A 57,032-nucleotide genomic window follows, 5' to 3' on the forward strand; every position below is an offset into this window, starting at 1 on the left:
AGGCGCACCTGGACATGCATGCGCTCAAGAGCGTTCTGGGGGTAAAGCGCTAGCCCCGCAGGCCAAGCGCGAAGCGGTCGGGCTCATGGTGAGCGATTGACCTGCCCCCTCCCAGCCGTGCCAGCCTGAAGTTAGTGAAGTCCGTCAACCAACCGGAGAATGACGGATATGAAGAAGAGCAGATTCAGCGAGGAACAGATCATTGGGTTCCTTCGACAGGCTGAGGCAGGAATGCCTATCAAGGAGCTCTGCCGCAACGGCGGCTTTAGTGATGCGACTTTCTACAAGTGGCGTGCCAAGTTCGGCGGCATGCAGGTCTCGGAGGCCCAACGCCTGCGAGAGCTGGAGTCTGAGAACGCAAAGCTCAAGCGGCTATTGGCCGAGGCGCACCTGGACATGCATGCGCTCAAGAGCGTTCTGGGGGTAAAGCGCTAGCCCCGCAGGCCAAGCGCGAAGCGGTTGGGCTCATGGTGAGCGATCACCATTTGTCCGAGCGTCGCGCATGTCGGCTTGTGGGGCTCTCTCGCGACAGCTACCGCAACCCACCGCAGGCCGATCAGGCCACGTTGGAACTACACGAGAAGATCGTGGAGATCGCCCATGTGCGCCGCCGCTTTGGATACCGGCGCATTCACGACCTATTGCGCCCAGAGTTTCCGGGTGTCAATCACAAGCGGGTATACCGTCTTTACCGACAGGCCAACCTGGCTGTGCGCAAGCGCAAGAAAGGCAAACGGCCTATCAACGAGCGGGTGCCTCTGCAGTTGGCCCGCACGGTCAACGAGGTGTGGAGCATGGATTTTGTCAGTGACAGCCTTGCATGTGGACGGCGCTTGAAGTACCTCACTGTGGCCGATGACTTCACCCACGAGAGCGTGGACATCGCTGTGGACTTCGGCATTTCGGGGCAGTACGTGACGCGGGTGTTGGAGCGCGCTGCGCTGTTTCGCGGGTATCCGAAGGCGGTGCGTACGGACAATGGCCCGGAGTTCACAAGCAGAGCATTCATGGCCTGGGCTCAGACCCACGGCGTTCGCCACATTCTGATTCAGCCAGGCCGCCCGATGCAGAACGGCTACATCGAAAGCTTCAATGGCAAGTTTCGCGACGAGCACCTCAATGAGAGCTGGTTTGAGACCTTGCACCAGGCCAGAACATCAGTGGCCATCTGGCGCACGGACTACAACGAAGTCAGACCACACAGCAGCCTGGGCCGCATACCACCGGCTCGTTTTGCCGAGCTGCATCGCCAGCGCGCTGGCGATGCAGCTCAACAAACTTCAACTCAAAAACAAATCGATTAACCTCAAAGATCCCGAAGTTCGTGATGCGGGAGAGGATGAAGGAAGAACTTCGTCTCAATGACGCAGCCTCTGCGTGAGCCGCGACTGAGATCCCTCTCAATCAGAGCGCTTCGGAAGAGCGAGAGGCCTCTTGTTCTTGCCGGACACCAAGAACAGATACGCGGCGCGCATCCGTCGTGTTTTTTTGGTTGGCGGCATTCGCATAGAAATAGTCAATTTAGCCAATGTTCTGCAGGACCTGAAGTTTCTAAAGTACTTGCAATCGGGTGCCAGGCCGTTGCTGGGCATCCACGCAATCTGATCATTTCAGCTTCTGACAGGCCCCCTATGAATCCTCGCGAAATCTTTGTTGTCGCCACCGCTCGTACAGCCATCGGCACCTTTGGCGGTGCGTTGAAGGATGTGCCAAACACCAAGCTGGCAACCACCGCGGTCAAGGCCGCATTGGAACGCAGCGGCGTTGCGCCAGACGCCATTGGACATGTCGTAATCGGGAATGTGATCCCCACCGATCCGAAGGATGCGTACCTAAGTCGCGTCGCCGCCATCGATGCGGGGATACCGATTGAGACCCCAGCATACAACGTCAATCGTCTGTGCGGCTCTGGGCTTCAGGCCATTGTTTCGGCTGCGCAGGCCATTGCCCAGGGCGACTGTGAGATCGCTATCGGAGGGGGCGCGGAGTCGATGAGCCGCGGGCCATACATTGATACTTCGGCGCGCTACGGTGCCCGCATGGGCGATGCAACGCTGGTTGACTACATGCTCGGAATCCTGCATGACCCCTGGGAAAAGATCCACATGGGCATCACCGCGGAGAATGTAGCGGAGCGCTTCAAGATCTCGCGCAGGCAGCAGGATGAACTGGCTGTTCTCAGCCAGAAGCGCGCGGCCGCTGCCATCGCTGCGGGTCGATTCAAGGAACAGATCGTTCCGGTGGAAATAAAGACCCGAAAGGGAGTTGTGCTGTTCGACACCGACGAGCACGTGCGCGGCGACACCACGGTTGAGTCCCTCGCCGCAATGAAGCCCGCCTTCAAGAAGGACGGGTTGGTCACAGCCGGAAACTCCTCCGGGATCAACGATGGCGCGGCTGCCGTAGTGTTGGCGGAGGGGAATCGCTTGAATGCGCTGGGCCTCAAGCCGTTGGCTCGCTTGGTGGGCTATGCGCATGCGGGTGTGGAGCCTGCCTATATGGGTATCGGCCCAATTCCGGCTACGCGCAGGGTGCTGGCGCGCACGGGCCTGAAAGTCCAGGACCTCGATGTGATCGAGTCGAACGAGGCATTTGCGGCACAGGCTTGTGCGGTTATTCAGGAGCTTGGCTTCGATCCGGACAAGGTGAATCCGAATGGATCCGGTATCTCGCTGGGGCACCCAGTCGGCGCGACGGGCGCAATCATTACGACGAAGGCAATCGCTGAATTGCACCGCATTGGTGGACGTTATGCGCTGGTGACGCTGTGCATAGGTGGAGGCCAGGGCATTGCCGCCATCTTCGAACGTGTCTGATTGAGTATAGCTCTCGCCTGCCACGTCCTATTACGGTGAGAGCTCTGTGAATTTCAGGTGTCGAGTTCGATGCCGCATCATGTAAAGGAAGCCCCGTGTCTAGTCCAATCCCCACCGCCAAGCTGCTGATCGGCGGCCAGTTTTTCGAGTCCAAGACCACCGAGTGGCGCGACGTGGTCAACCCTTCCACACAAGAGGTATTGGCCCGCGTGCCATTTGCTACGGCTGACGAAATCAACGCCGCTGTGGCCTCTGCGAAAGAGGCGTTCAAGACATGGAAGAAGACGCCTATCGGCACGCGCGCGCGCATCTTCCTCAAGTACCAGCAGCTTATTCGCGCAAACATGGCCGAGCTGGCCGCCATCCTCACGGCCGAACAAGGCAAGACTCTGCCGGACGCCGAAGGCGACGTGTTCCGCGGCCTCGAAGTGGTCGAGCATGCCGCCAGCATCGGCAACCTGCAGCTCGGTGAGCTGGCCAACAACGTGGCCGGTGGCGTGGACACCTATACCTTGCTTCAGCCACTGGGCGTGTGCGCAGGCATCACCCCCTTCAACTTCCCCGCCATGATCCCGCTGTGGATGTTCCCCATGGCCATCGCCACGGGCAACACCTTCGTGCTCAAGCCCTCCGAGCAAGACCCCATGGTGACCATGCGCCTGGTGGAGCTGGCGCTCGAAGCAGGCATTCCACCCGGGGTGCTCAACGTGATCCACGGCGGTGAAATGGCCGTGAACGCGATCTGCGACCATAAGGACATCAAGGCCGTTTCGTTTGTGGGCTCCACCAAGGTAGGCACCCATGTGTACAACCGCGCCACCCTGGCAGGCAAGCGCGCGCAATGCATGATGGGCGCCAAGAACCACGCCATCATCCTGCCTGACGCGAACAAGGAGCAGTCGCTCAACGCGATTGCCGGCGCAGCATTCGGCGCCGCCGGCCAACGCTGCATGGCGCTGCCCGTGGTGGTGCTGGTGGGCGAGGCGCAACAATGGATTCCCGATCTCGTGGCCAAGGCCAAGACGCTCAAGATCAACGGTGGCACCGAAAAGGGCACCGATGTGGGCCCGCTGGTGTCCTGCGCAGCCCTAGAGCGCGTGGAAAGCCTGATCGCTCGCGGCATTGCCGACGGCGCCACACTGGAACTGGATGGTCGCAAGCCCGCGGTGCCCGGCTACGAAAAGGGCAACTTCGTGGGCCCGACCATCTTCTCCAACGTCCAGCCCGGCATGGCCATCTACGACCAGGAAATCTTCGGACCCGTGCTGGCCCTGGTGCCTGCGGCCGACATCGACGAAGCCATCGAGTTCATCAACAGCAACCCCAACGGCAACGGCACGGCCATCTTCACGCAGTCGGGGGCCGCAGCGCGCAAGTTCCAGGAAGAGATCGACGTGGGCCAGGTCGGCATCAACGTGCCAATCCCCGTGCCGGTGCCCATGTTTTCGTTCACGGGTTCGCGCGCCTCCAAGCTCGGCGACCTGGGCCCCTACGGCAAGCAGGTCGTGATGTTCTACACCCAGACCAAGACCGTGACGGCCCGCTGGTTCGACGACAGCAGCACGAACCATGGCGTTAACACCACCATCAGCCTGAAGTAAAGCTACCTGGCCACCAGCACCCAGTTACAAAGGGCTGGCAGTAATCAAGCGGCAAACCCGAGGGGACAGTCGTACATGGACTTTGAACTGACCGAGGAGCAATGCGCCTTCGCCGACACGGCTCGCGCATTTGCCCAAGCCGAGCTGGCACCTCATGCGGCAGAGTGGGATAGCAAGCACGTTTTCCCCCGCGAGGCGATCGCCAAGGCCGGCGGACTGGGTTTCTGCGGCCTGTATGCGCCCGAGAGAATTGGTGGCCTGCAGTTGCCTCGGCTCGACGCCACGCTGGTCTTTGAGGAAATGGCTGCGGTTGACCCTAGCACGACGGCCTTCATCACCATCCACAACATGGCGACCTGGATGCTCGGCACCTGGGGCGCCGACAGGGTGTGCGCCGACTGGGGAGAGGCCTTGACCAGCGGGCAAATGCTCGCCAGCTACTGCCTGACCGAGCCCGGCGCGGGCTCGGACGCCGCCTCGCTCAAGACCCGGGCCGAGCTTTCCGATAGCGAATACGTGATCAACGGCGCCAAGGCCTTCATCAGCGGAGCGGGCAGCACCGACGTGCTGGTGCTCATGGCCCGCACGGGCGATGCCAACTCGGGTGCAAGCGGCATCAGCGCTTTTGCAGTGCCTGCCAACGCCGAGGGTGTGAGCTACGGCAAGAAGGAAGAGAAGATGGGCTGGAACAGCCAGCCCACGCGCACCATCAGCTTCGATAACGTGCGCATCCCAGCCGACCACCTGCTGGGGCGCGAAGGCGAAGGCTTCAAGATCGCTATGAAGGGCCTGGACGGCGGGCGCATCAACATCGCCACCTGCTCCGTAGGCGCAGCCCAGGGCGCACTCAACGCCGCGCAGCAATACATGCAGGACCGCAAGCAGTTCGGCAGGCCGATCGCGAGCTTCCAGGCGCTGCAGTTCAAGCTGGCCGACATGGCGACCGAACTCGTGGCCGCGCGCCAGATGGTGCGCTTGGCGGCGAGCAAGCTCGACGCGGGCGACCCCAACGCAAGCACCTACTGCGCCATGGCCAAGCGCTTCGCCACCGACGCGGGCTTCACCGTGGTGAACGATGCGCTGCAACTGCACGGCGGCTACGGCTACATCCGCGAGTACCCGATGGAGCGCCTGCTGCGCGACGCGCGCGTGCACCAGATCCTCGAAGGCACGAACGAGATCATGCGAGTGATCGTCGGCAGGCGCATGCTCGAAAGCGATGCGCCGGACGTGATTCGCTAGGTTCTTGAATCCCCCGTATTGACCCCATTTCAGCGTTCCCAGGAGATACACATGAAAGTCGCCTTCATCGGCCTCGGCAACATGGGCGGCCCCATGGCCGCGAACCTGCACAGAGCGGGCTACACCGTCACAGCGTTCGATCTGAACAAGGACGCATGCGCCAAGGTGCATGCCGATGGCGTGGCTCTATCTGCCAGCGCGCAGGCTGCCGTGCAGGACGCCGAAGCCATCGTGACCATGCTGCCCGCCAGCCACCATGTGGAAGGCCTGTTTCTAGGCAACGGCAGCGGCCCGGGCCTGCTGGCTGCCATCGCCAAGGGTGCGCTGGTGATCGACAGCTCCACCATCGCCACAGCCACAAGCCAGAAGGTGGCCAAGGCCGCCGAGGCTGCGGGCATAGCCTTCATCGATGCGCCCGTCTCGGGCGGCACCGGCGGTGCCATCGCGGGCACCCTCACCTTCATGGTGGGCGGCGGCGATGCCCACCTGGAACGCGCCCGCCCCCTGCTCGAAAAAATGGGCGCCAACATCTTCCACGCCGGCAGCGTGGGCGCGGGTCAGACCGCCAAGATCTGCAACAACATGCTGCTGGGCATCCTGATGGTAGGCACCAGCGAGGCCATCGCCCTGGGCGTGGCCAACGGGCTGGACCCCAAGGTGCTGAGCGAGATCATGCGCCGCAGCTCGGGCGGCAACTGGGCTCTCGAAAAGTACAACCCCTTCCCCGGCGTGCACGAGAACGCCCCGGCAAGCAAGGGCTACGCAGGCGGCTTCGGCACCGACCTGATGCTCAAGGACCTGGGTCTGGCCCAGGAAAACGCCATGACCACCAAGGCCAGCACCCCGCTGGGCGGCCTGGCGCGTGCGATCTATGCGGCGCACAGCATCGCCGGGCATGGCGGGGAAGACTTCTCCAGCGTGATCAAGATGCTGCAAAAGCAAGGCTGACGCGCAGTGCAGGTATAGAGATCGCAAGAAAAAGGACATGAAAATGGCTGACTACCCCGGACTCAAGCTCGAGAAGCGCGACCACATTGCACTGGTCACGCTCGATAACCCTCCCGCCCATACCTGGACGCTGGAAAGCCTCGCGGCGTTGACCAGGCTCGTGGCTGAGCTGAATGCCGACCGCGAGATCTACAGCCTTGTGCTCACCGGCGCGGGGGAGAAGTTCTTTTCTGCAGGTGCAGAACTCAAGCTTTTCGCCGACGGGGACAAAGCGATGGCGCGTGCGATGGCACGCCGCTTCGGCGAGGCGTTTGAGGCGCTCGCGGGTTTTCGGGGGCTGAGCGTGGCGGCCATCAATGGTTTCGCCATCGGCGGTGGGCTGGAATGTGCAATGGCCTGTGATGTGCGCATCGTAGAGGAGCACGCGCAGATGGCACTGCCGGAGGCCGCAGTAGGTCTGCTACCCGCCGCAGGTGGCACACAGTGGCTTTCCTGGCACGTTGGCGAGGCTTGGGCCAAGCGCATGATCCTGTGCGGTGAGCGCATCGATGCCGACACTGCCGTGCGCATTGGACTTGCACAGGAGGTGGTTCCGCGCGGCCAGGCGCTGGATCGCGCGCTGGCGCTGGCTAAGTCCGTAGAGCGGCAGAGCCCGACCAGCATCGCTGCTTGCAAGAAGCTGATCCACGGCGCACGCACCCAGTCGCCCAGCGCGACGCTGGTAGCTGAGCGTGAGGCTTTCGTCGACCTGTTCGACAGCCCAGATCAACGCGAAGGCGTCAACGCCTTCCTCGGCAAGCGCGCGCCGCTGTGGCGCAACACATGAGCGTCCGCTTTGAGGAAATCCCCACCGCGTGCGGGCGGTGCTTCGGCCGCGCCACGCTGAATTCGCCGGGCACCCTGAACGCTCTGTCGCTCGACATGGTCGATCGGTTGGCGCCGCAGCTGATGCAGTGGGCGGGCGATCCACGCGTCGCCCTTGTGGTGCTCGATGCCGAGGGCGACCGCGCCTTCTGTGCCGGCGGCGATCTGCAGCGGCTCTACGCGTCGATGCGCAGCACGCCGCCGGGGGAAGTGCCGCGCGAAGCCGCTTCCTTCTTCGAGCGTGAGTACAGGCTCGACTACCAGATTCACACCTATCCCAAGCCGATCCTGTGCTGGGGGAACGGCATCGTGATGGGCGGGGGCATCGGGCTGCTGGCTGGCGCCTCGCACCGCGTGGCTACCCCGAGCACACGGCTGGCCATGCCAGAGATTTCCATCGGGTTGTATCCGGACGTGGGTGGCAGCTGGTTCCTGCGGCGCGCGCCGGGAAAGATTGGCCTGTTCCTGGCGCTCACGGGCGCGTCGTTCAATGGTACCGATGCGAGATTCGTGGGCCTAGCGGATTTCGTTCTGCCACACGAGCGGCACGGCGAGGTGTTGGCGGCCATTTCCGCCAGTCACTGGCTTGACGAGTGCGAACCAAACGCCGCCCAGCTCAGCCACTTGCTGTACCCGCACGCATTGCCGCAGGGAGAAACGCAGTCGAAGCTGCGCCAGCACTACGACCTGATTGATCTAACCATTGGCCACGACAGCCTGGCCAACATCGCCGGGCGGCTGCAGAGACTGGCCGGGCACGAGGACCCCTGGCTGGCCAAGGGCGCAAAAACCTTCATGAGCGGCTCGCCGACCTCGGCGGCGCTGTCGTTCGCGCTGTGGAGGCGTGTACTGCACCTGTCGATTGCCGACGTCATGCGCCTGGAGTACCACGTGTCGGTGGCCTGTACGCGCCACGGTGACTTCGCCGAGGGAATTCGCGCCCTGATGATCGACAAGGATCGCAACCCGCGATGGAAGCCCGCCACACTGGCCGAGATCACGCCGAGTCACATTCAGTCCTTCATCCAGCTGCCGCACCCGCTGGCTGACCTGGCGTGAGATTCCCGCGTCCACGATGCACCCTCCCAAGAGGCAAGCACCGCCTTCAATGCCTGTTCGACAACTGGACGTGTATCTGGACGGCGCCCACCGCTGAGGCCTCGTTCCCCAATCGACTGGTCTAGGATCTGCACTTCAAAGATCCAGCCTGGACCGCTCCCCCTACGGCCAGCTGCAGCTGCATTGGTACCCGGCGACCGGTCAGACGGCGTAGCAGTTCGATCACCTGAGCGAGGCGTTGCCTCCGCACCATAAGCAGGTGTGGGACTTCTAGAGCGATAAGTGCTCGATGCACTGTCGCCGTCCAATTGCTTTCTGACCAACCCCCAGGAGCTGGCGGAGGCGGTGACCACCCAGGGTCAGAGCGTGTTGACCGGTGTTACCCGTGTGCTGTCCGACATGCAGCGCAACGCGCTGCCGGCTTCCAGCGAAAAGCAGGCGTTCGCCGTGGGTGGCAATCTGGCAACTACCGTCGGTGCGGAGGTGTTCCAGAACGAGATATTCCAGCTCATTCAGTACCAGCCGTTGGCGAGCAAGGTGCGCGTGATGCCGCCCCTGATCGTGCCGCATTGCGTCAACAAGTTCTACGCCTTCGACCTGATCCAGCAGAAGTCCTTCGTCAAGTACCTGCTTGAGCAGGAGCACAACGTTTTCATCATGTCGTGGCGCAGCCCGCGCTCGGGCGCGTCGGGCCAGAGCTGGGACGACTATGTTCTACGGCGGCGTGCATAAGACGGTGTAAGTGGCCAGCGAACTCGCTGGCGCACCGAACCTGAACCTGCTGGCCTGGTGACCCTGCCGCAGACGTTGCCGCGCGCCAATGTTGAATGACCGCTCAACGCCTTCCGCTTGGACTCTCTTCGCGTCTTCGCTCCTACGCGATCATGCGATGTATCGTGGACCTCGGGCTGCGCACCCACGAAGTCAGCCGCCTGACGCTGGATGACATCGACTGGGCTGCCGGCACCTTGCGCACCGCCAAGTGCAAATCACAGCGCGTGGACCTGATGCCCTTGCCACAAGTAATGAGCGATCAACGCCCTCGATGTGTCGCGGGTCTGTCAACGGTGCCGACTCAAGTGCTAGATGTTGGTATTGCTTGGCTCCGTCAAATAGCTGGATACCACATCAATGAAGCGCCTCAGCAGCGACGAGCGATTGTCTGCGCGCCAGACGAGTTCCCAGTGCTGAGTGACGTTCAAGTCAGGAATTTCCATAAACGCCACAGTGTCAGGGGCAATGCGCCTTACGGATTCTGGCAGCACTGTGCATCCCATGCCCGCAGCGACCAGCGTGAGCATTGATGCGGCGTCGACGCCATGGACGGAAGCTTTTGGAATGAAGCCAGCGTAAAAAAAGCAGTGAATCAGCTTGTCGTGCCAGACCGGCGCCACATTGCGAGGTAGCCAGACGAACTCCACCTCGTTGAGGTCTCGCAATGACTCTGGCTTTCCGGCTTCCCACAGCCAGTCCGCCGGATATGCGAGAACCAACTTTTCTGAGAAGACAGGGAGCCCCTCGAACGCGGGGTTGTCCAACGGTCTGTAAAGCAAAAAGCCGGCATCCAGCCGTCCGCTCGCCAGCAAGTTCAACTGGTTATCGGACAGCAGTTGGCGCAGTGTGATCGAGATGCCCGGCACTTGTCGTCGATAGTTTCTGAGTACATCTGCGGTCATTGGTGCGAGGGTCTGTACTACCGGTAGGGCAATGGAGAGGTGCCCGATTTCTCCTCGGCTCGCTCGTTGGGCACGCTCCTTTGCTGCGGCGGTGTCGTCAAGCAGCCTCCTTGCATCCGTTAGTAGTTGCTTGCCTGCGTCGGTCAAGCTAACTCCGCGTGTCGTTCGTTCGAACAAGGCCGCCCCAAGCTCCTCCTCCAGCGCTTGAATTTGTCGCGTCAAAGCTGGCTGCGCAATGTGCACAGCCTTCGCTGCGACACTGATGTTTCCGAGCTCGGCAACTGAGACGAAGTAGCGCAGCTGACGCAGATCCATTGGTATACCTTTTTAGCATGGGGAAGATAGCCAATAGGTATTTTACGGCATGGTGGGCAATGCTTAACATTTTCTTGGATTTTCAACGTCCATCCGTAAAGCTCACCCAAGACCATGTCACAGAATATTTCAGATCAAATTCGCTCTCAAATTTCAGAGTTTCAGGCATTACGACGAAATCTACACGCCCATCCGGAACTCGGATTTAATGAGCACCGAACGAAGAGCATAATTTGCAGCGCTCTTGACGGGCTTTTGATTAAATATCACACTGGGATTGCCAAAACTGGAATCGTCGGTGTAATTCAGGGGCGTGAAACGACAAGCGGACGATCAATCGGTCTGAGAGCGGATATGGATGCATTACCTGTTAATGAAGGCACCCGGCTCCCATATGCATCGATAAACGAAGGTCGAATGCACGCTTGCGGTCACGATGGGCATGTCACCATGCTTTTGGCTGCAGCAGACTATTTGCAAAAAACACGTGACTTCAACGGCACCGTCTATCTCATTTTTCAACCAGGTGAGGAGGGATACAACGGTGGTCTTGAGATGGTGAGGGATGGCTTGTTTGAGAAATTCCCCATCGAGCAGGTATATGCGCTGCATAACTGGCCATCCCTTCCCCTTGGCACGGTGTCCGTGCCAGTTGGCCCCGCAATGGCGGCGGCAGACATTGTCACTATACGAATCCATGGACGGGGCGGACATGGCGGCATCTCACCTCAGCGAACCGTGGATCCTATCCTGATCGCTGGTGCCGTAATCGTCGCGGTTCATTCCATTGTCAGCAGGAATTTGGACCCTCTCGACACTGGGGTCATTAGCTTGTGCGGAATTTCCGGTGGGAGCCCCGGGGCTTTTAACGTGATTCCCGATGAGGTTGTCATTACCGGTACGGCCAGATCGTTGCGTTCTGATGTTCAAAGCGTTATTGAGGCACGCCTTCGAGAAACCGTGGAGAGTATCGCTCGTGGTTTTGGAGGTTATGCTTCCTTGGAGTATCGCAAGGTAGTACCCGCAACCATCAATTCAGAAACAGAGGCCCTTCTTGCGCGAAGGGCCGCAGTAGACGTGGTCGGAATAGATAATGTAATCCAACAACCCGTGCCAAGTCTCGGTGGCGAAGACTTTTCTTTCATGCTGCGTGAGCGCCCAGGGGCATATATCCACTTGGGTACCGGTGATAGTGAGCATTGCCACGGCCTTCACAGCGCACATTTTGACTTCAACGACGAGGCAATACCGATTGGAGGCGCATTGCTTGCTCGCATTGCCGAGTTGAGCCTGCCTTTGGGTAGTTAATAATCAAATAGAAACTATAGAAGGAGAAAACCCTATGAAAATCACGCCAAAGATAACTGCTCCACGGTGGCTGCAACTGACGGCAGCCATTATTGGAAATGCACTTGAGTGGTATGACTTTGCTATTTTTTCATATGTGGCGGTAATCATATCGAAGGTCTTTTTTCCTGCCGCAGGGGAGTACACAGGGCTACTTCTTACGTTGGCAACCTTCGGCGTGGGCTTCCTCACGCGGCCGCTTGGAGGGATTGTCATTGGCGTCTACGCTGATAGGCGAGGCCGCAAATCAGCCCTGCAACTGATCATTGGCATGATGACGGTTTCGCTGCTGTTGGTGGTGTTCACACCGTCCTACAGCTCTATCGGTATAGCCGCACCGCTGTTGATCGTTCTTGCTCGACTGTTACAGGGGCTCGCAGCAGGCGGTGAATTCGCATCCGCCACAGCCTATTTGGTGGAAGCGGCACCGGCTGCGCGTAAGGGCCTCTACGGCGCTTGGCAAATGTTTGGTCAAGGCCTTTCCTTGCTCGCTGGAGCTGTTTCCGGGGTCCTGCTTACGTCGACTTACAGCGAACAGGAACTTCTTGATGGGATGTGGCGCATCCCCTTCGTGATTGGATTGTTGATTGCGCCAGTGGGCTGGTGGATCCGTCGACACTTGGAGGAACCGGAGGAGTCCGTGACAGCACGGGCTAAGGGCGAAAAGATGAGTTTGCGAGCGATCCTCATCAAATATCCGAGAGCGGTTGGCGCGAATCTGGCCCTCACGACCTGCGCCACCTCATCGGTGTACATCTTCATCGTCTACATGCCGACATTCGTTACCCGCCAGTTCCATATTCCGTTGAGTGACGCCTTCATGGCTCAGGCCATCGGGCTCGCGGTCTTTATCGCTACCGTGCTTATTGCAGGTGCATTGTCTGACCGGTATGGCCGCAAGGTCGTAATGCTTGCTTTCTTAGTGCCATATGCCGTGCTCATCTACCCGCTATTTTCATGGGTGCAATCGAGTCCGGTGCTTGCGACTCTGATCGTTGTCTATGCGGCGCTCAGTATCTTTCTCGGCGGCTTTCTCGGGCCCTTTTCGACCGCGCTGGGCGAACAATTTCCGACGATGGCACGCTCTTCTGGATTGGCCATTTGCTACAACCTAGCGGTGATGGTTTTTGGTGGATTTGCTCAATTCATCGTCACTTGGCTCATCCAAACGACTGGGGTGGCGTTGGCGCCAGTGCTGTATTCGTTGGCTGGCAGCGTGGCAGGAGTGATCGGCTGTCTGTTGCTCCTCCCGGCGGAAAAACTCAGACAGAGAGGGGGTGCGAGCAGGGTAACCAAGGCGGCCATACGGTACTGAGTGACTACACCCGCAGTTGGCCGCTGGGACACATATGTCTCGGTCGGCCGCGTAGACCAAATAGGCATTCACGCCTTCTTCCTGGTTGACCACAGAAGGCCGTCAACATCCGGGCCTGAGAAAAATTCCCTAACACCTTACGGGAGTGGGCGTGACACCACGCATGTTAGTGCCTACGTCCATCTGGCCGGTCGATCCAAGCAGCACGCGCACCCGGCCCTCGCGTACAGCCTTGAACGGCGTGGCTTTCTGGACGTCCGTCTCGGCGTCGCGAACGAACGCGATCTTCCGCTCGGGTATGCCCGCGTTCATGACGCGGTGCCGCATCCTGATAGATGCTGAAGGCCTTGCCGCACTTGGGGCTCGACAGGTCGCAGAACGTCAACTGCGCGCAGCGGAAGTCCATCATGCGTTGCCAAATCGTCAGCACCTCGCGGATACATGCTGCCATCTTGCCGTCCTAGTTGAACTGGGCGCTCGGCGCGACCAGCCGGAAGTCCAGCGCGGCCTTCGTTTGTGACTGCGAGCATGTTGCCATCGGTCGGACCGACATGTCCGTTGCGGATGGCTTCGGCGCGTTCCACCAGCGTCGGCACATAGGCTTTGTGCGTCGGGCTGACCGGGCAGGTCACCGTGCGCGGCTTGGGCATTGGCAGGTTCAGCATCGCGGCAATTTGAATGTCTGCGATCTGCCGAAGATGGCCATCAGCTCGGGCACGTTGATGAATGGGTGAACCAGAGATTCCGTTGTGCATGCGATTACCGCTGCTGTCCGACGCGCGTTCCCAACTGGCACTCTATTGATAGTCGAATATGGCACAGAATATGTCAGATTTGCCAATCGATGACGAATCAAAAAGAAGGGAGACTGGTCACATCTCTCGTTCTCGCCGATGTGTTTCGACGAATACACGGGGGCTTGCCGTTATAGCGTGCTCGATGAATCAATGAAGGATCGCGGGCGCATTTTCTTTGTACCACTCTTGGGTGGGCGCGAATGCCTTTCCACTATCCATCATGAACACTCAGCACATTGGCGTGATCGGCGCCGGAACCATGGGCAACGGCATTGCACAAGTGTGCGCACTTGCCGGACTCGACGTCGCGATGCTCGACGTCTCCGAAGAGGCGCTCGGGCGCGGTATCTCGACCATCACGGCCAGCCTGGACCGGATGGTGAAGAAAGAAAAGTTACACGCGGAGGACAAGGATCTGGCGCTTGCCAGGATCCGTCCGACGCTCTCCTACCAGGATCTGCGTGGTGCCGGCCTGGTGGTAGAGGCGGCGACCGAGAGGCTCGACATCAAGCTGCACATCCTCCGCGACATCGAGGCAGTGGTCAGCGAAGATGCGGTGATCGCGACCAACACCTCCTCAATCTCCATCACACAACTGGCTGCCGTCCTGAATCGCCCGGATCGATGCATCGGCATGCACTTCTTCAATCCGGTTCCCGTAATGGAACTACTGGAGTTGATTCGCGGATTGCAAACATCGGACCTGGCACACGAACGGGCATTGGCCTTTGCACGGGCAATCAGCAAGAGCGCGATCACGGTCAAGAACAGTCCCGGGTTCGTAGTGAACCGCATTCTCTGCCCGATGATCAACGAGGCCATCTACGTCCTGCAGGAAGGGCTCGCTAGTGCCGAGGAGATCGACGTCGGGATGAAGCTCGGCTGCAATCAGCCGATTGGGCCTTTGGCATTGAGCGATCTGATCGGTCTGGACACGATGCTAGCAGTGATGCAAGTATTCCATGAGGGATTTGGCGATCCGAAGTACCGGCCTGCACCCCTGCTCAAGGAGATGGTGGATGCAGGCCGCCTGGGGCGCAAGACTGGCCAGGGCTTCTACACCTACAGCGGTCGTTGACCAATTGGAGGGCTGAGGGCGAAGCACAGCGCCTCGGTCCTTCTCCAGTGCATTTTTATTGAGGCAAAACCATGAGAATTTCTAAGCGCGCTGAGCGCATCGAGCCGTTCTATGTAATGGAGGTAGCCAAAGCCGCTTCGCAGTTGGCTCGTGAGGTAGACCATGGCAACAAGCCAATGGTCTACCTGACCATTGGCGAGCCGGACTTTACTGCCCCTCCTCCAGTGCAGGAGGCCGCCGTGCGCGCCGTGCGGAATGGCACGACGCAGTACACACCGGCCATCGGGCTGGAGCCCTTGCGCGAGCGCATCAGCGACTGGTATAGGCGGCGTTTCGGCGTGAACGTCCCAGTACGCAGGATCGCGGTGACCGCAGGCGCCTCAGCCGCGCTGCAACTCGTCTGCCAGGCCTTGATCGAGGCCGGCGATGAAGTCCTGATGCCCGACCCGAGCTATCCGTGCAACCGGCATTTCGTGATTGCCGCCGAAGGCCAGCCCGTCATGGTGCCCACCACGGCAGCCGATCGGTATCAGCTGAGTGCGGAAAAGGTCAAGGCCCATTGGAGCGAAAAAACGCGTGGCGTGCTGCTCGCCTCGCCGTCCAACCCCACAGGAACATCCATCCATCCGGAAGAACTACGCCGCATCCATGCCTGCGTCCAGGACAAGGGGGGCGTCACTCTGCTCGACGAGATCTACCTCGGGCTGAGTCACGACGACACTTTCGGCCAAACCGGCCTGGCCATAGACGAGAACGTGATCAGCATCAACAGCTTTTCGAAGTACTTCTGCATGACCGGATGGCGCTTGGGCTGGGTGGTGGCGCCAGAACCTCTGATCCCGGTGATCGAGCGTCTAGCGCAGAACTTCTTCCTTTGCCCCAGTACCGTCGCCCAGCACGCCGCGCTGGCTTGCTTCGAACCCGACAGCATCGCTGAGTACGAGCGCCGCCGCGCGCAGTTCAAGGCGCGCCGCGACTGGTTCATCCCGGAGCTGGAGAAGATCGGGTTCAAGGTTCCGGTGGTGCCTGATGGCGCGTTCTATGCCTGGGCGGATTGCTCGTCGTGGTTCGATGCCTGGGACGTTTCGAACAGCTGGGATTTTGCGTTTGAGGCCATGAAGCGAGCCCGCGTCGCGATCTCGCCCGGCCGCGATTTCGGCACGGCCGAGTCGGCGAGGTTCGTCCGTTTCTCGACGGCCAATTCGATGGAGCAGTTGAAGGAGGCTGCGGCAAGGTTCGCCGCGCTGCGTCCGTGAAGGGGGCGGCAAAGGGAGCAAGGAATGAGTCTCGCAACGGAAATTTGACCGAGTCGCTTCACTTTTATCGTACGAGCAGGACCTCAACGACTGGTGAAGTCGTGCCCCCATACATGTACTTATCGCGACCAGTATCCGGACGAGCCGGTCTAGCCACGGGGCAGCAGTGGGCGCGAGCTACACGTCGAGCGGTTGACACAGGGACGGTCAGGCCCAGTTGCCGACCTGTTCAATGCGGTGCAGAAACCGAGCGGAGCCCGGCAGGTGCGATCAGGCAGCGCCAGTTTGCAGGGAGAAGACCATGACTCTACTTCGCAGATGCCTTCTTGAGCTACGAGCTCGACAAGGCGACCATGACTCAAATCACGAACCGGGATGCGTCTCCGGTTCAGAATCGCTTTGCGAAGCGGCACTGATCCACGAGTCCGACGCTGATTCCGTACCCGGTCCAGGTCCGGAATTTTCTACACGCCGTTGGCCAGCATACCGGGCTGCCGCCAGCGCTGAACCCGGCCTAGTAAGGAACTGATTCTCATGCGCCCGCTCCTTGCCACTTTGCTGAATTCCGTTGGCGAGCGTACGCCGTGCCCAGAGTTGGCGCAGTGGCTGCCTATCTGGCGAACGATGCAGGCGGCATCTGCCAATCGTGGCCCGTTCGTTGCGAGCCTTGTCGCTGCGCTTAAGGCAGATCGGCTTGCCTGGGCGTTCTTCAGTGGATACCAGGGGGCGCTGCAATCGGCCTTTCCCGATTCGATTGACGACGGGCGCGTCGGCGCGCTCTGTGTCCACGAGGCTGGCCGGAAGATGACCGAGGTCACGACGAGCCTAGAGTTTTGCGATCGTATCCTGCGCTTGCATGGGAAGAAGTCATGGGCCTTGACGAGCATCGAAGAGCTGACCCTGCTAGTGCTTGCCAGGCGCAGCAATGGCCCTCAGAAGGGGGCGGGCAGTCTCGTGATGGTGCGCCTTCCATCAAGTGCCGTCGGTGTCGGCCGGGGGCATTCGCGCCCGCAGGCCATGGTGCCCGAGCTTGCTCACTCAGAAGTCCGTTTCGATGCGGTTTGCTTGACGCCTGAGCAGTTGATAGGTGGCGACGGGTATGCCGAGCATGCCAAGCCATTCCGAGTACTTGAGGATATCTTCGTTACGGGATGCACCTTGGCGTATCTGTTTGCAGAGGCGCAGTCCGGAGGTTGGCCGACGACATGGTGTCAGCGCTGCATTGCAGCTATTGCGATGCTTCACGTATGTGCTGAGCTGGACCCTCGCGACACGCATGCGCATATCTTGGTGGCGGGATCCCTGTCCTTCGCGGGTGACGTGATTCGGGAGAGCGAAAACCATTGGCAGGCTGCGCAGTCGATCGCCCACAACCGGTGGCTGCGCGACAGGCAGATTCTTTCTCTGGGCAAGGAGGCGAGGCGTCTGCGAGCCATCGGGTCTTGGGCGCGCACTCGGCGGGAGACTGTCGGCACAACCCGGGAGCAAGGAGCATGAACATGGGAACTGCGGGTCACCCAGCGGAGACATCGCTGCATTCCTTCGTGGAGCGATGGCCGTGGTATCACGCACTGACTCCCGAACTACGTTCGCTGGTTACGCAGACGGCGTTCGAACGCGTGGCCGGTGCGGGGGAGTACGTCGCCCGAGCGGGAACTCCTTGCACGGAGTGGTATGGACTCATGCAAGGCTTCCTGCAGATGTACGTGATCGGCACCCGCGGGTCTGAGACCACGCTGTACTGCTTGAGAGAAGGCGAGTGGGGGGGTGAAGGCTCCCTACTAAAAGGAGAGCCCCGCCGGTATGACCTGCGTGCCCTTACCCCTGTCAGACTGTGCACGATTCCCTTCAAGACCTTCGAGCAATTGCGTAACACGTCAATCGAGTTCAATCAATTTCTTTGCGAGATCATGAATGCCCGGATGGGCATTTTTGTCGGCATGCTGGAGGCCTCCAGACTTCTCGGGCCGGAGATGCGTGTGGCGAGATCACTCATGATGCTCGCCGATGGTCAAGCTAGCGATGCGCAAGAGATTTCGATTTCGCAGCATCAGTTGGCCTTGATGTGCGGGCTGTCGCGCCAGCGAGTCAACATGGCGCTCAACACGCTGAAGCAGTCAGGATTGGTCCGCTGCGAGCGTCGATGGGGTTTCGTCAGTGTCCACGTACCACGTTTACGCAATTATGTAACCCTGCCGAATTGAACGGGTGTCGCTCCGTAGCAGAGCGTCGCCACATCCGCTGGCGTATTGCTCACCGGCTACCAGAAGGGTGTTGGGCGGCTCTCTGCAATCGACCCGCTGTCCGTGGCAGTGAAATCCTGTTCAAAGTGGGAGTTGAGACGTCAGCTTGATCTTTTGCATGGGGATCTCGGTCTTGACACTTTGAACTCCTTTTATGCGCGTCAGATACTCACCCTGGAAGCGTCTGTAGGCGTCGAGGTCAGCGGCAACAACGCGAAGCAAGAAGTCACAGTCACCCGCCATGAGATGGCATTCAACGATCTCAGGGAACCGCTGAACCTCAGCCGTAAATCCATCGATGGTTCGCGCATCCTGGCTTGTTAGCCAGATGCGGACAAAGACAGTCAATCCGATGCCAAGTTTTGACGGGTTCAACAGAGCGACATACCGCTCGATGGCGCCGCACTCCTCCAGGAGCTTGACTCGACGTAAGCACGGAGACGGCGACAGCCCTACCTTCTCCGCTAGATCCACGTTTTGAATGCGCCCATCTTCTTGAAGAGCCTGGAGTATTCGGCGGTCAATCGCATCTAGATCTTTGACGATATTGTTCTGCATGGCATTGGATTCTGTGTTTTATAAATAAGTAGATACCTGATGCCAATATTGAGTTCGTATTGGGCATAAACGCAATCAAATTTTATGAAGATTGGCCTAATATTGCAACCATGTTTTTCATGATAGTGCACCCCGAATCAAGGAGTTGAAGAGTGACATCGAATTCATCGCTGCGCTTTCCTGTGGAGAGTCATCTATGCCCGATGGGTGAGGATCAGAGGCAGGCACTGCTTCAAGCTCCGGGTTTTGGCCAGGTTTTCACCGATCACATGGCCACCATCAAATACTCCAAGAGTCAAGGCTGGCATGACGCAAAAATCGGCCCTCGCCAGGCATTGAGCCTCGACCCGGCAGCGCTAGTGTTTCATTACGCGCAAGAGATCTACGAAGGCATGAAAGCCTATCGCCTGGATGGAGGTGGAACGGGGCTGTTCCGTCCCGAAGCGAATGCGCGCCGTTTTCGCCGTTCGGCCGCCCGTCTCGCCATGCCGCCGTTGCCCGAGGAGATGTTCATTGAATCAGTGCGTGCACTGGTGCGCGTGGACAACGCTTGGATTCCTGCTACCCAAGGCTTCGCGCTGTACCTGCGGCCATTCATGATCGCAACCGAATCCGTTCTCGGGGTCAGGGCGTCGGCCGACTATCTCTACTGCGTCGTCGCATCGCCAGTTGGACCTTATTTCAGGCGTGAAGCTACCGCAGTCACACTTTGGGTGTCGGACAACTTCACGCGCGCCGCGCCCGGTGGAACAGGTGACGCCAAATGCGGCGGCAACTATGCGGCCAGTCTAGCGGCGCAGACCGAAGCAATCCGCGAGCAATGTGACCAGGTGATTTTCCTTGACGCTGTGGAGCGCCGCTGGATCGAAGAACTCGGCGGGATGAATGTGTTCTTCGTGTTCGCTGATGGATCGATCCAGACCCCTCCTTTGAGCGACACGATCCTGGCGGGCATCACCCGCGAATCGCTGATCACATTGGCCCGCGACATGGGACTGCTTGTTCGTGAAGAGCCTTACTCCATTGACCAATGGCAAGACGATGCCAAGAGTGGCCGACTGCTGGAGTCTTTCGCTTGCGGAACGGCAGCAGTGGTAGCGCCAATTGGAGAAGTCAAGGGACGCAAACATCGCTTCTCCATCGGTGATGGGGGCTCAGGTCCCACCACCGAGCGCCTGAAATCTGCACTGACGGACATTCAATTGGGGCGTGTCCCTGACACGCGTGGCTGGCTAGAGCGGTTGGCATAAACAAGAACGGAGCACTATGCGGATATCCCAGATAAAACTGAGCGCTTTGCTCGCAACCGTTTTGCTGGCCGGCTGCAGCACCACAGTAACCTCGCTGAACTACAGCGTGCCCACGCAGCCAGAGGGCTCGTCCGGCTACACCGAAAAACCCGGCTGGCAAACAGAAAAGTTTGCCGTCGCGGCGGCTAACCCACTGGCCACCGACGCTGGTTTCCAGGTCCTCAAGGCCGGTGGCAGCGCCGTGGACGCGGCCATCGCCGTGCAAATGGTTCTCACGCTGGTGGAACCACAGTCCAGCGGCATTGGCGGCGGCGCGTTTCTCATGCATTTCGATGGCAAGTCGGTCGAGGCCTACGACGGCCGTGAGACCGCCCCTGCTGCTGCCGATGAGAACCTATTCCTCAAACCTGACGGAAAGCCCATGGCTTTCATTGACGGCGTCGTGGGGGGGCGCTCGGTGGGTGTGCCTGGCACCGTGCGCATGCTGGAAATGGCCCACCAGCAGCACGGCAAGCTGCCCTGGGCTAGCCTTTTCCAGCCGGCCATCACTTTGGCCGAGCAAGGCTTCAAGGTCAGCGCCCGGCTGAACACGCTGCTGGCGGCTGACCAGCACCTCAAGAAAGACCCAGTTGCAGCCGCCTACTTCTACGACGCCAGCGGCCAGCCCTGGCCCGTGGGGCATGTGCTGAAGAACCCAGAGCTGGCCCAGGTGCTTCGGAGCATCGCGGTAGGGGGGGCCAAGGCGCTGCTCGAAGGCCCTGTGGCCCAGGCTATCGTGGACAAGGTACGTTCCCATCCGTCCAACCCCGGCCGGATGACCCTGGCCGATCTATCCGGCTACCAGTCGCGCAAGCGCGAACCGCTGTGCCACGACCACGCCGTGCTGCCGCAGAAGGTGTACCGGCTTTGCGGATTCCCACCGCCCAGTTCAGGCGCCATCGCCATCGGCCAGATGTTGGGCGTCCTGCAGAACACGGCGGGTGCCGTGCTTCCCCTGGGGCAAGACGGCCTGCCCACCGCCGATTGGCTTCACTTCTATACCGAAGCCGCCAGGCTGGCGTTCGCCGACCGCGCACTGTACGTGGCCGATCCCGATTTCGTGGCTCCGCCTGCTGGCTCGTGGATGAGCCTGCTGTCGCCAGACTACCTGGCCCATCGCGCACGGCTCATTGGCAACCAGTCTATGAGCGTTGCCCGGTCCGGCCACCCTGGAGGCACGCAGACTAGCTTCGCCCCCATGCCCGATCAGCCAGAGTACGGCACGAGCCACATCAGCATCGTCGATGCCCAGGGACGTGCTGTGGCCATGACCACCACCATCGAGGACGTCTTCGGCGCGCGGCAGATGGTCAAGGGCTTCCTGCTCAACAACGAATTGACCGACTTCAGCTTCGCCCCGCGTGACGCCCTGGGCAACGCTATCGCTAACCGCGTGCAACCGGGCAAGCGCCCGCGCTCGTCCATGTCACCCACACTGGTATTCGACAAAGCCACCGGCCAATTGGTCATGAGCGGCGGCAGCCCCGGCGGCGCGTTGATCATTCACTACACGGCAAAGACCTTGTGGGGCACTCTGCACTGGGGCCTGAGCGCGCAGCAAGCTATCAACCTGCCCAACTTCGGCTCAGCCAACGGTCCAACGCTGCTCGAAGAAAAGCGCTTCCCGGTAGCCACCATCGAGGCACTCAAGGCTCGGGGTCACGAGGTCCGCGAGATGAACATGACAAGCGGTCTGCAGGCGATCCAACGGGTGCCAGGCGGTTATTTCGGCGGAGCCGATCCGCGCCGCGAGGGCGTGGTCATGGGGGACTGACGGCATGCCCCCACGCAACCAATTCAGCCCGTCCCCGTACTCTGCGAAAACGCCGGGATATTCGCTCATTCTTTAAAACAGGAGTTCTATATGACCCATTTCACCGCCGCTCAAGGCTTCATGGGGCCTTTTTCCCATGACGGACGAGCCAGTATTGCCCCCAATCCACCGTGGCATTACGCGGCCGACTTCATAACGATCGAGTGCTGGGCGGATCCCTCCGCCGTTGAGGCGCTGCTGCCGCCTGGTCTGAGTCTCCACCCTGACGAACGCGGGCTGATGACAGTGTCTTTTGTCGATTGGCAAGCTTGTACTGACACTGGGGGCGAACTGCTGGACCCTATTCGGGCCCAGTACCGTGAGTGCATCGTGCTCGTAAGCGTCCAGCATGAGGGCAAGCTCATGCAGTATTGCCCTTACATCGTGGTTGACCAGGATACGTCGCTCGCGCGCGGCTGGGCTCTAGGCTATCCCAAGAAGATCGGCTCGGTATGGATCACGCGTTCAATGGGCGTATCTTCTATTGCTTCTCCGAAGCTCGAGCCTGGTGCGACCTTTGCAGGTACGGTTGCAGTCAAGGATAGGCGTCTGGCGGAAGGTCATGTGAAGCTCTCTGGCCCTGCGGACAACTCGGCGGTCACGTTTGGGAGCCGGCCAATCGTTGCCCTTCGACACTTTCCATCGATGTTCGAGGGGCAGCACGATCAGCCGGCTGTCTACGAACTTGTGCGGCTCCAGGCTGAAAACGTACAGGCCAGCCCTGTGTGGAAAGGTGATGCAGCATTGACGATCTTTGATTCGCCAACGGAGCCATTGGCTGCCCTACGTCCAACCCGGATCGGCCGCGGTTGGCGGTACTCGCTTGCGATGACGAACCGAAACAACTATCTGCTTCGGGACCTTCGCAGCCTCGCTCAACCTGGTTCGTCTGAGGAGAAATGACATGGACTCTTTGCAGCTTCAACGTACTTATCTTGATCTCACGACGCCGCACGTCGCGGATGCATGCATGCGTATGGGCATCGCGGTTCGGTGTGCTCCCGCTGGAATGCGTTCCTTGTGGAGCGAATCTCACATCGTCGGTCGAGCATGTCCTGCTCGGCACTATGGCAGTGTCGACGTTTTTCTCGAAGCGATCGACCGTGCGGCTCCAGGAGATGTTCTGGTGGTCGACAACGGCGGGCGGCTGGATGAGGCCTGTGTTGGCGATCTCGTAACTCTGGAGACGGCCCTGGCTGGCCTCCGCGGCATCGTCATCTGGGGATTGCATCGCGATTCATCTGAGTTGCGGACCATCAGGCTACCGATCTTCAGCCTTGGCACGTTGCCGGCAGGGCCGCAGCGTTTGGAGACGCAGGAGGCTGCAGCGCTCACTTCCGCCAGGTGTGGAGAGCATGAGGTCACCTCTGACGACTTCGTCTTGGCCGATGACGATGGGGTGATCTTCATGCCCTTGAGCCAAGCCCAAGGGGTGGCGGAGCTTGCAGCCGCGATTCGCGACACCGAGCGCAGTCAGGCGGCACGGATGCAACTTGGTACGAATTTCAGGAAGCAGGCTCGCTTCGATGAGTTTCTGGCGGCCAGGAACGCTGACGAGAGCATGACGTTCCGACAACATCTGCGCTCGATTGGTGGCGCAATCGAGGAGTGAAGCTCTGGTAGAGATCATGGGGACAGACTGACTTCAGTTCTCTTTCATTTCTTGTTTCGAGCCATCTTCAGTGACTAACAATTCGTCGAGAGACAACCATGCCGCACAAGCCTGCGTCGCCATCGATGCGACGGCGCCATATGGAGGAAGCGAACGCAGCAAAGATCGGAGACTCAAGAAGGTCACCACTTCGCGGATTGCCGAAATGCGAGCCAGCGGGGAGAAGATTGCGGTGCTTACGGCCTATGACGCCACATTCGCGGCAGTCGCAGATGCCGCGGGCGTCGACTGCCTTCTGGTCGGCGACTCATTGGGAATGGTTTGCCAAGGCCGGACTACCACGGTGGGCGTGTCGCTCGAAGATATGCGGTATCACACCCAATGCGTATCCCGGGGGCTGGAGCGCTCGCAAGGCAGCTGCCTAATCGTTGCTGATCTTCCTTTCGGAAGCTATCAGCAGTCGCGTGAGCAGGCCATGGCGTCGGCGGCACTTTTGATGCAAGCGGGCGCCCATATGGTCAAGCTCGAAGGGGGCGGGTGGACCGTTGACGTGGTGGCCTTTCTGGTCGAGCGCGGAGTTCCTGTTTGTGCACACCTGGGATTGACGCCGCAAACGGTGTCGGCGTTGGGCGGATATCGCGTGCAGGGGCGTCAAGAAGAGGCCGGCGACAAGATCCGGCGCGACGCGTCAGCACTTGAGGCTGCTGGTGCCTCCATGAGGGTGCTTGAGATGGTCCCCTGCCAGCTTGCGGCCCATATCACCAGTGACATGAAGTCTTGCGCCACGATCGGCATTGGGGCTGGTAGTGGCACGGCTGGACAGGTCCTGGTGATGCATGACATGCTAGGACTCAATTTGGGGCATATGGCAAAGTTCGTGCGAAACTTCATGCGCGAAGCGTCGACCGTGGATGCCGCCTTTGCAGCCTATGTCGCGGCGGTCAAGGATGGCTCGTTTCCAAACGACGAACAGCACGCTTGGTAGTGCCCGCATACATGCCTGCTCGATAACGGCCAGGGAATATCTATTCCTAGAAGTAGACCTATGTTCCCCTCTGCTCGCCCGACTTCAGCCAGCGTAGCACTGCGAATGTCGAAAACGGCCATGAATATGGCGTTTCAGCCAATGTACGGAAGGCCTGCGACGAGCAACACTGGGAACGCAGCGTGCCACACATGGAGCGAAGCACTCGCTCCATGTGCGGCTGTTCACCGGCCGTTCACGGTTTTCGTTCGCAACTTTCATCATGAGCCTCCAGTCTGTCAAACAGTTTCTCGCCGAAAAGGCCCCGGATCTTTCTATCATTGAGGTGTGCGAGAGTGGCGCGACGGTTGCAATGGCGGCCGCGGCGTTCGGTGTCAACCCAGGACAGATTGCCAAGACGCTGTCTCTGAGCGTAGGCGAGCAAGTCATCTTGCTCGTCGCCCGAGGCGATGCTCGACTTGACAACAGAAAGTACAAAGACCAGTTCGGGGCTAAGGCCCGCTTCCTCGTGGCGAGTGAAGTTGAGAAGACAACTGGTCATCCAGTTGGCGGCGTTGGGCCCTTTGGGCTTGCCAGTCAGCTCGATATTTATTGCGATGTCTCCCTGCGAAGCTTCAGCGAAGTACTTCCCGCTGCTGGCGCAAACAATGCAGGTGTCAGGGTCTTGCCTGAGCGGATGGCGCAACTTGTCAACGCACGTTGGGTGGATGTCATGCAGCACGAGATTGCCGCCGATTCGCTGGCTGTTTGATGAGTCATTGTTCTGCGTTTTCAGCAAGATATTTGGAGGCCAAGTTTTCATCCGCATCCCCAGCGGATTTATATTGGCTCCTCGTGCACATCCGCTAAGTAAGCCGCCTTGACGTTCGGGCTGTTCAGCAGCTCATTGCCCGTGCCTGTCAGCACAATCTCTCCATGCTGCAGCACGTAGGCGTGGTGGGCCAGGCGCAGGGCGTGGTGGGCGTTCTGCTCGACGAGAAGCACGCTGACGCCATCGGACTTGTTGATCTCATGGACAATCTGGAAGATCTTGCGGATGTAGATCGGGGCCAGGCCCAACGATGGTTCGTCCAGTAACAGAAGCCGTGGCCGGCTGACCAGGGCACGCCCGATGGCGAGCATCTGCTGCTCTCCGCCTGACAGCGTTCCGGCCCGCTGCTCCACTCGCTGTTTCAGAATGGGAAAGAGTGCAAAGACGCGTTCGATATCCGGGCTCCAGTGGCTCGGATCGACGAAGGTGGCGCCAAGCCGGAGGTTCTCCATCACGGTCATCCGCGGGAAAATTCGCCTGCCTTCCGGTGACAGTGCGATGCCGAGTTGGGACACCTTGTGCGACGCTACCTGGGCGATGTCCTGGCCGCGCAGGAGGATCTGACCCGACGAGATGCGTGGAGCACCGAATATGCTCGTCATCAGCGTCGATTTGCCCGCGCCGTTGGCGCCAATGAGCGTGACGATCTCACCCTCGCGCACTCTGAGGTTAATGCCACGCAGCGCATGCACCGGGCCATAGTGGGCGTGTACCTCTTTGAATTCGAGAATCATGCGGTGGTCTCCTTCATCGGCGTGGTCCAACTGTCGGCTTTCTCGTCCTCATCCGGGACACCCAGGTAGGCCGCGATGACATGGGGATCGTTCTGCACCTCCTGCGGCGCACCCTCGGCGATCTTGCGTCCGTAGTTCAGCACCACCACGCGCTGCGACACCTTCATCACCACGCTCATATCGTGTTCGACGAGGAGAACCGCGATGCCTTCCTCGTCAATCAGGCTGCGCAGCAGATCGTTCAATGCGGCTGACTCGCGGGGGTTGAGCCCTGCGGCCGGCTCGTCAAGGCAGAGGATGCGGGGCCGTGCGGCCATGGCACGCGCAATCTCCACCCGACGCTGAACTCCGTATGCCAGCGCGCCTGCCGGTTGATCGGCCTGGGCGCTGAGATCAAAGCGCTTGAGCAACGCAAGTGCTATGGACAGCGCGTGTTCCTCCGCTTCTCTGTACGGTGCGAGTCCCAGCAGCCCGGCCAGGGAGAAGCAGCTGGCATGCTGCAAGCTGTTGTGCTGTGCGACCATCAGGTTCTCCAGCACGGTCATCTTCGGGAACAGGCGAATGTTCTGGAAGGTGCGCAGAATCTGCGCAGAACGCGCCAGCGCGTGGCTGGGCAGCTCTTCCAGCCGCATGGCGCCATGCTCTGGGTGCTGCATCGTGATGGTTCCGGCACTCGGTTGATAGAAGCCGGTCAGGCAGTTGAACAGCGTGGTCTTGCCTGCACCGTTGGGCCCGATGATGGAAGTGATTTCCTGGTCGTTGACCGACATTGACAGGTCGTCGATGGCGGTCACGCCACCGAAGCGCATGGTGAGGTGGCTGACCTCCAGAAGCGCGGGAGTTGCGGGTTTCATGCTGTCTCTCCCAAAAGGGGCCGCCCCAGCGTCTTGCTGGTCGCCGCCGAGTGCAAGGTCGGGCGCCGCTGTGCAAGGAGCCCGCCTGGACGCCACACCATGATGGCCACCATGGCGGCCCCGAACAACAGCATCCGGTATTCGCTGAAATTCCTTCCGAGCTCGGGCAGCAGAACCAGCACGCAGGCAGCGAGCACAACGCCAAACTGGCTCCCGCTGCCACCCAGAACGACGATGGCCAGGATGACGGCGCTTTCGCTGAACGTGAAGCTCTCCGGCGATACAAAGCCTTGTCGAGCCGCAAAGAAGACGCCTGCGAAGCCGCCCAGCATGGCGCCCAGGGAGAACGCGGACAGCTTGACGTTGGTGACGTTGATACCCAAGGCCCTGCAGGCGATCTCGTCTTCCCGCATGGCTTCCCAGGCGCGTCCGATAGGCAGGCGGCGCAGGCGCAAGACCAGGAGGTTGGTCAGCAAGGCCAGCCCGAGGATCACCAGGTACAGAAACACGGTCCTGTGCCAGGGGGCATACGCAAGGCCCAGTACGCTGGCTACAGTCGGTGAATCGCTCGATGCCGAGAAAGGCAGGCCGAAGAGCGAAGGCCTGGGAATGGAGCCGATGCCATCGGGGCCATGGGTCAGTGCGGTCCAGTTCACCAGCACTAGGCGGATGATCTCGCCAAAACCCAGGGTCACGATGGCCAGGTAGTCACCGCGCAACCGGAGCGTGGGATACCCGAGCAGGATTCCGAAGATAGCTGCGAATACGCCGGCGATCGGCAGGCAGATCCAGAACGAGAAGCCGAAGTGGGTTGCAAGCAGCGCGTAGGTGTACGCGCCGACCGCATAGAAGGCGACATAGCCCAGGTCCAGCAGTCCGGCCAGCCCCACCACCGCGTTGAGACCCCATCCCAGCATTACGTAGATCAGCACCGTGGTTGCCGTGTCCACCACATACCGGTTGTCGTGGAAGACAAATGGCAGCACCACCGCAAAGCCAATGGCTGCAGCGCCCGCGAGCTTTGCGGTGCCGTTGGTCGCCAGGGCACCCAGCGGATTGCGCACGACAGCACCTCGCCCTCTGACGCGTTGGCGCTCCAGAAGCCACCGCACGGCCAGGCGTCCCAGAAAGACAATCGCCGCTGCGCCCACGAGCCAGCTCCATCGCGTCTGCACTGCCAGCTTTCCCCCGATGTCCACGGTGGTCAGCCCGATGAATGGAACGCCCAGCAGAAATATCGCAAGCGAGGCCAGGCCCGCGTCCATGAACCGTTTGTCCAAAGCATCACCTCTATGGTTGGATCCGGAAATGGTCATCACACCTTCTCCACTTCAGGACGGCCCAGCAAGCCCGAGGGTCGAAAGACCAGGACCAGGATGAGGATGCCGAACACGGCCACATCCTTGTATTCCGCAGAAAAGTAGCTCGCGTAGAACGCTTCGATCAGCCCGATCAGAAGGCCTCCCAGCATGGCGCCAGGCAGTGAGCCTATGCCCCCGAGAACGGCCGCCGTGAATGCCTTGACCCCTGCCAGGAAACCGATATAGAAATCGATCACGCCGTAGTAAAGCGTGACCATCAGCCCGGCAACGCCGGCCAGGGCCGCACCGATCATGAAAGTCATCGAGATGGTGCGGTCCACGTTGATGCCCAGCATGCGTGTCATCCCCTGGTCCTGCTCGCAGGCGCGCTGGCGCCGGCCAAACGAGGTTCGGGTGATCATCCAGGTGAAGCCCAGCATGAGAACGGCCGTCACACCAATGATCAGCATCTGCACGTAGGAGACGCGTACGGAGCTCATGCCGGAACCGAAGAGTTGAATCCCACCTTCCAGCATGGGGGGCATGCTTTTGATGCGGGAGCCTTGCAGCAACTGCACGCTGTTCTGCAGGAAGATCGAGGCACCAATGGCCGAAATCAGCGGGGCCAGTTTGGTGGAGCCACGCAGAGGGCGGTAGGCAACACGTTCAACGGCCCAGCCATAGCCGGCCGAGAAAACGACCGACACCAGCAGCACCAAAAGCAGGGCCAGCGGCAAGGAAGTAATGCCGGCGGAGGCTAGTAGGGTGAATGCCGTCAGAGAGATGAACGCTCCGAGCATGTAGATTTCTCCATGCGCGAAATTGATCATCCCGAGGATGCCGTACACCATCGTGTATCCGATGGCGATAAGCCCGTACAGCGACCCGAGCGTCAGCCCGTTTATCGCTTGTTGAGTGAATTGCGACATAGTAGACCCGGTACGCTAAAAGTGGAGGAGCGGCAAAGTCCGGGACATCGCGGCGGCTGTCCCGGTGCAAGGCTCAATAGGCCAGGTCGTACTGGTTCCCCTTCCACTGGTACACCACGAAGCCTGGATTCTTGGGATCCCCCTTGGCGTCGAACTCCACCTTGCCCAGCACCGTGGTGAAGCTGCCGCCGGCCAAGGCCTTTTGCACATCTGCGTACTTGGTGCTTCCCGCCTTCTGCAAGGCCTGTGCATAGACCTGGACCGCGGCGTAGCAGAACAGAACATAGCCGTCTGGTTCGATCTTGTTGTCACGAAAGCGTTTAACGATTTCTGCGGAGGACGGGTTCTTGCGTGGATCGGGGTAGAACGTGAACAACAGCCCTTCGATGGCGGAGCCAGCCGCCGTGGCCAGCTCGGCGCTGGTAGAGGTGTTGCCGCTCATGACGACGAGCTTCAAGCCGCCTTGGGAGGACTGGCGAAGGATCAGGCCCAGTTCGGTGTAGTAGCCACCGTAGAACACCACATCAATGCCCGCAGTCTTGAGCTTTGTCACCAACGCCGTGTAGTCCTTTTCGCCGGCGGTGATGGATTCGCGCAGCAAGGGCGCAGCCTTGCGGTCGGTCAGGTACTTCGCGACGATGTCGGCCTGGCCCTTGCCAAACGCGCTCTTGTCGTCGATGACCGCAACTTTCTTGCCCGGGAACTTCTTGACCAGGTACTCCGCTGCGACGACGCCCTCTTGGTCATCCCGGCCGGTGAGACGGAAGATGTTCTTGAGGCCCCGGTCCGTCACCTTTCCATTGGTCGAGATGGTGATCATGGGGGTCTCGGCCTCGTTGTAGACCTCTGAGGCTGGGATGGTGGAGCTGGAGCAGTAGTGGCCCACGATGGCTGAAACCTTCTTGTTCACCATGGCGTTGGCCACGGCCACCGCTTGCTTGGGGTCGCAGACATCATCGCCGACCTCGACCTTGAGCTTCTGGCCCAGGACGCCTCCGGAGGCATTGATCGCGGCGACTGCCGCCTCCACGCCGTTGCGCATCTGCTCGCCGCCCGAGGCGTACTGGCCAGACATGGGACCCGCGACTCCTATGGAAATGTCGGCGCTGGCGCCGAACGACACAAACATGGTGACCAAGGCCAGAAGACAGGCTGGAACGCGCTGGGGATGGTGCATGAACGACTCCGGTGGTTGTACCGTTTCGACGGCGGATTGGACTCAGTGGAACGGTGCCGGACAACCCGGTCAGGGGCCGTTTTCACTAGGTCAAATTCTGGGTTTCATTGGCGGATGTGTCTTGCCACTTTTCAGGCAATGCAATGCGGATATTCGCACAATCATATGGATGTTTTCCCTAGTCGATGCCTGCATTGAATAACGAATGCACCCAACTGAAGCGTCCACCATCGGGAGGTGCACCATTACCGTGCGAATCGAGACAATTCTCGCCATTGTGGGGATATGGCGCCCTGTGAGGTTCCTTCCGGCTTTTGAGGCCATGTGCTGATCACGGCAATTTTCACAAAGAAGTTGCTAACGTGGATCAACGGTGTGGGCCTTTGTCGTATGAATTATTGGTGCGGACATTTGCACATATTCAGAATTTGAAAGGTATGCAGAAATCCGCATGTTTTCACCTCCAAAGATGCGCGACGAAAGGCGCTGCGTTGAGGACACTTCGTACATCCCGGATGCGATCACGCAGGACCATCCGGAACCTGTACGAACCCTCAAGTCTGGAGTCAATCAATGCATGTTCTTCCCTATGCCAGCGAGCCTTACGACACCTTCACCACCCCTGGCGCGCTCGAAGAAATGGGCAATGCGCTGCGCAGTGTCCGGGCGCAGTTTGGGCAGACCTATCCGATGGTCATCAACGGCAAGAAGGTGATGACCGATGCAGTGCTCACGTCCACGAATCCATCGGCACCTACTGAAGTCGTTGGCAAATCCGCGCGGGGTACCAGGGAGCATGCGGACGCCGCACTGGATGCAGCTTGGAAGGCCTTTGACTCCTGGAAGCTCTGGGCGCAGGAGGATCGCTCTCGCGTCATGCTGAAGGCGGCCGCGATCATGCGCCGCCGCAAGCGCGAGCTCGAAGCCTGGCTCGTCTATGAGATCGGCAAGAACTTCGTGGAGGCCAGCGCCGAAGTTGCGGAAATGATCGACTTCACCGAGTACTACGCGCGCCAGGCCTTGCGCCATGTTGACGGCCTGGGCTTCCTGAACGCCTACCCAGGAGAAGAAAACAAGAGCTTCTATATTCCGCTGGGCGCGGGGCTCACAATTGCTCCGTGGAACTTCCCTATGGCGCTGATGACCGGTATGACAGTCGGTGCCATCGTGGTCGGCAATACTGTGGTCTGCAAGCCTGCGGAAGACACAGTGGTGTCGCTGTCCAAGGTTTTCGACATCTTCGAGGAGGCCGGTCTGCCGCCTGGAGTCGTGAACTACTTGCCTGGTGTGGGCGCTGAGGTCGGCTCCTACCTTGTCGAGCACCCACGCACCCGCTTCATCAACTTCACCGGCAGCCTGGCTACGGGCAAACGCATCAATGAAGCTGCCGCGAAGGTGGTAGAGGGCCAGCGCTGGTTCAAGCGCGTCTTCCTAGAGCTTGGTGGCAAGGATGCCATCCTCGTGGACGAGACGGCGGATCTTGACGCAGCTGCGCTCGGGGTCATCCAAAGCGCCTATGGCTACCAGGGACAGAAATGTTCTGCCTGTTCTCGTTTGATCGTCGTGGACAGTGTCTACGATGCCCTGCTGGAGCGTGTGGTGGAACGTGTTAAGAAGCTGCGCGTGGCCCCTGCCGAGCAGAATCCGGATCTCGGTCCCGTCTGCAATGCGGCGCAGAACGCCAAGGTGCGTGAGTACCTGGAGATCGGCCGCGGCGAAGGCAAGCTGCTGGTCGGTGGACAGCGCATCGATGGTGACGGCTTCTTCATTCAGCCCACGGTCTTTGGCGACGTCGCCCCTGGTGCCCGACTGGCGCAGGAAGAGGTCTTCGGTCCGGTGGTCGCCGCCATCCGCGTCAAGGACTTTGCCGAGGGAATGGCGGTGGTCAACAACACGGTCTACGGCCTGACCGGTGCTTTGTACTCCCTGGACCGTGCCCGCATCGAGATCGCGCGGCGTGACTTCCACGTGGGCAATCTGTACTTCAACCGCAAGTGCACAGGCGCCATGGCAGGTGTGCAGCCCTTCGGCGGTTTCAACCTGACCGGAACGGACACGAAGACCGGCGGCCCGGATTACCTGCTGCAGTTCCTGCAGATGAAGTCCGTGGCCGAGCGCCTCTGACGTTGATGAGCATCCATCGCAACAACGAAACGCCCATCATGAGCTTCATTGCCAGCCGACTCGGTGACATTGCTCCCGCAGAAACTATGGAGATGGCGGCAAGGGCCGCCGCCCTTCGCCTCAAGGGACTCGATGTGATCTCGCTGTCCCAGGGCGAGCCCGACTTCGACACGCCCGAGCACATCCAGCAAGCGGCGCTGCGCGCCATGCGCGACGGGAAAACCCGTTACACGGAGGCAGCGGGGGTGGCGCCCCTTCGGCATGCCGTGGCCGCAAAGATGCATGCCGACCATGGATTGCAGTATCGCCCGGAGGATGTAAGCATCACCGCCGGTGCCAAGCAGGCGATATTCAATGCGTTCTTCGCCACGCTCAATCCCGGCGACGAGGTCGTGGTGCCAGCCCCTTGCTGGGTGTCGTACCCCGAGATCGTGAAGTTGGCAGGAGGTACGCCCATTGTGGTGGAGTGCCCGCGCGAAGCAGGTTTCAAGATCACCCCAACGCAACTTGAGGCCTGCATCACGCCGCGCACGAAGTGGCTGATGCTCAACTCGCCTTCTAACCCCACCGGAGCCGTGTATTCGGGCGCCGAACTGGCTGCTCTCGGGGACGTGCTCAGAAGGCACCCGCAGGTTTGGGTCCTGACAGATGACATCTATGAGAAGCTGGTGTACGGCAGCGATCCATTCCACAACATCCTTCAGGTATTGCCCGAGCTCCAGCCGCGCACGCTGGTGATCAATGGTGTCTCCAAGATCTACTGCATGACGGGCTGGCGGATCGGCTATGCGGTAGGGCCGGGCGAGTTGATCAAGGCTATGAACCTGGTGCAGGGCCAGAGCACGAATAACGCCAATGCGATTGCGCAGTTTGCCGCGGTGGAAGCCCTGATAGGCGACCAGGCGTGTGTCAAGGTTTTCCGGGCGGCGTTTGAGGAGCGTCGCAATTTCATCGTTGAGGCACTGCGTGCGGTTCCTGGCCTTGAAGTGGATTTGCCTGACGGGGCCTTCTATGCCTATGTGTCCTGCCATTCACTGATAGGCAAGCGCACGCCAGGGGGCGGCTTGATCTCGACGGATCGGGACTTAGTCCGCTACCTCCTGGATGAGGCTCAGGTTGCGACGGTGTCCGGTACCGGATTCCTGCATTCGTCCTATTTCCGCGTCTCCTATGCCGTAGGCATCCCCAAGCTCGATGAGGCGGCACAGCGCATTGCGCGCGCTGTCCAGGCCCTTCGCTGATTGGTACAACCATGAGCCAGCACACGATCATCATTGGCGGCGGTGGCATCGGTTCGGCCACTGCATGCTTTCTTTCCAACATGGCTGCCGCTGGTGACAGCATCACCGTCATCGAGCGCGACCCCAGCTACCAGATGGCCTCTTCCAGCCTGTCGGCTAGTTCCATCCGTCAGCAGTTTTCCACCCCAGTCAGCGTGCAGCTGTCCCAGTTCGGCTGGGAGTTCATGCACTCCTGTGCCGACGAGGCAGGGGTGGCAGGAGGCGCCGTGGGGCTGAACAGCCGCGGCTACCTGTTTCTCGGCCGCGAAGACCAGGCCCCGTCGCTGCGCGAGCGCGCAGACCTCAACCGGGCACTCAATGTCCCGTTGGCGGAGTTCAGCCCTCCGGAGCTGGCAGCTCGCTATCCGTGGATGCATTGCGACGATATTGCCTATGCGGCCATGGGGACTGCGGGGGAGGGCTGGTTCGACGGCTACATGCTGCAGCAGCTCTACCGCAGCCGCGCGCGCTCCCGGGGCGTGCAGTACGTGAAGGGTCACGCTGTGGGATTGGAGACCCGCGGCTCGAAGATCGTCGCAGCGGTGCTGGAAGACGGCAGCCGCATCGAAGGCGACCAGTTCGTGAATGCCGGCGGGCCGTGGTCTGCCGCCGTGGCCCGCACCGTGGGCGTGGAGATCCCCGTGCGTGCGCGGCGACGCACGATCTTCGTGGTGTCCTGCCCTGTGGCGATTGCCGACTTTCCGATCCTGATCGACACCTCCGGCATCTTTGTGCGGCCCGAGCAGCACCACTTTCTTTGCTCTGTGGTGCCTGACGCCGCGGATGACCATGACGACCTGCCTCTCGATCCCGACTTTTCGCTGTTCGAGGAGCGGATCTGGCCGACCCTGGCAGAGCGAATCCCCGCGTTTGAAGCGCTGCGGGTAGAGCGCACCTGGGCAGGCTACTACGAGTTCAACACCGTAGACCACAACGGATTGGTCGGACAGATCGGGCCGGACAACTTCATCCTGGCCACTGGGTTCAGCGGGCATGGGCTGATGCACAGCGCCGGTGTCGGACGTGGGGTGGCGGAGCTGCTGACCCAGGGATCGTTCCAGACCCTGGACCTGTCGCCCCTTTCGCCAAAGCGGCTGGAGACCGGCCGGTTGATTGTCGAAGACGCGGTCTATTGATCTATCGGGCAAGGGCTTTGAGACCCCCGCCCGCAACGGCTCAAGGCCACATGAACTTTCTCGCTCACTAACGAGACCACCTGGAGACACCGATGCTCAATTCAGCCCACAGCCTCCCCCCGCCGGCACAGTACCAGAGGCCCCGATTTCCCTTGCCGCGCGGGGCTTGTGATACGCACACCCATGTGATTCCAGAGTCTGGCTGGACCCTCATCCCGGAGGCCACCTACACGCCCGCACCCGCGCCCGCAGCCGTTCACCTGCGCATGCTCGATGCCCTGGGCCTGGACCGTGGCGTTGTGGTGCAGCCCAGCATTTTCGGCACAGACAACAGCGCCGTCGTTGGTGCCATTGCGCAGGCGCCCGAGCGGCTTCGTGGCGTCGCTGTGGTCGATCCCTCCATCTCTGACGCAGGCTTTCTGGCGCTGCACGACCAGGGAGTTCGGGGCGTCCGCTTCAACGTCATGCTGGGCGGCGGCGGAGGCCTCAAGGCCATGACGGAACTGGCTTCGCGGCTGGCGGCGCTGGGCTGGCACGCCGAGATCCTGGTGAATGGGAACCTGCTGCCGGAACTGCGCATGGCGCTTGCCGGCCTGCCATGTCGGCTGGTCATCGACCACATGGCCAGCCTCGGCGCCGATGTCCCCCCCGATGCGCCGCAGATGCAGGCACTTCGCGCCCTGGTGGCAGAGCGCGAAACCTGGGTCAAGCTCTCGGGCGTCTATCGACTGGCTGATCGCGCAGCCGATCCGCGATTGGCAGAGCGCGGACGGATGCTGGTGCAAGAGGCGCCAGGCCACATGGTGTGGGGCAGCGACTGGCCGCATGTGGCCTTTTCAACCATGCCCGACGCTGGAGATCTGCTGAACGTTCTCGGCGAATGGTTCGACCTGGATGCACAGACGCTGCAACAGATCTTGGTGGACAACCCCGCGCGGTTGTTCGATTTCCCCGCACTGCCACCCGGCTGAATCTAGGAGACCAGCGATGAACATCCAACTTCAACTCAACGACCCCCAGTGGGCTGAAAAAGCCATCGAGACCGTGAAGGGACTGGTTGTCGAGTGCCGTGAGGAGCTCGACGAATGTGAGCGCATCGGTCGCTTTCCGGCCGAAACCTACCGCCGCATGGGGGCCCGTGGCCTGCTCGGCGTGATTACCCCTAAGGAGTGGGGCGGCTATGGTGGCGATGCGCCGGAGTACTGTTTCACCACCGAAGCGATGTGCCGCTACGGCCTGGTGTCCAGCCAGGTGCAGATCCAGGGCATGCGATGGATGAACGATTGGGGCACCGCCGAGCAAAAAAAGAAGTACCTGCCCGGGATGGTGGCCGGAACGCTGGTGTTCTCCGAGTCCATTTCTGAGCCAGGGGCAGGCTCTTCGCTCAAGAAACTCAGTACCAAGGCTGTACGCCACGGCGGCGATTGGGTCATCACTGGCAAGAAGATTCATATCAACCTGGGTGCGGAGAGCCATGTGACTCTGGTCTATGCCATGACGGAACAGGGGCTCACCTCCTTTCTGGTGGATACGGATCTTCCGGGCGTTACGCGTCGCCACAGTGATCCGTTGGGCTACCGCTTCCTGCCAACGGCCGACATGGTCTTTGAGGAGGTGCGGGTGCCCGATGCCGCATTGCTCGGGGCGCCCGGAGAGGGCATGAAGACGTTTCTCTCGACCTTCAACGTGAGTCGCCTGGGGAACGCCTCCGAGCTGATCGGCTTTGCGACCCGAGCGCTTGCTGAAGCCGCGGATTACGCCAGGCACCGCGACGTGGGTGAGAACAAGGTCACGGACTTCCAGGGGATCCAGTGGACGCTTGCCGACTGCTACAGCGCGCTGTATGGCGCTTCGTTGGCGCGCGATCATGCGGCCAACCTAGTCAAGCAGGGCAAGGACTTTCCCCTGGCCACGAGCCTGGCCAAGAAGCTCGCCGTAGAGGCTGCCGAGAAGACCACCAATGACAGCTTCGCATTGACCGGTGGCTATGGCCTGTACCGCGACAAGCCGTGGGGGCAACTGCTCTACGAAGTGAAGACGCTGCGCATCGCGGGTGGCTCCATCGAGATCCTGCGCAATTACATCGCGCAGCAGATCCTGAAAGACGACCAACTAAAGGGACTGAAATGATTCACAACATTGCTCAACTGATCGCCTCGGCCGCTGCGGCCGTTCCAAACACTGCCTTTGGCACTTTCCTGCAGCAAGACCGTCTCGCCAGGGTCGCCGAGCGCGCTCGTACGGTAGCGGAGCGTTTGTCGGATGCTGGCTTGGTGCGCGGAGACGTGGTGGCTGTGGTTGGCCACAACAGCGGGGCCTACTTAGTCACTTGGATGGCGACACAGTTCGCAGGCCTGCAGGCCGCGCTGATCAACCCCGCCTACCCCGATGAACTGCTGGACGCCATGCTGGACGACCTCGCGCCCCGCGGCATCCTGTGGGTGGGCCGCGATCCGGGCGCGCTTGCTGCCCGTGACGAAACCCAGGTTGACATGCAGATGGCGTGGGACAGCGAGATCAAGGTGCTGCGCACCGATGGCCGAAGCGGTGCCGCATCCGGCACCGGGTTTGACTGCGGCGCCGATGAGATATCTGCCTATATCCACACCTCGGGCACGACGGGCAGACCCAAGTTCTGTGCCTTGAGCCATGGCTACTTCCTGCGACTGGGCCGCTACTTCGCCGACACGCTGGCGCTGTCGCCTCAGGACACCGTCTGTGCGCCGCTGCCGCTGTTCCATATCAATCCCATGGGCTACGGAGTGATCGGTGCGCTGACGGCCCACGCGGCCCTGCTGTCCACCGAAAAGTTTTCGGCAGCCGATTTTTGGCGCGATACCAAGGCGCATGGCGTCACGGCGTTGGTGCTGCACGCCCCCCCGGCGAATCTGCTCAAGGCCAAGACCACCACCGAGGATGCCGCAGGCCACCAGGTACGGATCGGCTTCCTCTGCGACCCCGCATTCCTGCGGCAGTTCAAGGTTCCGATCGGGGTGGGAGGCTACGGCTCCACCGAAGCCGGGGGACTCTGCCACGCCTGTCTGCTCAGGCCCGACGATGAGGACATTCCGGTCGAAGGCGCGACCCACCTGGCTGGCCGTGCACGCCATGACTTCGAGCACAGGATTGCCCCAGATGGGGAGATCTGGGTGCGCGGAAAGCACCCGCAGTCGCTCTTCGCTGGATACGCAAAGGAAGGTCGGATCGAGTCGCAAACCGACGCTGAAGGGTGGTTCCATACAGGTGACCGAGGCCGGTTGGATGAGTACGGGCGGCTGATCTTTGTCGAGCGCATCAGCGAGTCGATCCGCGTCAATGGAGAGTATGTGCCGATTGATTTTGTGGAGAGCCGCCTTAAAAACGCGAAGACCCTGGGCGAATTTGCGCTGTGGCGCGTGGAGTCACCGTCGCGCGGGCACGACGTGGTGCTGTACACCACCAGTGTGGAGGCTGATCCACTAGAGGTGCGGACGGCACTTGTCGATCTGCCCAAGTACATGCACCCGGGCCAACTCATCCGCATTGCGCAGCTGCCGCGGGATCCCGGTGTCGGAAAGATCCAGCGGCGCCTGCTGAACGATCAGCCTCGGCTGGACTCAGCGAAGCTTTGAAGGGAGGCCAGACATGTCCTTCTTGAGCATTGAGCGCACGGGTGGGGTGGTGCTTGCCACCATGTCGGAACCTGCCACACGCAACGCGATTACCGAAAACACCGCCGTTGACGAATTCGATGCCCTGTGCGCCGAGGTCAACGCCAACCCCGCCGACAAGGTCGTGGTCATCACGGGCGCTGGCTCGGTCTTCTCCTCCGGCGGGAACATCAGCACCATGCACCGGTGCATGCAACCTGGCATGCCCTGCGAGGAGATCATCGCGGACTACGCAGAGGGCATTCAGCGCCTGCCGCAGATCATCGCCAGATTCCAGGTGCCGACCATAGCTGCGGTCAACGGCCCGGCGCTTGGAGCCGGCTGCGACCTGGCATGCATGTGCGACATCCGCATCGCGGCGGACACGGCAAGCTTTGCCGAAAGCTTCATCCACTTCGGCATCGTGCCGGGTGATGGGGGGGCGTGGCTGCTGCCTCGCATCGTCGGTGCCTCCATGGCAGCAGAGATGAGCTTCACCGGCGACGCACTGACTGCCGCACAGGCGCTTAAGGCAGGATTAGTGAGCCGTGTTGTCAAGGCCGATGCCCTGCTCGCCGAGGCGCAGGGGCTGGCGCAACGCATGGCGGCCCGCTCTGGCCCGGCCTTGCGTTTCACCAAGAAGCTGCTTCAGGAGTCGCCCCGGCAAAGCCTGGAGGCCTTGCTGGCCATGTCAGGGGCTTACCAGAGCATCTTGCACAAGACGCCAGAGCACCGCAGCGCAGTCGAGGCCTTCGAGGCTCGCCGCAAGGTCAAAAGCGCTAGCGCCCACTGAGGGACCAGGCATGCAAAGAAGAAAGACCTTCCTGCCTCTGGCCGCCATGTCAGCTTGCGCTGCCCTGGGCTTTCTGGCCTGTCCAGTGGCGGTGCACGCCGCACCTGCGTATCCCGAGAAGCCCATCCGCTTGCTGGTGCCGTTTCCTCCGGGCGGAGGTGCAGACCGTGTGGCCCGCGCCCTGACCAAGAAGCTCGAGCAGACGATGCAGGCTAGCTTTGTCATCGAAAACCGGGGTGGAGCCAACGGCACCATCGCGCTCGACGCGGTGGCCAAGTCTCCTGCCGACGGATACACGCTGGCGCTCACGCTCACGGACCACATTGCGCTCAGTCCGGCAATGTCGGACAAGCTTCCGTACGACACTTTCAAGGATTTTGCTCCGGTTGCCCTGGTTGCCTCTTACCCCTTCGTGATTGCCGCGAGCACCACGGGTGGCTCTGCGTCGATGGTCAAGGCGCTCGAATCAGCCAAGGCGGCGCCGGAGAGCCTGGCGATTGGTTTCCCGAGTGCCAACGCGCGGCTGGCCATCGAGCGGCTGCAGCGCCGGGCCGGTGTCAAGCTCAACGTCATACCGTACCGCGGCATCGCCCAGGGGCTGCCCGACCTCATTGGGGGGCGTTTGGCGTTCTGGATCGGTACCAGCGCAACGCTTCGCACGCACATCGAGGGTGGCAAGGTGCAGGGACTTGCCATCACCTCCGCAAAGCGGTCGCCCGCCCTGCCAGATGTACCTACGGTCGCGGAACTGGGCTTTCCGGGGTTTGAGACTGTAAGTTGGTATGGGGTGCTGGCCCCGGCCAAAACGCCCACGACCATCATCGCGACGCTGAACGCGCATATCAACGCCGCGTTGAACTCCCCCGAAGTGAGGGCCGCATTCGAGGCGGATGGGGCGACGATTCTGGGCGGCTCCAGCGACCGCCTTCTGGAGACCCTGCGCGCAGATACCAGGACGCTCGGTGCCCTGGTCAGGGAACTGGGACTCAAGGCGGATTGAGTTGCCCCATATTTTGGAAAGAACGACAATGAAAATTGCAATGATTGGACTAGGCGAAGTGGGGCGCTGCTACGCCAGGGCCCTGCACGCCGCAGGGTATGAACTCAGCCTGTGCGATGCCCGGCCTGCGCCCGCGGCGGTGGGCCTGGCGCTGGATTGGGGATTGCCGGTGCATACCTCGATCGACGCTTGGCTGGCCGGCTGCGACTGGGTCTTGTCGTGCGTGACGGGTGCTCATGCGCTGGGCGTGGTGGAGCAGTGCCTGCTGCATGGCCGTCCGGGGGGCACGATTTGCGATATGACCACGGCCAGCCCGGATACGAAGCGGTCTGCGGCGAGCCGTGCACAGAACGGTTCCTTGCGCTATGTGGACGTGGCCATCATGGGGGCTATCTCCTTGAGCCTCGAGAGAACACCATTGCTGGCTGCGGGTGAGGGCTCAACGGAATTTGCGCAGCTGATGGCCAAGGCCGATGGGCGGGTCAAGGCCATTGAAGGCGGCGTCGCGGGAGATGCGATTGCGTTGAAGATCCTGCGCAGCGTGTTCACCAAGGGCATGGAGGCGCTCAGTGTGGAACTGCTGATGGCCGCCGAGAAGCAGGGGGTGCGGGAAAAGCTCTACGCGCAGCTGCGGGACATCGACGAAACGCCGCTGCGCACCTTCATCGAGATGCTGGTGCGCACCCACGTTATCCACGCACGCCGACGCTCGCACGAGGTCCACGATGCAGCCAGCGAACTGGGCAAGCATGGTATTGCTTCGGTCGTGCTGCCGGGTGTGGAGCGCCGCTTCGCGCAGACCATAGAGGCACTGGAGCGCCAGGCTCCATCCCAGGTCGAGCCCACGATTGACGAGGCCCTGGTGTGGCTGTTGGAGCAATCTGGCCAGCAGCTCTGATGTAGAACCCAGTACCCGTCCCGGGACAGGAAGCCTGGCCTGGGATGGGATGCCTACGGATGAAACTGCTGCCATCGCCGCAATTTGCGTCAGAATCATTGAGGCTGGTGCAAGGCTTGCCTGGCGATGAAGGATTGCGGCGAATGCGACTCGAGAATCAAACCCTGGAATGGATAGCCCGGACCCCCGGACTGGTGGAAGAGCTGTTCGACGGGCTGCCCGATGTCCTTTTCTACATGAAGGATTCCGAGGGGCGGTACCTGTGGGCCAACAAGACCCTGATTGAGCGCAGTGGCCTGGACGGGCTGTCCGACGTGGTGGGCAAGACGGCGGACCAGCTGTTCCCGGTGTCCGGGTCCAGCACGATTGCCCAGGATCTAGAGGTGATCCGGACCGGGCACCCGATCCGCGAATTGCTGAGGCTCTACCGCACCTACAAGGGCGAGCGATACTGGTGCCTCAGCTCCAAGTTTCCCCTTCTCGACGGAACCTTGCGGGTCGTCGGGTTGGCGGGCCTGTCGCGCGATCTGCCCCGCCCCAATGAGCGCCATCGCAGCTACTACCGGCTGAACAAGTTCCTGGAGTTCATCGACGAAAGGCTTGACGAGCCGGTGCGTATAGCCGATGCCGCGGAGCATGCCTCGGTATCGATCGATACACTGGCCCGACTGGTCACAGAAGTGTTTCACATCACGCCCAAGCAGCTCTTGATGAAAAAGCGGATCGACAAGGCATGCCAGCTTCTGGAAGAGACCAATGACGCCATCACGGACATCTCCAGCGCGTGCGGCTACTCGGACCACAGTGCTTTCTCGCGGCAGTTTCGGGCAGCTACGCACATCACGCCAGCCCAGTACCGCCTTTCGCACAAGATGGTGAAGGGCACGTCCGGCTGAGCGGAAAGTGGGTCTGTCGCTCGATCGAGCGCACCGCAGGTTTGAAAGCTTGCCGGAACTGGCAATGGTTATGTGCGAAAGACAGACCCTCGGGCCTGCAGGTTTAGCTGCGGGGTGGCTCGGCCCAAGCCCCAGGGAAGTCTGCAGTGGTGGACAGGCTCAGAAGTCCCAAGGTGTGGGCAGGTTGGGTGGCACGGGAAGGTCGCTTGACTATGCGCAAATCCGCAAAATCACGCCATGAAGCCAGCTATCGTATCCAGGCCTCGCTATGGAGAATCGAGCATATGAAAATCCTCATCGTGTTTGCACATCCCGAACCCGCATCTTTCAGCGCTGCACTGAAAGATACAGCGGTCAATACCCTCACGCAACTGGGCCATGAAGTGGTCGTGAGCGACCTGTACCGCATGGGCTGGAACCCGGCCCTGGGGGCGTCCGACTTTGTGGGCGAGCGGGCCAACCTGGATTACCTGGATCTGTCCGGCGAGCAGGAGCATGCCTTTGCTACGGATGGACACTGTGCTGAAGTCAAGGCTGAGCAGGCGAAAGTTGCGGCCGCTGATATTGTCCTCTTCCACTTCCCCGTGTGGTGGTTCTCCATGCCGGCAATCCTCAAGGGCTGGGTTGATAGGGTCTTCAGTCGTGGCTTCGCTTATTCGAGCGGTCGAAAGTACGAGACGGGCCACTTCAAGGGCAAGAGAGCGATGCTGTGCATCACAACCGGCACGGCCTCGACGCTTTACGAGCCCAACGGTATTGATGGGGACCTCCACCATGTACTCTGGCCTATTCACAACGGGACTCTAGCCTACACTGGCTTTTCGGTTCTTCCCCCATTTGCAGCCTGGATGCCTGCGCGAGTGTCCGACCAGGAGCGCCAGGGCTATCTGACGGGCTATGCGGAGCGGCTGAAGGTGATTGATAGCGTAGAGCCGCTCTTTTTCCACCCGTGGAGCGACTATGACCACAGCCAGAGACTCAAGCCAGGTGTTGTGGCGAGGTCCGGCGTGCAGTGGAATCCGAGCGCCGGCCAGACGTTCGTGCAGTCGGCGCAAGAACATGCGCAGCAGTTACGCCCATCAGAACACCCGTTTCACACCTGAGGTCTCTCCAAGATGTCTGAACCCGAACGTGGCCTCTTCCGGGCCTTGCACCATGTTTGCATAGTGGTGCGAGACATCGACAGTGCCGTGGCGTACTACGAGTCTTTGGGCGTCGGTCCCTGGCAGGACTTTCCTTCTCTTGACATTTTCCGCGACGAGCTTTCCATGCCGGACGTGGATGCGTTCATGCAACTGCGCTACCGGTATTGCAACCTGGACAACATCCAGATCCAACTATGCGAGCCGGGTGAGGGGGGCACTCCTCAGCGCATCTTTCTGGACAAGCATGGAGAAGGGGTTTTCCATCTGGGCTTCACTGTGCCGAATCTGGATGCTGCCGAAGCCGACAGTTTGGCGTTGGGATTGGCTCCTTGGATGCGGGGCCGGCTCCCAGACCGCAGTGGCTTTACATATTTCGATACCCGCGACCAAGGGGCAGGTGTCACTCTGGAGATACGGGCAAACAAGCGCGTCTGAGCCGTTTTTCCACCTGTTCGCTCCTTACTGCGCTCTGTTCGGGGGAAAATGGGGAAAAACATCGCACATACGTCATGTTTCTTCTGACTCTAGCCCGCTGTGGATCAAGTGATACTCATCTCGATTGGCGTGGTCTGGAACGCAATCTGCTGCCACGTTCTGCCGTCCGCCTGCGTCCATACCTGCAGCACGCGCGAGTCGATGCGCACGGTGCCGGTACCGTCCTTGCGCACGGCCACCAGCAGCTGGCGGCCGGTCATTACGGCGCTGGTGCCGAGCACCTGCACCTTCAAGTCGGACCGGTCGATTTGCTGATAGTCGACGTGCGTGCCGCCGGAGCGGAAGTAGCTGTCGTAGTCGTCGGTCTGCCCCTTGGCATGCACATGGGTCAGGCCAGGGTGCAGGATCTCGCGTAGCCGCGCAAAGTCGGCGCGCTTCATGGCGTCGCAGCGCTGGGCCTCCAGGTCCAGCAGTAGGGCTTCGGCGTCGGAGGGGGAGTCGGTGGGGGATGTCATGGGAGCCTGTTGTGTTAAAAGCCCGGAGGGCGGTGGCGGTACTGTTCAGCGGGACACTGCGGAATGCTGCGGAGTTGTCACGAGACGGTTGCTGCCTGCACCGTGAGGTGCTCGCAGGCGCGCTGCAGCAGCTCGGTGGTCTGTGCCGCACCTTGTGCGACGCCGTAGACGATGTGATCGGGCCGCACCAAGGCCGCGCTGCAGCCGTGCTGGCCGAACCAGTGCGCAAGGATGCCGTCGGCCTCATGCAATGCCTGCACACCGGCCACCGCGCGCGTGGTGGTGTCGATGCATGCCACCTGCGCCTGCAGCCGCTGCAGCGCGTCGGTCCATTGCGCCAACTGTTCTGCCGAGGGCGTATCGCGCAGGACCAGTACGAAACCGTGGCCCAGCAGGTCGTCCATCATTTGCTCATGACCCGCCGTGCCGATCTGGCAGACCGGCTGTGGGAACTGCGTTCCCATCGGTGCTTCATCGCGGTCGATGAGGCCGTGGTGCACGCCAGGCAGCAGGCTCTGGCGCAGTTGCATGCGCACCTGGTGATCTTGTTGGGCGCGCAGGTGCTCGTCGCGCTCGCGGGCCCGGGTGGGGTCGCGCTCGCAGATGATCTGCCCCAGGCGCTTGACGGTGGCCGTGACGGCCTCCACCTGCGGGCCGCGTTCTGTGCCGTAGCTGTCCAGCAGCTCGTCACCCGCATGGCCCTTGAGCACCCAGTCGAGCTTCCACGCAAGGTTGGCGGCATCGCGCAGGCCCTGGCACATGCCCTGGGCCAGAAAGGGCGGCATCTGGTGGGCACTGTCCCCCGCCAGCAGCACCGAACCCCGTCGCCACTGCTCCAGCACCACGGCGTGGAAGCGATATGTGGCGGCGCGCCAGATGGTCGCATCCCCCGATGCGAGCCAGGGCGCCAGCAGTTGCCAGATGGCTTCGGGCGGCATCTCGCGCTGCTCGGCCTCGTGCGGCAGCAGCAGAAACTCCCAGCGCCGGTGCGTACCCGGCCCGACGACGTAGGTGCAAGGCCGTGCCGGGTTGCAGTACTGGATGTTGGTGTCGGGCAGCCGGGCCAGCACGGATTCGTTTACATGCATGTCAATCACGATCCAGGGCTCGTCAAAATCCAGGCTCTTGAGGCGCAGGCCCAGGCGCTTGCGCGTGGGGCTGGTGCCCCCATCGCAGGCCACCACATAGCGCGCATGCACTTCGCGCGGGCTGCCGCCGGCTGCCTGCACCTTGAGCGCCACGCCTCCATGTGTCTCCTGGACATCGGTGACCTCGTGGCCCAGATGCACCTTCACGTTGGGTAGTGCGCCTACTGCCGCACGCAGCGCGGTCTCCAGCGCTGGCTGGTTGAAGGTGTACGACGGTGCCCAGGCCAGCGGGTAGGGCGCAGGTCCCATGTCGAAATGCTGGATGGGCTGGCCGTCTGCGCCCTGGTAGATGGTGGGGCGGTAGGGCGTGATGTGCGCTGCCAGCGCGCCGCTAATGCCGATCTGCTGGAAGGTGCGCATGGCCTCATGGTCTAGCGCAAAAGCACGGGGCAGGGGGTAGATCTGCTCAGACTTATCAAAGACCGCGACGCGGCACCCGCGCTGCCCGAGCAGGGCGGCCATGGATGCGCCCACGGGCCCGAAGCCGATGATGGCGACGTCTACAGAAGAGGGGATGTGGCTGGTCATGGTGTAATTAATGCAATAAATGCGAATTGTGCATAAAAAAATAAAATGTGCATTAGGGGTTGATCCTGATGTCGGTGTCCGTGCTTCGATTGAAAAATGCACAAAGATGAATTTGTGCATCTAACAAGGAGACGATATGTCGATGATGAAAGCGGCCCGCCTGCACCAGGTCGGCGCCCCCATGGAGATCGAGCAATTGCCCATCCCTCAGCCTGCGGCCAACGACGTGCAGGTGCGCGTCCGGGCCTGCGGCATCGTGCCCAACCTGGGCAACATCCTGGCCAACTGGACCACATGGTTCCCGGAGCTGCCCTTGCCCCCGCTGCCGGCCGTCTTCGGGCTCGACCCCGCGGGAGAAGTGACGGCGGTAGGCTCCCATGTGCATGCCTGGAAGCCGGGCGACCGCGTCTACGTGAACCCCAGTCTGTACTGCGGCGGCTGCCGCGCCTGCCGCAACGGCGACCTGATCAACTGCACGCACTATGCGTTCAGCGGCTACTTCGGTTTCTCGCAGAACTCGCTCAAGCTCTATGAGAACTATCCCAACGGCGGTCTGGCCGAGTACATGATCGCCCCGCAGTACGCGCTGGTAAAGCTGCCCGATAACGTGGGCTTCAACGAGGCGGCGCGCTTCGGCTACCTGGGCACCATGTACTCTGCCATGCGCAAGGCAGGCGTGGGGCCGGGCAAGAGCGTGCTCATCAACGGCATCAGCGGCACGCTGGGCATTGGCGGCGCACTGTTCGGGCTGGCCATGGGCGCCACCCGCATCCTGGGCACGGGTCGCAACCAGGAGCTGCTGGACCGGGTCAAGGCGCTGGCGCCCGACCGCATCGAGGTGTTCTCGAATGCCGACGGCGGTGCTATCGACACCTGGGTAAAGTCGCGCACCGAGGGCCTGGGGGTCGATACCTTCTTCGACGCGCTGGGCCCCGGCGCCTCGCACGAGACGCTGCAGCAGGGCGTGCGCGCCCTCAGGCGCGGCGGGCGGGCCTACAACATCGGCGCCATTGCCGGCATGGTGGGCATGGACCTGCACACCATGATGGACGAGCAGCAATCCATCGAAGGCTCGGCCTGGTTCACCGCGGGCGAGGGCCAGGACATTGCGGACATGGCCGAGGCGGGCACGCTCGACCTGTCGGTCTTCGAGCATGTCTGCTATCCGCTGGACCGTATCAACGAGGCGATCTCGGGCATTGCGGGGCGCAATGGCGGGTTCAGCAATTTCGTCATCAATCCCTGAGAGGTGCCCACCATGCAAATCAGGCGAATCGTCGCGGGGGTCGGTGCCAACGGCCGCTCGCAGGTGTTCACGGACGGCGTGGCGCCGCGTGCCGTGGAGTTCGAGAGCGCACAGGGCTTTGCCGCTGCCTTGCTGTGGGCCACCTCGGCCGGCGAGGTGCTGGGCCAGGGGGCGGTGGCCGACCGCACTGGGCAGACCGGTTTCGTGCCGGCAGCGGGCGAGACGCTGCTGATGTTCGTCACCTTCCCGCCGGACGCGGTGATGATGCGCGCGGATTTCGACGGTGCGGCCTTTGGTGCGGAGTTTGCGCAGAAGGTGCCGGGCCTGGCCGAGCGATTCGAGCAGGATCACCCGGGCATGCACACCACCGAGAGCATCGACTACGACGTGGTGCTGGAGGGCGAGATCACGCTGGAGCTGGACGACGGCGCCCAGGTGCTGCTGCGCCGGCACGACGTGGCGGTGCAGCACGGCAACCGGCACGCCTGGCGCAACCACACCGACCAGCCTGCCACGATGCTCTTCGTGCTGATGGGGGCGCGGCGGCCAGGTTGAAGGCCATGACGGGGCTTGCAGGGGCGGCAGGCCCCTGCGTGCATCACGCCTGCTGGCGCGCGGCCTGGAGCCAGCGGATCTCGCCGAGCAGGTCCACAAGGCCGGCCTGGATGAAGCCCAGGGTCGGCTCGTCCACCAGGCGGCCGTCTTGGATGCGGCTGGCCACGCCTGCGATGGCGATATGCTGGCGCACCAGCGGCCGGGCCAGCGTGGCGGCCAGGGCATCGCGGATCTGCGCTTGCGCGCGCACGCCGCCGGCCGTGCCGGGCGATGCGGTCATGACCAGCACCGGCTTGCCCTTGAGCGGCGAGGCGAAGCCCGGGCGCGATGCCCAGTCGATGGCGTTCTTGAGCACGCCGGGGATGCCGTAGTTGTATTCGGGCGAGCAGATCACCAGGCCGTCCGCAGCCGCGATGGCAGCCTTGAGTTGCGCGACTGCGGCCGGTGGGCTGTCGCCATCGAGGTCGGCGTTGTACATGGGCACGTCGCCCAGCGGGAACAACTCCAGCGTGGCTGTGGGTGGTAGCAGCGGTGTGAGGCTGCGCAGCACGGCCGTGCAGTGCGATGCGCGGCGGATGCTGCCCGATATGGCAACGAGGCGGGTGGGGGCGGCGTTCGGGTTGGCGGTCACTGGGGTTTGCTCCTTCTTTCAATTGTTTGAGTTTATGCATAAAATTCAAAACATGTACAAAAAAGAAACGCCCACGCGCACACCACCCCTGGTTGACCAGGCGTTTGCACAACTGCGCCACGATGTGCTCAGCGGTACCTACGGTGCCGGTGCCAAGCTCAAGCTCGACGAGCTGCAGACGGCGTATGGCTTTTCCAGCAGCCCGCTGCGCGAGGCCCTGAGCCGCCTGGCCCAGGAGGGCCTGATCCGGGCCGACGAGCGGCGCGGCTTTCGGGTGGCCGCCATTTCGGAAGAAGACCTGGCCGACATCACCCGCATGCGCGTGATGCTGGACGTGCAGGCGCTGCGCGAATCCATCGCCCATGGCGACGATGCGTGGGAGGCCTCTGTGGTGGGTGCCTACCACCGGCTTGAAAAAGTGGAAGGCCGCCTGGGCGATGGGCCGGTCATCCTGGACAACGATTGGACCGAATTGCACACCGCCTTCCATACCGCGCTGATCTCCGCCAGCCCGTCCGAGCGCCTGCGCACCTGGAGCGCCAGCCTGTTCGACCAGGCCGAGCGTTATCGCCGCTACTCGGCCCGCTTTCGCAAGACCTCGCGGCGCAAGTCGAACGAGCACCGCAAGCTCATGGACGCCACGCTACGCCGCGATGCGGACACCGCCTGCGCGCTGCTTGAAGAGCACATCCTGAGCACCCAGCGCAATGTGATGGCGGTGCTGGCCCAGGTCGAGCAGCAGGAGGGCTGAGCCTGCGGCCAGGGCTGAAGGGCTCCTGGCTGTCCCAGCATCCAACTGACCGGTAGCGGGCTGCACGCCCCGCCTACATGCCCTGGCGGCCATCGCGGCCCCGCGCATCCCTTTCAGCCTTTCTCTTCGCGCACCCCCAGCGCATCCGCGCCAACGCAGCCCAGGCGCCACGCCGCTGCCTGCCTGGCGAACGCGGGGTCGGATGCCGGCCACCCGCAACTTTCCCCCCTGTTGATTACCTGAGGCGCCGCCGCTGGCAGGCACTTTCGCGCCTCACAAATTTTGTGCTTGGTGTAAACCACTATGCATTTGCATTGTTTTATGCATAAAAATAACGTCATGCACAAACTCTGCGGCTGGAAATATTCACTCCGGGTAGCCGTTCTTTTCACCTCTCCCATCCCTTTGAAGGAAACCCATGAAACTGATGTCCTACTCGATCACCGGCCGTGAAACCTGGGGCGTTGTCGTCGACGATGGTGTGGCCGAACTGGCGGCGCGCACGGGCCATGCCACGCTGGCCGACTTCATCGCCAGCCCCGACTTCGCGCGCCGCGATGCGCTGGTGGCCGGGCTGGGTGCCGATGCGAATCTGGCCGACGTGGTGTACCTGCCCGTGATCCCCCGCCCCGAGAAGATCGTCTGCGCGGTGCGCAACTACATGGACCACCACCAGGAGGTGCTGGCCGCTGGCATGCAGCGCGAGCTGTCGGAGCAGCCGCCGATCTTCTTGCGCGTATGGCGCTCGCAGACACCGCACCAGGGCCCCATCGTGCGTCCGCACGTGTCGGAGTCGCTGGACTGGGAGGGCGAGCTGGCAGTGGTCATCGGCAAGGAAGGCCGCGACATAAGCGAGGCCGATGCCTGGGCGCACATTGCAGGCTACAGCTGCTACAACGATGCCAGCGTGCGCGAATGGCAGTTCCACGCCAAGCAGATCGCATCGGGCAAGAACTTCGAGTCCACCGGCGCCTTCGGCCCCTGGATGGTGACGGCCGACGAGATCGCCCCCGGCCGCGAGCTCAAGCTGGAGACGCGGCTGAACGGTGCCGTGGTGCAGTCCAGCCACACGGGCCACATGATTTTCTCCATCCCCCGCCTGATTGCCTACGCCTCCACCATCTTCACGCTGGTGCCCGGCGACGTGATCATCACCGGCACGCCGGCCGGTGTGGGCTGGAGCAAGAAGCCACCGCAGTTCATGAAGCCCGGTGACGTGGTGGAGGTGGAGATCGAGGCCATCGGCCTGCTGCGCAACCCGGTGGTCGCGCAGGCCTGAGCGTTGCCACTCCCCAGATCCCATCCATCCATCACCAACGGGTAGAGCACCAGGCCCCAAGACGGCCGCCGCCCATGGAGACAAGCACCATGAACAGAAGACACCTGCTGGCTGCCTGCAGCGCGGCTGCCGTTGCCTGGCCGGCATTGCCGGCCCTGGCCCAGGCCTACCCGGAGCGGGCCGTCAAGCTCTACCAGGGCTTTGCGCCCGGCGGCAATGCCGATGCCATCGCCCGCGCGGTGGGCATGGAGATGGCCCGTGCGCTGGGCCAGCCCGTGGTGGTGGAGGCGCAGTCCGGCGCGGGCGGCACCATTGCCGCCACCACCGTGGCGCGCGCCAAACCCGACGGCTACACACTGCTGCTGGCCACCGGTGGGCATGCGGTGGCGGGTGCGCTGTACAACACGCTGCCCTACAAGTCGGTGACCGATTTCGAGATGGTCTCCACCGTCACCTACTTTCCCTTTCTGGTGGTGGTCAACACCAACTCCAGGGTGCAGGGGCTGCGCGAGGTGATCGCCGGCGCGCAGGCCGCGCCCGGCACGGTGGCCTATGGCACGGCGGGGGTGGGCTCCACCCACCACCTGGCCGGCGAGCTGCTGGCCAAGCTGGCGCGGGTAAACCTGCTGCACGTGCCCTACCGGGGCGATGCCGCCTCGCTCACCGCCTTGCTCGCGGGGGACGTGCCCTTCATCATCGCACCGCCCACGGCGGTGATGGCCAACATCCAGGCCGGCAAGTTGCGCGCCATTGCCACCACCGGCGCGCAGCGCTGGCCGGGCCTGCCCAACGTGCCCACCGTGGCCGAGCAGGGCGTGGCCGGCTATGACGTGCGCTCGTGGGCCGGCCTGATGGCACCGGCCGGCACGCCCCGGGCCGTGGTGGATCGCCTGAACGCCGAAGCCCTGCGCGCGCTGCAGGCGCCCGCCGTGCGCCAGCGGCTGGAGGACATGGGCGGCGAGGCGCGCGGCAGCACGCCCGAGGAGATGAAGGCCATGGTCAGCCACGAGCTCGAAAAGTGGCAGCAGGTGGTGGCCGATGCCAAGATACCGAAACAATGAACGACCGAAGAATTCACTGAAAGACTTTTCGCATGACTCTGATCGCCATCCGCAAACGCAGCCTCAGCATTGAAACCATCTACCACGAAGGCGGCCCGCCAGCCCAGCAGCCGCTGCGCGTGGCTGCGGCCTGCGCGGTGATTCACAACCCCTATGCCGGCCGCTACGAGCCGGACCTGCTGCCCTTCATGGCCGAGTTGCGCAGCCTTGGGACCCTGCTGGCGCAGGAGCTGGTGGACACCCTGGGCAAGGACAACGTGCAGGCCTACAGCAAGGCGGCCATCGTCGGCGTCAACGGCGAGCTGGAGCATGGCGCGGTCTGGCACGAGGCGGGCGGCTGGGCCATGCGCCAGGTGCTGGGCGAGCCCAAGGCCATCGTGCCTGCGGCCAAGGCCGTGGCGGCCACGGGCTACCGGCTGATGGTGCCGCTGCACTACATCCATGCGGCCTATGTGCGCAGCCACTTCAACAGCACCGAGGTGGGCATACAGGACGCACCGCGCCCCAACGAGATTTTGTTCGCACTGGTGATGGCCAATGGCGGGCGCGTCCACTCGCGCCTGGGCGGGCTCACGCGCGAGCAGGTCAGCGTGCACGACGGGCAGCGCTGAGCATGGCAGCACACACCACCATGACGATGAAGGCTGTGCAGCTGCATGTCACCGGCGGCCCCGAGGTGCTGTCGCTCGTGGACCTGCCCGAGCCCAAGCCGGGCCCTGGCGAAGTGCGCGTGCGCGCCCACGCCATCGGCGCGGGCGGGCCGGACGTGCTGATCCGCAACGGCACCTACAAATGGATGCCCCCGCTGCCCGCCGTGCCCGGCAATGAGCTGGCCGGTGTGGTGGATGCCGTGGGCCCGGGCGTGGACCGCCTGGCCGTGGGCGAGCGCGTGCTGGTCAGCGCGCGCGAGCTGTCCCAGCGCGGAGGCTGCTACGTGCAGGCCATCTGCGTGGCCGAGGCCGTGCCTTTCGTGTTGCCAGAGAGCATTGCGTTCGACGACGCAGTGAGCCTGGGCAACTTCCAGCTCGCGCTGGCGCTTCTGGCGAGTAACGGCAACCTGCCGGCGCAGGCCATCCTGGTGCCTGGCGCGGCCGGCGGCGTGGCCACGGCGCTGGCGCAGGTGGCGCGCTCGCGCGGGCTGCGCGTGATCGGCACGGCATCCAGCCCGGAAAAGCGCGCCTTCGCGCTGGAGAACGGAGTCACCGACCTCGTCGATGGCGATGACGTGCAGACCCTGCCGCAGCGCGTGATGGAGCTCACCGGCGGGCGGGGCGTGGACCTGGCCTTCGACCATGTGGGTGCGGCGCTCTTTATCGCCTGCCTGCGCTCGCTGGCGCCCTCGGGCATGGCGGTGTCGTACAACATCCTTGCCGGCCCGCCGTCGAGCGACGTGTTCGACGAGCTGCGCAAGCTCCTGGCCAAAAGCCTTGCCATCCGCACTTTCTCCATCCATGCGGTGGATGCCGACATCGCGCAGCGCCGCGGCCTGATGGAGCAGGCCATTGCGCTGATGGCCTGCGGCCAGGTGCGCGCACCGCGCGCCATGCGCCTGCCGCTGGCGCAGGCCCGCCAGGCGCACGAGCTGCTGGACAGCGGTGGCACGCTGGGCAAGCTCGTCCTCATCCCCTGACCCCATGGAGGCCGCCACCATGAATCCACCCTACAGCGCCAACCTCTCGCACTGTGGCATCTTCTGCCGCGACCTGGAGGTGATGAAGCGTTTTTACACCGGCGTGTTCGATATGCAGGAGACCGACCGGGGCGAGGGTGTCACCTTCCGCTTCGAGATCGTGTTCCTGAGCGGGCGCGACGACCAGCACCATCAACTGGTGCTGGCCGGCGGGCGCGGGGCCGATGCGCCCAGCACGGTGATGCAGTTGTCCTTCAAGGTCCAGACCCTGGACCACCTGCGCGAGGCGCGCCGCCGGGCCCTGGCCCTGGGCGCGACGAAGATGCGCGGCCTGAACCACGGCAACGCGATCTCCATCTACTGCATGGACCCTGAAGACAACACCGTGGAGGTGTACCTGGACACCCCCTGGTACGTGAGCCAGCCCCACGGCGACCCGCTGGACCTGGACCAGGACGACGAGGCCATCTGGGCCCAGACCGAGGGGGTGGTGCGCACCGACCCGAGCTTCATGCCGGTGGAGGAATGGGCGGCGCGATTTGCAGCACGCAGCAAGGTCGTTAAGACTGCATCGACCTAACGTCCATAGTTCACGCGTTGCTTTTGTGTGCCGATTGATGCTGAGGAGTGCAGGCCAGCTAAAAGTCAGCGGGCGTGGCATTGTTTTGTTCGCCGGAGTTGTCAACACCTATTTTTGGAGCTTCTCCATTCTTGGGCGTCTCTCTATTGGCCAGCCCCGCACCTTGCAAGACCGTCTGGGCGCAATGACCCACTCGGCATTCGGGACGCCACTTCAGACTGGGTGAATCGCCCCGGGGCGATTCACAGAGCTTAGGCAAAGAGGTGTCCATCATGCTGCCAGCGCCACGTCCCCGGCACATTGGATGTTGACTGACTACGGTTTGGTCATGAACTTGGCGGAAGGTGTGTTGCTGAGTCCAATCGAGTCGGCACTGTCTTTTCTTCTGGATATCTGGCCGGAAAATGGAAGTAGGAAGGTTCTCTCTGTCAGCTGGTATCCATCAAGGCTTTGGCATCCTAGGCGAGTGGTCGTGTTCAAGCCCGGATCTTGGACACACATGCTTTGCATACAGGAGTAGTAGAAAGGCTTCGTTTAGACCGCCGCGAGCCGTACTTGAGTTGTTACTGCAGCGCACCAAGAGGAGTTTACGACTTTAGATTGACGGACAGTTGGCTGGGCAGTGCGCTGGGCCGCATGGATGCTGGGCCGGGGTTTACGACTTCAATTACCCAGAATAGGGGGGTGCGGATAAAAACTTGGACTGGTTTATGTCGCAAGCCCAAGGCTCAACCGGTATTCAATGGGGCTGAGAGAGCCAAGGGAGATCTTGATTCGCTTTTCGTTGTACCAGCGGATGTACGAGTCGACCGCCTCGATGAACTGCTCAATGGTCGTGCCCTTCCAGTCCCGAGGATAGAACAACTCGTTCTTCAACCGCCCGAAGAAGCCCTCGCACGCCGCATTGTCCGGAGAACAAGCCTTGCGGGACATTGAGCGGGTGAGATTCGCATCGCTCATTCTCGATAGCCAGCCTGGCCAGCGGTAGTGGCCACCGCGGTCGGAGTGAACCACGGGCCTATCTGGGGTTTCTGCCACCGTTTCGATGGCGGCATCCAGCATGGTGTTGACCAGCTCAGCATCCGGACTCGTGCCGATGGTCCAGCTCACCACCATCCCGTCGAAGCAGTCGATGATCGGTGACAGATACACCTTGCCTGCCGGGATCTGGAACTCCGTGATGTCCGTGAGCCACTTCTCGTTGGGGGTGGAGGCCTGGAAGTCGCGGTTGATGATGTTCTCAGGCGCTGGACTGATCTCACCCAGGTATGAGGCGTATCGGCGCTTCTTGGGCTTTGGAACGACCAGGTGTGCCTGCTTCATGAGTCGCTGTACCACCTTCTCAGAGATCGGTCCCTGTTGCCTGGCCAGCGAGGCCTGCAACCTGCGATAGCCGTAGCACCGGTGATTCGACTCGAATATCTCGGTGATGGACTGCCGCACCTGCAGATACTTGTCGCCCACCACTGCACGGGCCCGGTGGTAGAAGTACGAGCTACGGGCCAGCCCCACCTGCGCGAGGAGCTCTGGGAGGCCATAGTGCTCTCTCAGGGCGTCAATCAGCAGTGTCTTCTCCCGGTTGGACAGGAACTGCAGATTGACGCCCAGGCCTTTTTTTAACAGTTCATTGGCCTTATTCAAGAGGTCCTGTTCAAGTCTCAATTGCCGGACCTCGCGGCGCAATACAGCCACTTGGAGTTCGAGTTCGTCGCGCTCTCATTGCTGGGGAGATCTATGGGTGTGTTTCATTGAAGCAGGGGCCTCACGTCCCAGAAGTTGGTTCTTCCAGTTGTACAACGTTGGCCGGCAAACGCCGAGCTTGTCGGCAACAGCCTGCGCACTTTCCTGCCGCATGCAGAGCTCCACCACTCCCGTTTGCTTCAACGACTCGGAATACCTTCGCTGCCCAACACGACCGACGATTGCTTTCCTGGCCTCAGGAATGGCCTCGCGAATCCACTTGGTGAGCGTTCCGCGACCTGGATAGCCCAGGGCCCTCATGGTGGCTGCAATGCACCGATCATGGGCGAGGTAGTGCTCAAGGGCGGCAGCCTTCTGCGCCTGCGAGAACTTGGGCTCACGCCCTGCGTAGCCTTTAGGCAAGTCCTGGCGCTGCTGATATTCCCGATACCAACCTTTCAAGGAGTTCTTGGTCGGGTACCCCAACTGCCTGATGGTGGGCCTGACTCGCATGCCCAGCTTGATAAAGAGCTCAACGGCTCGGATTCTTTCTTCGTAGGAATACATGAACTACCTCTTGGTAGTCCAAGTTTTCGTCCGCACCCCCCACTAACCGCCGCTAAAGCGCACTGATCACGATTGCACTGGCGCCAACACCCACATGTGATCCTGCTCGAACAGATGAACTTAGTTCGTTTCGGTCTGTTGGATTGCGGTGGATTGGTGCTTGCTTTTTACCCCTCGGGCTTGGTGCTGATGAGTCCTCGAAGGTATTTCGACCCAATCTGGCTATGCTCGTGCAAGCGAGCAAGCATGGTCAGGTGTAGTTCGTCCCACACGCCTGTGGGGTCCCAGCTGTAAGAGCAGACGAGCGTCTCGTCAGAACGCATACCCGGATAAGCCACCCGCATCAGGAGGCTCGTAGGCGCGAATCGCGGGAAGTTCGCCAAGATAGCGTTCAATTTGCACGGTACTGAGCTGGCCCACACAGCCCTGCGCCAACGAGGAGGTCCCGACATCGCGCGTGAGTACATTGGGGTTGCCGTGCACACACATAGTAAGCCCATTCTCATCCGTCACAGGATCGTACCAAGCGCCGGTCGGCAGCCGTACTACGTCTTCACGTATGCCAGCGTCGATGTGGGCGCTGGCCAAACAGGCACCGACCTCGTTGAACAACCGCACGATGTCACCCTGTGCAATGCCGCGCGCGGCCGCCGTCGCCGGATGCAGAGTGCAAACCTCGCGGCCCTTGCGTTTGCTGGCCTGACTATACCCGCCGAAGTCGAGCTGACTATGCAGTTTGGTGTGCGGCTGGTTGGCCACCAGCCACAGCGGGTGTTCGGCCGTAGGACTGAATCGAGGTGGCAGCCAGGTAGGGTGGCCCGGGCAGTCGGCATAGCCAAATTTCGCGATGACAGGTGAGCTGATCTGCACCTTGCCGCTAGGCGTCTTCAGTGCGTTGGCCATCG

The 57,032-nt window shown here is 61.6% G+C and carries 52 protein-coding genes and 1 pseudogene (1 of these 53 only partly in view); 40 read left to right on the forward strand and 13 right to left on the reverse strand.

Annotated features, from left to right (window positions below; translation table 11 throughout):
- Positions 1-168: 168 nt before the first annotated feature.
- From AC3WUT_RS22755 to AC3WUT_RS22790, 8 genes are all read left to right on the forward strand, one after another.
- Positions 169-1,304, forward strand: a protein-coding gene (locus AC3WUT_RS22755; protein WP_492349356.1) for an IS3 family transposase whose coding sequence is annotated in 2 segments (ribosomal slippage) — positions 169-424 and positions 424-1,304 — 1,137 coding nt in all. Because the reading frame shifts where the segments join, the coding sequence is not laid out codon by codon here.
- A gap of 327 nt (positions 1,305-1,631) precedes the next feature.
- Positions 1,632-2,816, forward strand: a complete 1,185-nt coding sequence (locus AC3WUT_RS22760) for an acetyl-CoA C-acyltransferase family protein (protein ID WP_492349357.1) — start codon at positions 1,632-1,634, stop codon at positions 2,814-2,816.
- 95 nt (positions 2,817-2,911) lie between these two features.
- A complete protein-coding gene (locus AC3WUT_RS22765; RefSeq protein ID WP_492349358.1) occupies positions 2,912-4,417 on the forward strand; it encodes a CoA-acylating methylmalonate-semialdehyde dehydrogenase in 1,506 nt (501 codons plus the stop codon).
- A 75-nt stretch (positions 4,418-4,492) separates the two neighbouring features.
- Positions 4,493-5,659: an acyl-CoA dehydrogenase family protein gene (locus AC3WUT_RS22770; protein ID WP_492349359.1), complete on the forward strand. Its 1,167-nt coding sequence runs from the start codon at positions 4,493-4,495 to the stop codon at positions 5,657-5,659.
- Between the two features lie 51 nt (positions 5,660-5,710).
- Positions 5,711-6,607, forward strand: coding sequence for a 3-hydroxyisobutyrate dehydrogenase (gene mmsB, locus AC3WUT_RS22775; RefSeq protein ID WP_492349360.1), 897 nt, complete (start codon positions 5,711-5,713; stop codon positions 6,605-6,607).
- A gap of 43 nt (positions 6,608-6,650) precedes the next feature.
- Positions 6,651-7,433, forward strand: coding sequence for an enoyl-CoA hydratase (locus AC3WUT_RS22780; protein WP_492349451.1), 783 nt, complete (start codon positions 6,651-6,653; stop codon positions 7,431-7,433).
- Positions 7,430-8,530 (forward strand): enoyl-CoA hydratase/isomerase family protein, encoded by a 1,101-nt coding sequence (locus AC3WUT_RS22785; RefSeq protein WP_492349361.1) that lies wholly within the window; start codon positions 7,430-7,432, stop codon positions 8,528-8,530. The genes AC3WUT_RS22780 and AC3WUT_RS22785 overlap by 4 nt, the downstream gene beginning before the upstream one ends.
- 282 nt (positions 8,531-8,812) lie before the next feature.
- Positions 8,813-9,262 (forward strand): hypothetical protein, encoded by a 450-nt coding sequence (locus AC3WUT_RS22790; protein ID WP_492349362.1) that lies wholly within the window; start codon positions 8,813-8,815, stop codon positions 9,260-9,262.
- Positions 9,263-9,612: 350 nt separating this feature from the next.
- Here AC3WUT_RS22790 and AC3WUT_RS22795 read toward each other — a convergent pair whose 3' ends face one another.
- Positions 9,613-10,521, reverse strand: coding sequence for a LysR family transcriptional regulator (locus AC3WUT_RS22795; RefSeq protein WP_492349363.1), 909 nt, complete (start codon positions 10,519-10,521; stop codon positions 9,613-9,615).
- Positions 10,522-10,635: 114 nt separating this feature from the next.
- On the opposite strand from AC3WUT_RS22795, the gene AC3WUT_RS22800 reads away from it, so the two are divergent.
- Together AC3WUT_RS22800 and AC3WUT_RS22805 are read left to right on the forward strand one after the other, a co-directional pair.
- Positions 10,636-11,829, forward strand: a complete 1,194-nt coding sequence (locus AC3WUT_RS22800; protein ID WP_492349364.1) for an amidohydrolase — start codon at positions 10,636-10,638, stop codon at positions 11,827-11,829.
- Positions 11,830-11,863: 34 nt separating this feature from the next.
- Positions 11,864-13,183, forward strand: a complete 1,320-nt coding sequence (locus AC3WUT_RS22805; protein ID WP_492349365.1) for an MFS transporter — start codon at positions 11,864-11,866, stop codon at positions 13,181-13,183.
- A 308-nt stretch (positions 13,184-13,491) separates the two neighbouring features.
- Here AC3WUT_RS22805 and AC3WUT_RS22810 read toward each other — a convergent pair whose 3' ends face one another.
- Positions 13,492-13,938, reverse strand: coding sequence for a hypothetical protein (locus AC3WUT_RS22810; protein WP_492349366.1), 447 nt, complete (start codon positions 13,936-13,938; stop codon positions 13,492-13,494).
- A 262-nt stretch (positions 13,939-14,200) separates the two neighbouring features.
- Between AC3WUT_RS22810 and AC3WUT_RS22815 the strand changes: the two genes are divergently transcribed.
- From AC3WUT_RS22815 to AC3WUT_RS22830, 4 genes are all read left to right on the forward strand, one after another.
- On the forward strand, positions 14,201-15,058 hold the full coding sequence (locus AC3WUT_RS22815) for a 3-hydroxybutyryl-CoA dehydrogenase (protein WP_492349367.1): 858 nt from the start codon (positions 14,201-14,203) through the stop codon (positions 15,056-15,058).
- Between the two features lie 71 nt (positions 15,059-15,129).
- Positions 15,130-16,314 carry a pyridoxal phosphate-dependent aminotransferase gene (locus AC3WUT_RS22820; RefSeq protein ID WP_492349368.1) on the forward strand — a complete coding sequence of 395 codons (1,185 nt, stop codon included), beginning with the start codon at positions 15,130-15,132 and terminating at the stop codon, positions 16,312-16,314.
- A gap of 534 nt (positions 16,315-16,848) precedes the next feature.
- A complete protein-coding gene (locus AC3WUT_RS22825) occupies positions 16,849-17,811 on the forward strand; it encodes a hypothetical protein (protein WP_492349369.1) in 963 nt (320 codons plus the stop codon).
- Positions 17,808-18,518 (forward strand): Crp/Fnr family transcriptional regulator, encoded by a 711-nt coding sequence (locus tag AC3WUT_RS22830; protein ID WP_492349370.1) that lies wholly within the window; start codon positions 17,808-17,810, stop codon positions 18,516-18,518. The genes AC3WUT_RS22825 and AC3WUT_RS22830 overlap by 4 nt, the downstream gene beginning before the upstream one ends.
- Positions 18,519-18,638: 120 nt before the next feature.
- Here the strand turns inward: AC3WUT_RS22830 and AC3WUT_RS22835 are convergent, their stop codons facing one another.
- A complete protein-coding gene (locus tag AC3WUT_RS22835; protein ID WP_492349371.1) occupies positions 18,639-19,115 on the reverse strand; it encodes an Lrp/AsnC family transcriptional regulator in 477 nt (158 codons plus the stop codon).
- Positions 19,116-19,318: 203 nt separating this feature from the next.
- On the opposite strand from AC3WUT_RS22835, the gene AC3WUT_RS22840 reads away from it, so the two are divergent.
- The 6 genes from AC3WUT_RS22840 to AC3WUT_RS22865 all read left to right on the forward strand — a co-directional run bounded on the left by AC3WUT_RS22840 (position 19,319) and on the right by AC3WUT_RS22865 (position 25,565).
- Entirely contained in the window at positions 19,319-20,365 is a 1,047-nt protein-coding gene (locus AC3WUT_RS22840) for a branched-chain amino acid aminotransferase (RefSeq protein ID WP_492349452.1), read from the forward strand.
- Between the two features lie 16 nt (positions 20,366-20,381).
- Positions 20,382-22,178 carry a gamma-glutamyltransferase family protein gene (locus AC3WUT_RS22845; protein WP_492349372.1) on the forward strand — a complete coding sequence of 599 codons (1,797 nt, stop codon included), beginning with the start codon at positions 20,382-20,384 and terminating at the stop codon, positions 22,176-22,178.
- A 90-nt stretch (positions 22,179-22,268) separates the two neighbouring features.
- Positions 22,269-23,120: an acetoacetate decarboxylase family protein gene (locus AC3WUT_RS22850; protein WP_492349373.1), complete on the forward strand. Its 852-nt coding sequence runs from the start codon at positions 22,269-22,271 to the stop codon at positions 23,118-23,120.
- 1 nt (position 23,121) lies between these two features.
- Positions 23,122-23,829, forward strand: coding sequence for an RraA family protein (locus tag AC3WUT_RS22855; RefSeq protein ID WP_492349374.1), 708 nt, complete (start codon positions 23,122-23,124; stop codon positions 23,827-23,829).
- 121 nt (positions 23,830-23,950) lie between these two features.
- The gene (panB, locus tag AC3WUT_RS22860) at positions 23,951-24,814 is read left to right on the forward strand and encodes a 3-methyl-2-oxobutanoate hydroxymethyltransferase (protein ID WP_492349453.1); all 864 of its coding nucleotides are present in this window, start codon (positions 23,951-23,953) and stop codon (positions 24,812-24,814) included.
- 262 nt (positions 24,815-25,076) lie between these two features.
- On the forward strand, positions 25,077-25,565 hold the full coding sequence (locus AC3WUT_RS22865) for a YbaK/EbsC family protein (RefSeq protein WP_492349375.1): 489 nt from the start codon (positions 25,077-25,079) through the stop codon (positions 25,563-25,565).
- Between the two features lie 68 nt (positions 25,566-25,633).
- On the opposite strand, the gene AC3WUT_RS22870 is transcribed toward AC3WUT_RS22865, so the two are convergent.
- The 5 genes from AC3WUT_RS22870 to AC3WUT_RS22890 form a co-directional block, all read right to left on the reverse strand.
- Entirely contained in the window at positions 25,634-26,356 is a 723-nt protein-coding gene (locus AC3WUT_RS22870) for an ABC transporter ATP-binding protein (RefSeq protein WP_492349454.1), read from the reverse strand.
- Entirely contained in the window at positions 26,356-27,213 is an 858-nt protein-coding gene (locus tag AC3WUT_RS22875; protein ID WP_492349376.1) for an ABC transporter ATP-binding protein, read from the reverse strand. The genes AC3WUT_RS22870 and AC3WUT_RS22875 overlap by 1 nt, the downstream gene beginning before the upstream one ends.
- Positions 27,210-28,529 carry a high-affinity branched-chain amino acid ABC transporter permease LivM gene (gene livM / locus AC3WUT_RS22880; protein ID WP_492349377.1) on the reverse strand — a complete coding sequence of 440 codons (1,320 nt, stop codon included), beginning with the start codon at positions 28,527-28,529 and terminating at the stop codon, positions 27,210-27,212. The genes AC3WUT_RS22875 and livM overlap by 4 nt, the downstream gene beginning before the upstream one ends.
- On the reverse strand, positions 28,529-29,443 hold the full coding sequence (locus AC3WUT_RS22885) for a branched-chain amino acid ABC transporter permease (RefSeq protein WP_492349378.1): 915 nt from the start codon (positions 29,441-29,443) through the stop codon (positions 28,529-28,531). Before AC3WUT_RS22885 ends, livM begins: the two co-directional genes overlap by 1 nt.
- Before the next feature lie 73 nt (positions 29,444-29,516).
- Positions 29,517-30,620 carry a branched-chain amino acid ABC transporter substrate-binding protein gene (locus AC3WUT_RS22890; protein WP_492349379.1) on the reverse strand — a complete coding sequence of 368 codons (1,104 nt, stop codon included), beginning with the start codon at positions 30,618-30,620 and terminating at the stop codon, positions 29,517-29,519.
- Positions 30,621-31,193: 573 nt separating this feature from the next.
- Between AC3WUT_RS22890 and pruA the strand changes: the two genes are divergently transcribed.
- From pruA to AC3WUT_RS22950, 12 genes are all read left to right on the forward strand, one after another.
- Complete coding sequence (gene pruA, locus AC3WUT_RS22895) at positions 31,194-32,744, forward strand: L-glutamate gamma-semialdehyde dehydrogenase (protein ID WP_492349380.1); 1,551 nt, start codon at positions 31,194-31,196, stop codon at positions 32,742-32,744.
- Positions 32,745-32,782: 38 nt separating this feature from the next.
- Positions 32,783-33,985, forward strand: coding sequence for a pyridoxal phosphate-dependent aminotransferase (locus AC3WUT_RS22900; protein ID WP_492349381.1), 1,203 nt, complete (start codon positions 32,783-32,785; stop codon positions 33,983-33,985).
- 11 nt (positions 33,986-33,996) lie between these two features.
- Positions 33,997-35,160, forward strand: a complete 1,164-nt coding sequence (locus AC3WUT_RS22905) for an NAD(P)/FAD-dependent oxidoreductase (protein ID WP_492349382.1) — start codon at positions 33,997-33,999, stop codon at positions 35,158-35,160.
- A 92-nt stretch (positions 35,161-35,252) separates the two neighbouring features.
- Positions 35,253-36,131: an amidohydrolase family protein gene (locus tag AC3WUT_RS22910; protein WP_492349383.1), complete on the forward strand. Its 879-nt coding sequence runs from the start codon at positions 35,253-35,255 to the stop codon at positions 36,129-36,131.
- A 16-nt stretch (positions 36,132-36,147) separates the two neighbouring features.
- Positions 36,148-37,290, forward strand: a complete 1,143-nt coding sequence (locus AC3WUT_RS22915) for an acyl-CoA dehydrogenase family protein (protein ID WP_492349384.1) — start codon at positions 36,148-36,150, stop codon at positions 37,288-37,290.
- Positions 37,287-38,771: a class I adenylate-forming enzyme family protein gene (locus tag AC3WUT_RS22920; protein WP_492349385.1), complete on the forward strand. Its 1,485-nt coding sequence runs from the start codon at positions 37,287-37,289 to the stop codon at positions 38,769-38,771. Before AC3WUT_RS22915 ends, AC3WUT_RS22920 begins: the two co-directional genes overlap by 4 nt.
- Before the next feature lie 13 nt (positions 38,772-38,784).
- A complete protein-coding gene (locus AC3WUT_RS22925; protein ID WP_492349386.1) occupies positions 38,785-39,582 on the forward strand; it encodes an enoyl-CoA hydratase-related protein in 798 nt (265 codons plus the stop codon).
- A 10-nt stretch (positions 39,583-39,592) separates the two neighbouring features.
- Positions 39,593-40,582: a Bug family tripartite tricarboxylate transporter substrate binding protein gene (locus tag AC3WUT_RS22930; protein WP_492349387.1), complete on the forward strand. Its 990-nt coding sequence runs from the start codon at positions 39,593-39,595 to the stop codon at positions 40,580-40,582.
- A gap of 28 nt (positions 40,583-40,610) precedes the next feature.
- Positions 40,611-41,480, forward strand: coding sequence for an NAD(P)-dependent oxidoreductase (locus AC3WUT_RS22935; protein WP_492349388.1), 870 nt, complete (start codon positions 40,611-40,613; stop codon positions 41,478-41,480).
- Between the two features lie 143 nt (positions 41,481-41,623).
- The gene (locus tag AC3WUT_RS22940; RefSeq protein ID WP_492349389.1) at positions 41,624-42,376 is read left to right on the forward strand and encodes a helix-turn-helix domain-containing protein; all 753 of its coding nucleotides are present in this window, start codon (positions 41,624-41,626) and stop codon (positions 42,374-42,376) included.
- 284 nt (positions 42,377-42,660) lie between these two features.
- Positions 42,661-43,479, forward strand: coding sequence for an NAD(P)H-dependent oxidoreductase (locus tag AC3WUT_RS22945; protein WP_492349390.1), 819 nt, complete (start codon positions 42,661-42,663; stop codon positions 43,477-43,479).
- Positions 43,480-43,491: 12 nt separating this feature from the next.
- Positions 43,492-43,956 carry a VOC family protein gene (locus AC3WUT_RS22950; RefSeq protein WP_492349391.1) on the forward strand — a complete coding sequence of 155 codons (465 nt, stop codon included), beginning with the start codon at positions 43,492-43,494 and terminating at the stop codon, positions 43,954-43,956.
- A gap of 104 nt (positions 43,957-44,060) precedes the next feature.
- Here the strand turns inward: AC3WUT_RS22950 and AC3WUT_RS22955 are convergent, their stop codons facing one another.
- Both AC3WUT_RS22955 and mhpA read right to left on the reverse strand, forming a co-directional pair.
- The gene (locus tag AC3WUT_RS22955; RefSeq protein WP_492349392.1) at positions 44,061-44,471 is read right to left on the reverse strand and encodes a nuclear transport factor 2 family protein; all 411 of its coding nucleotides are present in this window, start codon (positions 44,469-44,471) and stop codon (positions 44,061-44,063) included.
- 77 nt (positions 44,472-44,548) lie between these two features.
- A complete protein-coding gene (gene mhpA / locus AC3WUT_RS22960) occupies positions 44,549-46,147 on the reverse strand; it encodes a bifunctional 3-(3-hydroxy-phenyl)propionate/3-hydroxycinnamic acid hydroxylase MhpA (RefSeq protein WP_492349393.1) in 1,599 nt (532 codons plus the stop codon).
- A 136-nt stretch (positions 46,148-46,283) separates the two neighbouring features.
- On the opposite strand from mhpA, the gene AC3WUT_RS22965 reads away from it, so the two are divergent.
- A complete protein-coding gene (locus AC3WUT_RS22965; RefSeq protein WP_492349394.1) occupies positions 46,284-47,393 on the forward strand; it encodes an alcohol dehydrogenase catalytic domain-containing protein in 1,110 nt (369 codons plus the stop codon).
- Positions 47,394-47,405: 12 nt separating this feature from the next.
- On the forward strand, positions 47,406-47,948 hold the full coding sequence (locus tag AC3WUT_RS22970) for a cupin domain-containing protein (protein WP_029413709.1): 543 nt from the start codon (positions 47,406-47,408) through the stop codon (positions 47,946-47,948).
- A 43-nt stretch (positions 47,949-47,991) separates the two neighbouring features.
- Here AC3WUT_RS22970 and AC3WUT_RS22975 read toward each other — a convergent pair whose 3' ends face one another.
- Complete coding sequence (locus tag AC3WUT_RS22975; RefSeq protein WP_492349395.1) at positions 47,992-48,579, reverse strand: NADPH-dependent FMN reductase; 588 nt, start codon at positions 48,577-48,579, stop codon at positions 47,992-47,994.
- 34 nt (positions 48,580-48,613) lie between these two features.
- Here AC3WUT_RS22975 and AC3WUT_RS22980 point away from each other — a divergent pair, with 34 nt between their 5' ends.
- From AC3WUT_RS22980 to AC3WUT_RS23005, 6 genes are all read left to right on the forward strand, one after another.
- Positions 48,614-49,330 (forward strand): GntR family transcriptional regulator, encoded by a 717-nt coding sequence (locus tag AC3WUT_RS22980; RefSeq protein ID WP_492349396.1) that lies wholly within the window; start codon positions 48,614-48,616, stop codon positions 49,328-49,330.
- Positions 49,331-49,748: 418 nt separating this feature from the next.
- Complete coding sequence (locus AC3WUT_RS22985; RefSeq protein ID WP_492349397.1) at positions 49,749-50,609, forward strand: fumarylacetoacetate hydrolase family protein; 861 nt, start codon at positions 49,749-49,751, stop codon at positions 50,607-50,609.
- A gap of 89 nt (positions 50,610-50,698) precedes the next feature.
- Entirely contained in the window at positions 50,699-51,670 is a 972-nt protein-coding gene (locus AC3WUT_RS22990) for a tripartite tricarboxylate transporter substrate binding protein (protein ID WP_492349398.1), read from the forward strand.
- 32 nt (positions 51,671-51,702) lie between these two features.
- The gene (locus AC3WUT_RS22995; protein ID WP_492349399.1) at positions 51,703-52,281 is read left to right on the forward strand and encodes an amino acid synthesis family protein; all 579 of its coding nucleotides are present in this window, start codon (positions 51,703-51,705) and stop codon (positions 52,279-52,281) included.
- Positions 52,282-52,283: 2 nt separating this feature from the next.
- Entirely contained in the window at positions 52,284-53,300 is a 1,017-nt protein-coding gene (locus AC3WUT_RS23000) for a zinc-dependent alcohol dehydrogenase family protein (RefSeq protein WP_492349400.1), read from the forward strand.
- A gap of 19 nt (positions 53,301-53,319) precedes the next feature.
- Positions 53,320-53,880, forward strand: coding sequence for a VOC family protein (locus AC3WUT_RS23005; protein ID WP_492349401.1), 561 nt, complete (start codon positions 53,320-53,322; stop codon positions 53,878-53,880).
- Positions 53,881-54,588: 708 nt separating this feature from the next.
- Here AC3WUT_RS23005 and AC3WUT_RS23010 read toward each other — a convergent pair.
- Positions 54,589-56,127 (reverse strand): annotated as a pseudogene (locus AC3WUT_RS23010) (IS3 family transposase).
- A gap of 312 nt (positions 56,128-56,439) precedes the next feature.
- A protein-coding gene (locus tag AC3WUT_RS23015) for a molybdopterin-dependent oxidoreductase (protein ID WP_492349402.1) crosses the window boundary here: on the reverse strand, positions 56,440-57,032 show its end. 1,732 nt of this gene lie beyond the right edge of the window; the window shows 593 of its 2,325 coding nt (coding positions 1,733-2,325); its start codon lies off the right edge, out of view; its stop codon occupies positions 56,440-56,442.

It is taken from the genome of Curvibacter sp. EU05-FHT14A10 (assembly GCF_058791075.1).

Bases quoted from the DNA above. Each gene is read 5' to 3' on its own strand.
- AC3WUT_RS22760 (WP_492349357.1), top strand. From the start codon at position 1,632: ATGAATCCTCGCGAAATCTTTGTTGTCGCCACCGCTCGTACAGCCATC.
- AC3WUT_RS22770 (WP_492349359.1), top strand. From the start codon at position 4,493: ATGGACTTTGAACTGACCGAGGAGCAATGCGCCTTCGCCGACACGGCT.
- mmsB (WP_492349360.1), top strand. From the start codon at position 5,711: ATGAAAGTCGCCTTCATCGGCCTCGGCAACATGGGCGGCCCCATGGCC.
- AC3WUT_RS22780 (WP_492349451.1), top strand. From the start codon at position 6,651: ATGGCTGACTACCCCGGACTCAAGCTCGAGAAGCGCGACCACATTGCA.
- AC3WUT_RS22785 (WP_492349361.1), top strand. From the start codon at position 7,430: ATGAGCGTCCGCTTTGAGGAAATCCCCACCGCGTGCGGGCGGTGCTTC.
- AC3WUT_RS22795 (WP_492349363.1), bottom strand. From the start codon at position 10,521: ATGGATCTGCGTCAGCTGCGCTACTTCGTCTCAGTTGCCGAGCTCGGA.
- AC3WUT_RS22800 (WP_492349364.1), top strand. From the start codon at position 10,636: ATGTCACAGAATATTTCAGATCAAATTCGCTCTCAAATTTCAGAGTTT.
- AC3WUT_RS22805 (WP_492349365.1), top strand. From the start codon at position 11,864: ATGAAAATCACGCCAAAGATAACTGCTCCACGGTGGCTGCAACTGACG.
- AC3WUT_RS22810 (WP_492349366.1), bottom strand. From the start codon at position 13,938: ATGCACAACGGAATCTCTGGTTCACCCATTCATCAACGTGCCCGAGCT.
- AC3WUT_RS22815 (WP_492349367.1), top strand. From the start codon at position 14,201: ATGAACACTCAGCACATTGGCGTGATCGGCGCCGGAACCATGGGCAAC.
- AC3WUT_RS22820 (WP_492349368.1), top strand. From the start codon at position 15,130: ATGAGAATTTCTAAGCGCGCTGAGCGCATCGAGCCGTTCTATGTAATG.
- AC3WUT_RS22825 (WP_492349369.1), top strand. From the start codon at position 16,849: ATGCGCCCGCTCCTTGCCACTTTGCTGAATTCCGTTGGCGAGCGTACG.
- AC3WUT_RS22830 (WP_492349370.1), top strand. From the start codon at position 17,808: ATGAACATGGGAACTGCGGGTCACCCAGCGGAGACATCGCTGCATTCC.
- AC3WUT_RS22835 (WP_492349371.1), bottom strand. From the start codon at position 19,115: ATGCAGAACAATATCGTCAAAGATCTAGATGCGATTGACCGCCGAATA.
- AC3WUT_RS22840 (WP_492349452.1), top strand. From the start codon at position 19,319: ATGGGTGAGGATCAGAGGCAGGCACTGCTTCAAGCTCCGGGTTTTGGC.
- AC3WUT_RS22845 (WP_492349372.1), top strand. From the start codon at position 20,382: ATGCGGATATCCCAGATAAAACTGAGCGCTTTGCTCGCAACCGTTTTG.
- AC3WUT_RS22850 (WP_492349373.1), top strand. From the start codon at position 22,269: ATGACCCATTTCACCGCCGCTCAAGGCTTCATGGGGCCTTTTTCCCAT.
- AC3WUT_RS22855 (WP_492349374.1), top strand. From the start codon at position 23,122: ATGGACTCTTTGCAGCTTCAACGTACTTATCTTGATCTCACGACGCCG.
- AC3WUT_RS22865 (WP_492349375.1), top strand. From the start codon at position 25,077: ATGAGCCTCCAGTCTGTCAAACAGTTTCTCGCCGAAAAGGCCCCGGAT.
- AC3WUT_RS22875 (WP_492349376.1), bottom strand. From the start codon at position 27,213: ATGAAACCCGCAACTCCCGCGCTTCTGGAGGTCAGCCACCTCACCATG.
- livM (WP_492349377.1), bottom strand. From the start codon at position 28,529: ATGACCATTTCCGGATCCAACCATAGAGGTGATGCTTTGGACAAACGG.
- AC3WUT_RS22885 (WP_492349378.1), bottom strand. From the start codon at position 29,443: ATGTCGCAATTCACTCAACAAGCGATAAACGGGCTGACGCTCGGGTCG.
- AC3WUT_RS22890 (WP_492349379.1), bottom strand. From the start codon at position 30,620: ATGCACCATCCCCAGCGCGTTCCAGCCTGTCTTCTGGCCTTGGTCACC.
- pruA (WP_492349380.1), top strand. From the start codon at position 31,194: ATGCATGTTCTTCCCTATGCCAGCGAGCCTTACGACACCTTCACCACC.
- AC3WUT_RS22900 (WP_492349381.1), top strand. From the start codon at position 32,783: ATGAGCTTCATTGCCAGCCGACTCGGTGACATTGCTCCCGCAGAAACT.
- AC3WUT_RS22905 (WP_492349382.1), top strand. From the start codon at position 33,997: ATGAGCCAGCACACGATCATCATTGGCGGCGGTGGCATCGGTTCGGCC.
- AC3WUT_RS22910 (WP_492349383.1), top strand. From the start codon at position 35,253: ATGCTCAATTCAGCCCACAGCCTCCCCCCGCCGGCACAGTACCAGAGG.
- AC3WUT_RS22915 (WP_492349384.1), top strand. From the start codon at position 36,148: ATGAACATCCAACTTCAACTCAACGACCCCCAGTGGGCTGAAAAAGCC.
- AC3WUT_RS22920 (WP_492349385.1), top strand. From the start codon at position 37,287: ATGATTCACAACATTGCTCAACTGATCGCCTCGGCCGCTGCGGCCGTT.
- AC3WUT_RS22925 (WP_492349386.1), top strand. From the start codon at position 38,785: ATGTCCTTCTTGAGCATTGAGCGCACGGGTGGGGTGGTGCTTGCCACC.
- AC3WUT_RS22930 (WP_492349387.1), top strand. From the start codon at position 39,593: ATGCAAAGAAGAAAGACCTTCCTGCCTCTGGCCGCCATGTCAGCTTGC.
- AC3WUT_RS22935 (WP_492349388.1), top strand. From the start codon at position 40,611: ATGAAAATTGCAATGATTGGACTAGGCGAAGTGGGGCGCTGCTACGCC.
- AC3WUT_RS22940 (WP_492349389.1), top strand. From the start codon at position 41,624: ATGCGACTCGAGAATCAAACCCTGGAATGGATAGCCCGGACCCCCGGA.
- AC3WUT_RS22945 (WP_492349390.1), top strand. From the start codon at position 42,661: ATGAAAATCCTCATCGTGTTTGCACATCCCGAACCCGCATCTTTCAGC.
- AC3WUT_RS22950 (WP_492349391.1), top strand. From the start codon at position 43,492: ATGTCTGAACCCGAACGTGGCCTCTTCCGGGCCTTGCACCATGTTTGC.
- AC3WUT_RS22955 (WP_492349392.1), bottom strand. From the start codon at position 44,471: ATGACATCCCCCACCGACTCCCCCTCCGACGCCGAAGCCCTACTGCTG.
- mhpA (WP_492349393.1), bottom strand. From the start codon at position 46,147: ATGACCAGCCACATCCCCTCTTCTGTAGACGTCGCCATCATCGGCTTC.
- AC3WUT_RS22965 (WP_492349394.1), top strand. From the start codon at position 46,284: ATGTCGATGATGAAAGCGGCCCGCCTGCACCAGGTCGGCGCCCCCATG.
- AC3WUT_RS22970 (WP_029413709.1), top strand. From the start codon at position 47,406: ATGCAAATCAGGCGAATCGTCGCGGGGGTCGGTGCCAACGGCCGCTCG.
- AC3WUT_RS22980 (WP_492349396.1), top strand. From the start codon at position 48,614: ATGCATAAAATTCAAAACATGTACAAAAAAGAAACGCCCACGCGCACA.
- AC3WUT_RS22985 (WP_492349397.1), top strand. From the start codon at position 49,749: ATGAAACTGATGTCCTACTCGATCACCGGCCGTGAAACCTGGGGCGTT.
- AC3WUT_RS22990 (WP_492349398.1), top strand. From the start codon at position 50,699: ATGAACAGAAGACACCTGCTGGCTGCCTGCAGCGCGGCTGCCGTTGCC.
- AC3WUT_RS22995 (WP_492349399.1), top strand. From the start codon at position 51,703: ATGACTCTGATCGCCATCCGCAAACGCAGCCTCAGCATTGAAACCATC.
- AC3WUT_RS23000 (WP_492349400.1), top strand. From the start codon at position 52,284: ATGGCAGCACACACCACCATGACGATGAAGGCTGTGCAGCTGCATGTC.
- AC3WUT_RS23005 (WP_492349401.1), top strand. From the start codon at position 53,320: ATGAATCCACCCTACAGCGCCAACCTCTCGCACTGTGGCATCTTCTGC.